The 53,323-nt window shown below is 72.0% G+C and carries 63 protein-coding genes, 1 tRNA gene and 1 pseudogene (2 of these 65 cut by a window edge); 25 read left to right on the top strand and 40 right to left on the bottom strand.

Features of this window, described 5'->3' with window-relative positions:
- The 4 genes in view from ACIA79_RS17020 to ACIA79_RS17005 are tightly spaced (at most 13 nt apart) and all read right to left on the bottom strand, a layout consistent with a single transcriptional unit that may run on beyond the window.
- Positions 1 to 111: the start of a hypothetical protein gene (locus ACIA79_RS17020; protein WP_399429062.1), read on the bottom strand. 831 nt of this gene lie to the left of the window's left edge; 111 of the gene's 942 nt are visible here — the first part of the coding sequence; the start codon lies at positions 109 to 111; its stop codon lies beyond the left edge, outside the window.
- The gene (locus ACIA79_RS17015) at positions 108 to 1,568 is read right to left on the bottom strand and encodes a phage portal protein (protein WP_399429061.1); all 1,461 of its coding nucleotides are present in this window, start codon (positions 1,566 to 1,568) and stop codon (positions 108 to 110) included. Before ACIA79_RS17015 ends, ACIA79_RS17020 begins: the two co-directional genes overlap by 4 nt.
- Positions 1,569 to 1,581: 13 nt before the next feature.
- Positions 1,582 to 3,207, bottom strand: a complete 1,626-nt coding sequence (locus tag ACIA79_RS17010) for a hypothetical protein (RefSeq protein WP_399429060.1) — start codon at positions 3,205 to 3,207, stop codon at positions 1,582 to 1,584.
- The gene (locus tag ACIA79_RS17005; protein ID WP_399429059.1) at positions 3,191 to 3,658 is read right to left on the bottom strand and encodes a hypothetical protein; all 468 of its coding nucleotides are present in this window, start codon (positions 3,656 to 3,658) and stop codon (positions 3,191 to 3,193) included. Before ACIA79_RS17005 ends, ACIA79_RS17010 begins: the two co-directional genes overlap by 17 nt.
- Positions 3,659 to 3,935: 277 nt before the next feature.
- Between ACIA79_RS17005 and ACIA79_RS17000 the strand changes: the two genes are divergently transcribed.
- Complete coding sequence (locus ACIA79_RS17000; RefSeq protein ID WP_399429177.1) at positions 3,936 to 4,331, top strand: DUF6907 domain-containing protein; 396 nt, start codon at positions 3,936 to 3,938, stop codon at positions 4,329 to 4,331.
- Here the strand turns inward: ACIA79_RS17000 and ACIA79_RS16995 are convergent.
- From ACIA79_RS16995 to ACIA79_RS16865, 27 genes are all read right to left on the bottom strand, one after another.
- Positions 4,328 to 4,699 carry an HNH endonuclease gene (locus tag ACIA79_RS16995; protein WP_399429058.1) on the bottom strand — a complete coding sequence of 124 codons (372 nt, stop codon included), beginning with the start codon at positions 4,697 to 4,699 and terminating at the stop codon, positions 4,328 to 4,330. The genes ACIA79_RS17000 and ACIA79_RS16995 overlap by 4 nt on opposite strands.
- 65 nt (positions 4,700 to 4,764) lie before the next feature.
- Positions 4,765 to 5,061, bottom strand: a complete 297-nt coding sequence (locus ACIA79_RS16990; protein ID WP_399429057.1) for a hypothetical protein — start codon at positions 5,059 to 5,061, stop codon at positions 4,765 to 4,767.
- Between the two features lie 243 nt (positions 5,062 to 5,304).
- Entirely contained in the window at positions 5,305 to 5,484 is a 180-nt protein-coding gene (locus ACIA79_RS16985) for a hypothetical protein (protein WP_399429056.1), read from the bottom strand.
- A 20-nt stretch (positions 5,485 to 5,504) separates the two neighbouring features.
- Positions 5,505 to 5,729, bottom strand: a complete 225-nt coding sequence (locus tag ACIA79_RS16980; RefSeq protein ID WP_399429055.1) for a hypothetical protein — start codon at positions 5,727 to 5,729, stop codon at positions 5,505 to 5,507.
- Between the two features lie 6 nt (positions 5,730 to 5,735).
- Entirely contained in the window at positions 5,736 to 6,026 is a 291-nt protein-coding gene (locus ACIA79_RS16975; RefSeq protein WP_399429054.1) for a hypothetical protein, read from the bottom strand.
- Positions 6,027 to 6,226: 200 nt separating this feature from the next.
- Complete coding sequence (locus ACIA79_RS16970) at positions 6,227 to 6,847, bottom strand: hypothetical protein (protein ID WP_399429053.1); 621 nt, start codon at positions 6,845 to 6,847, stop codon at positions 6,227 to 6,229.
- An 8-nt stretch (positions 6,848 to 6,855) separates the two neighbouring features.
- Positions 6,856 to 7,155: a hypothetical protein gene (locus ACIA79_RS16965; RefSeq protein ID WP_399429052.1), complete on the bottom strand. Its 300-nt coding sequence runs from the start codon at positions 7,153 to 7,155 to the stop codon at positions 6,856 to 6,858.
- 11 nt (positions 7,156 to 7,166) lie between these two features.
- On the bottom strand, positions 7,167 to 7,331 hold the full coding sequence (locus tag ACIA79_RS16960) for a hypothetical protein (RefSeq protein WP_399429051.1): 165 nt from the start codon (positions 7,329 to 7,331) through the stop codon (positions 7,167 to 7,169).
- A complete protein-coding gene (locus ACIA79_RS16955) occupies positions 7,328 to 8,674 on the bottom strand; it encodes a hypothetical protein (protein WP_399429050.1) in 1,347 nt (448 codons plus the stop codon). Before ACIA79_RS16955 ends, ACIA79_RS16960 begins: the two co-directional genes overlap by 4 nt.
- Positions 8,671 to 9,051: a DUF6907 domain-containing protein gene (locus ACIA79_RS16950; protein ID WP_399429049.1), complete on the bottom strand. Its 381-nt coding sequence runs from the start codon at positions 9,049 to 9,051 to the stop codon at positions 8,671 to 8,673. The genes ACIA79_RS16955 and ACIA79_RS16950 overlap by 4 nt, the downstream gene beginning before the upstream one ends.
- Positions 9,048 to 9,476, bottom strand: coding sequence for a hypothetical protein (locus ACIA79_RS16945; protein ID WP_399429047.1), 429 nt, complete (start codon positions 9,474 to 9,476; stop codon positions 9,048 to 9,050). Before ACIA79_RS16945 ends, ACIA79_RS16950 begins: the two co-directional genes overlap by 4 nt.
- Complete coding sequence (locus ACIA79_RS16940) at positions 9,473 to 9,754, bottom strand: hypothetical protein (RefSeq protein ID WP_399429046.1); 282 nt, start codon at positions 9,752 to 9,754, stop codon at positions 9,473 to 9,475. The genes ACIA79_RS16945 and ACIA79_RS16940 overlap by 4 nt, the downstream gene beginning before the upstream one ends.
- The gene (locus ACIA79_RS16935; protein ID WP_399429045.1) at positions 9,751 to 10,263 is read right to left on the bottom strand and encodes a hypothetical protein; all 513 of its coding nucleotides are present in this window, start codon (positions 10,261 to 10,263) and stop codon (positions 9,751 to 9,753) included. Before ACIA79_RS16935 ends, ACIA79_RS16940 begins: the two co-directional genes overlap by 4 nt.
- Before the next feature lie 111 nt (positions 10,264 to 10,374).
- Positions 10,375 to 10,626 carry a hypothetical protein gene (locus ACIA79_RS16930; RefSeq protein WP_399429044.1) on the bottom strand — a complete coding sequence of 84 codons (252 nt, stop codon included), beginning with the start codon at positions 10,624 to 10,626 and terminating at the stop codon, positions 10,375 to 10,377.
- Between the two features lie 208 nt (positions 10,627 to 10,834).
- Positions 10,835 to 11,524, bottom strand: a complete 690-nt coding sequence (locus ACIA79_RS16925) for a hypothetical protein (RefSeq protein ID WP_399429043.1) — start codon at positions 11,522 to 11,524, stop codon at positions 10,835 to 10,837.
- Positions 11,521 to 11,718, bottom strand: coding sequence for a hypothetical protein (locus ACIA79_RS16920; RefSeq protein WP_399429042.1), 198 nt, complete (start codon positions 11,716 to 11,718; stop codon positions 11,521 to 11,523). Before ACIA79_RS16920 ends, ACIA79_RS16925 begins: the two co-directional genes overlap by 4 nt.
- Positions 11,719 to 11,765: 47 nt before the next feature.
- Entirely contained in the window at positions 11,766 to 12,287 is a 522-nt protein-coding gene (locus tag ACIA79_RS16915) for a single-stranded DNA-binding protein (protein ID WP_399429041.1), read from the bottom strand.
- A gap of 92 nt (positions 12,288 to 12,379) precedes the next feature.
- A complete protein-coding gene (locus tag ACIA79_RS16910) occupies positions 12,380 to 12,538 on the bottom strand; it encodes a hypothetical protein (protein ID WP_399429040.1) in 159 nt (52 codons plus the stop codon).
- Positions 12,535 to 12,786 (bottom strand): hypothetical protein, encoded by a 252-nt coding sequence (locus ACIA79_RS16905; RefSeq protein ID WP_399429039.1) that lies wholly within the window; start codon positions 12,784 to 12,786, stop codon positions 12,535 to 12,537. The genes ACIA79_RS16910 and ACIA79_RS16905 overlap by 4 nt, the downstream gene beginning before the upstream one ends.
- A 157-nt stretch (positions 12,787 to 12,943) precedes the next feature.
- Complete coding sequence (locus ACIA79_RS16900) at positions 12,944 to 14,113, bottom strand: AAA family ATPase (RefSeq protein ID WP_399429038.1); 1,170 nt, start codon at positions 14,111 to 14,113, stop codon at positions 12,944 to 12,946.
- Positions 14,110 to 15,048, bottom strand: a complete 939-nt coding sequence (locus tag ACIA79_RS16895) for a bifunctional DNA primase/polymerase (protein ID WP_399429037.1) — start codon at positions 15,046 to 15,048, stop codon at positions 14,110 to 14,112. The genes ACIA79_RS16900 and ACIA79_RS16895 overlap by 4 nt, the downstream gene beginning before the upstream one ends.
- Positions 15,049 to 15,126: 78 nt before the next feature.
- Entirely contained in the window at positions 15,127 to 15,375 is a 249-nt protein-coding gene (locus ACIA79_RS16890; protein WP_399429036.1) for a hypothetical protein, read from the bottom strand.
- Positions 15,372 to 15,695, bottom strand: coding sequence for a hypothetical protein (locus tag ACIA79_RS16885; protein ID WP_399429035.1), 324 nt, complete (start codon positions 15,693 to 15,695; stop codon positions 15,372 to 15,374). Before ACIA79_RS16885 ends, ACIA79_RS16890 begins: the two co-directional genes overlap by 4 nt.
- Positions 15,692 to 15,871 carry a hypothetical protein gene (locus ACIA79_RS16880; protein WP_399429034.1) on the bottom strand — a complete coding sequence of 60 codons (180 nt, stop codon included), beginning with the start codon at positions 15,869 to 15,871 and terminating at the stop codon, positions 15,692 to 15,694. Before ACIA79_RS16880 ends, ACIA79_RS16885 begins: the two co-directional genes overlap by 4 nt.
- On the bottom strand, positions 15,868 to 16,425 hold the full coding sequence (locus tag ACIA79_RS16875) for a hypothetical protein (protein WP_399429033.1): 558 nt from the start codon (positions 16,423 to 16,425) through the stop codon (positions 15,868 to 15,870). Before ACIA79_RS16875 ends, ACIA79_RS16880 begins: the two co-directional genes overlap by 4 nt.
- Positions 16,422 to 16,763, bottom strand: coding sequence for a hypothetical protein (locus tag ACIA79_RS16870; protein ID WP_399429032.1), 342 nt, complete (start codon positions 16,761 to 16,763; stop codon positions 16,422 to 16,424). The genes ACIA79_RS16875 and ACIA79_RS16870 overlap by 4 nt, the downstream gene beginning before the upstream one ends.
- 23 nt (positions 16,764 to 16,786) lie before the next feature.
- Positions 16,787 to 17,068: a DNA-binding protein gene (locus ACIA79_RS16865; protein WP_399429031.1), complete on the bottom strand. Its 282-nt coding sequence runs from the start codon at positions 17,066 to 17,068 to the stop codon at positions 16,787 to 16,789.
- Between the two features lie 197 nt (positions 17,069 to 17,265).
- On the opposite strand from ACIA79_RS16865, the gene ACIA79_RS16860 reads away from it, so the two are divergent.
- Positions 17,266 to 18,345, top strand: a complete 1,080-nt coding sequence (locus ACIA79_RS16860; RefSeq protein WP_399429030.1) for a helix-turn-helix domain-containing protein — start codon at positions 17,266 to 17,268, stop codon at positions 18,343 to 18,345.
- A gap of 21 nt (positions 18,346 to 18,366) precedes the next feature.
- Here the strand turns inward: ACIA79_RS16860 and ACIA79_RS16855 are convergent, their stop codons facing one another.
- The gene (locus ACIA79_RS16855) at positions 18,367 to 19,890 is read right to left on the bottom strand and encodes a recombinase family protein (RefSeq protein ID WP_399429029.1); all 1,524 of its coding nucleotides are present in this window, start codon (positions 19,888 to 19,890) and stop codon (positions 18,367 to 18,369) included.
- Between the two features lie 36 nt (positions 19,891 to 19,926).
- Between ACIA79_RS16855 and ACIA79_RS16850 the strand changes: the two are divergent.
- The 6 genes and pseudogenes from ACIA79_RS16850 to ACIA79_RS16825 form a co-directional block, all read left to right on the top strand.
- Positions 19,927 to 20,505: pseudogene (locus ACIA79_RS16850) on the top strand (ATPase, T2SS/T4P/T4SS family); the annotation flags it as partial.
- 50 nt (positions 20,506 to 20,555) lie between these two features.
- Positions 20,556 to 21,398 carry a type II secretion system F family protein gene (locus ACIA79_RS16845; protein ID WP_399429176.1) on the top strand — a complete coding sequence of 281 codons (843 nt, stop codon included), beginning with the start codon at positions 20,556 to 20,558 and terminating at the stop codon, positions 21,396 to 21,398.
- Positions 21,395 to 22,192 carry a type II secretion system F family protein gene (locus tag ACIA79_RS16840; RefSeq protein WP_399429028.1) on the top strand — a complete coding sequence of 266 codons (798 nt, stop codon included), beginning with the start codon at positions 21,395 to 21,397 and terminating at the stop codon, positions 22,190 to 22,192. Before ACIA79_RS16845 ends, ACIA79_RS16840 begins: the two co-directional genes overlap by 4 nt.
- A 186-nt stretch (positions 22,193 to 22,378) precedes the next feature.
- Positions 22,379 to 22,567: a DUF4244 domain-containing protein gene (locus tag ACIA79_RS16835; protein WP_399429027.1), complete on the top strand. Its 189-nt coding sequence runs from the start codon at positions 22,379 to 22,381 to the stop codon at positions 22,565 to 22,567.
- Positions 22,554 to 22,979, top strand: coding sequence for a TadE family type IV pilus minor pilin (locus ACIA79_RS16830; protein WP_399429026.1), 426 nt, complete (start codon positions 22,554 to 22,556; stop codon positions 22,977 to 22,979). Before ACIA79_RS16835 ends, ACIA79_RS16830 begins: the two co-directional genes overlap by 14 nt.
- Positions 22,976 to 23,350, top strand: coding sequence for an Rv3654c family TadE-like protein (locus ACIA79_RS16825; protein ID WP_399429025.1), 375 nt, complete (start codon positions 22,976 to 22,978; stop codon positions 23,348 to 23,350). Before ACIA79_RS16830 ends, ACIA79_RS16825 begins: the two co-directional genes overlap by 4 nt.
- Here the strand turns inward: ACIA79_RS16825 and ACIA79_RS16820 are convergent.
- Complete coding sequence (locus tag ACIA79_RS16820) at positions 23,292 to 25,769, bottom strand: DEAD/DEAH box helicase (RefSeq protein ID WP_399429024.1); 2,478 nt, start codon at positions 25,767 to 25,769, stop codon at positions 23,292 to 23,294. The two genes, ACIA79_RS16825 and ACIA79_RS16820, sit on opposite strands and share 59 nt — an antisense overlap.
- Positions 25,770 to 25,849: 80 nt before the next feature.
- Here ACIA79_RS16820 and ACIA79_RS16815 point away from each other — a divergent pair, with 80 nt between their 5' ends.
- From ACIA79_RS16815 to ACIA79_RS16765, 11 genes are all read left to right on the top strand, one after another.
- Entirely contained in the window at positions 25,850 to 26,203 is a 354-nt protein-coding gene (locus ACIA79_RS16815; protein ID WP_031077556.1) for an STAS domain-containing protein, read from the top strand.
- A 152-nt stretch (positions 26,204 to 26,355) separates the two neighbouring features.
- Positions 26,356 to 26,817 (top strand): ATP-binding protein, encoded by a 462-nt coding sequence (locus tag ACIA79_RS16810; RefSeq protein WP_399429023.1) that lies wholly within the window; start codon positions 26,356 to 26,358, stop codon positions 26,815 to 26,817.
- Between the two features lie 282 nt (positions 26,818 to 27,099).
- On the top strand, positions 27,100 to 29,487 hold the full coding sequence (locus ACIA79_RS16805; protein ID WP_399429022.1) for a sodium-translocating pyrophosphatase: 2,388 nt from the start codon (positions 27,100 to 27,102) through the stop codon (positions 29,485 to 29,487).
- A gap of 188 nt (positions 29,488 to 29,675) precedes the next feature.
- The gene (locus ACIA79_RS16800; protein ID WP_399429021.1) at positions 29,676 to 30,344 is read left to right on the top strand and encodes a small secreted protein; all 669 of its coding nucleotides are present in this window, start codon (positions 29,676 to 29,678) and stop codon (positions 30,342 to 30,344) included.
- 102 nt (positions 30,345 to 30,446) lie between these two features.
- Positions 30,447 to 31,967, top strand: coding sequence for a methyltransferase (locus tag ACIA79_RS16795; protein ID WP_399429020.1), 1,521 nt, complete (start codon positions 30,447 to 30,449; stop codon positions 31,965 to 31,967).
- Between the two features lie 372 nt (positions 31,968 to 32,339).
- The gene (locus ACIA79_RS16790) at positions 32,340 to 32,537 is read left to right on the top strand and encodes a hypothetical protein (RefSeq protein WP_399429019.1); all 198 of its coding nucleotides are present in this window, start codon (positions 32,340 to 32,342) and stop codon (positions 32,535 to 32,537) included.
- 346 nt (positions 32,538 to 32,883) lie between these two features.
- A complete protein-coding gene (topA, locus tag ACIA79_RS16785) occupies positions 32,884 to 35,751 on the top strand; it encodes a type I DNA topoisomerase (RefSeq protein ID WP_399429018.1) in 2,868 nt (955 codons plus the stop codon).
- Between the two features lie 233 nt (positions 35,752 to 35,984).
- Positions 35,985 to 39,251 (top strand): dTMP kinase, encoded by a 3,267-nt coding sequence (gene tmk / locus ACIA79_RS16780; protein ID WP_399429017.1) that lies wholly within the window; start codon positions 35,985 to 35,987, stop codon positions 39,249 to 39,251.
- A gap of 125 nt (positions 39,252 to 39,376) precedes the next feature.
- The gene (locus tag ACIA79_RS16775) at positions 39,377 to 40,582 is read left to right on the top strand and encodes a DNA polymerase III subunit delta' (RefSeq protein ID WP_399429016.1); all 1,206 of its coding nucleotides are present in this window, start codon (positions 39,377 to 39,379) and stop codon (positions 40,580 to 40,582) included.
- A 76-nt stretch (positions 40,583 to 40,658) separates the two neighbouring features.
- Positions 40,659 to 42,197: an alpha/beta hydrolase gene (locus ACIA79_RS16770; protein WP_399429015.1), complete on the top strand. Its 1,539-nt coding sequence runs from the start codon at positions 40,659 to 40,661 to the stop codon at positions 42,195 to 42,197.
- 131 nt (positions 42,198 to 42,328) lie between these two features.
- A tRNA-Thr gene (locus ACIA79_RS16765) sits at positions 42,329 to 42,402 on the top strand.
- 77 nt (positions 42,403 to 42,479) lie between these two features.
- Here ACIA79_RS16765 and ACIA79_RS16760 read toward each other — a convergent pair.
- Both ACIA79_RS16760 and ACIA79_RS16755 read right to left on the bottom strand, forming a co-directional pair.
- A complete protein-coding gene (locus ACIA79_RS16760) occupies positions 42,480 to 43,148 on the bottom strand; it encodes a vitamin K epoxide reductase family protein (RefSeq protein WP_399429014.1) in 669 nt (222 codons plus the stop codon).
- A 14-nt stretch (positions 43,149 to 43,162) separates the two neighbouring features.
- Complete coding sequence (locus tag ACIA79_RS16755; protein WP_399429013.1) at positions 43,163 to 43,669, bottom strand: DUF5949 family protein; 507 nt, start codon at positions 43,667 to 43,669, stop codon at positions 43,163 to 43,165.
- 149 nt (positions 43,670 to 43,818) lie between these two features.
- Here ACIA79_RS16755 and ACIA79_RS16750 point away from each other — a divergent pair, with 149 nt between their 5' ends.
- On the top strand, positions 43,819 to 44,211 hold the full coding sequence (locus tag ACIA79_RS16750) for a tyrosinase family oxidase copper chaperone (RefSeq protein ID WP_399429012.1): 393 nt from the start codon (positions 43,819 to 43,821) through the stop codon (positions 44,209 to 44,211).
- Positions 44,195 to 45,061, top strand: a complete 867-nt coding sequence (locus ACIA79_RS16745; RefSeq protein WP_399429011.1) for a tyrosinase family protein — start codon at positions 44,195 to 44,197, stop codon at positions 45,059 to 45,061. The genes ACIA79_RS16750 and ACIA79_RS16745 overlap by 17 nt, the downstream gene beginning before the upstream one ends.
- 104 nt (positions 45,062 to 45,165) lie before the next feature.
- Here ACIA79_RS16745 and ACIA79_RS16740 read toward each other — a convergent pair whose 3' ends face one another.
- The 5 genes from ACIA79_RS16740 to ACIA79_RS16720 form a co-directional block, all read right to left on the bottom strand.
- Entirely contained in the window at positions 45,166 to 45,540 is a 375-nt protein-coding gene (locus ACIA79_RS16740; protein WP_399429010.1) for a chaplin, read from the bottom strand.
- 155 nt (positions 45,541 to 45,695) lie between these two features.
- Positions 45,696 to 46,229, bottom strand: coding sequence for a hypothetical protein (locus tag ACIA79_RS16735; protein ID WP_399429009.1), 534 nt, complete (start codon positions 46,227 to 46,229; stop codon positions 45,696 to 45,698).
- A gap of 186 nt (positions 46,230 to 46,415) precedes the next feature.
- Positions 46,416 to 46,688 carry a hypothetical protein gene (locus tag ACIA79_RS16730; RefSeq protein ID WP_399429008.1) on the bottom strand — a complete coding sequence of 91 codons (273 nt, stop codon included), beginning with the start codon at positions 46,686 to 46,688 and terminating at the stop codon, positions 46,416 to 46,418.
- A gap of 299 nt (positions 46,689 to 46,987) precedes the next feature.
- Positions 46,988 to 47,587: a hypothetical protein gene (locus tag ACIA79_RS16725; RefSeq protein ID WP_399429007.1), complete on the bottom strand. Its 600-nt coding sequence runs from the start codon at positions 47,585 to 47,587 to the stop codon at positions 46,988 to 46,990.
- Between the two features lie 323 nt (positions 47,588 to 47,910).
- Positions 47,911 to 48,150: a chaplin gene (locus ACIA79_RS16720; RefSeq protein WP_399429006.1), complete on the bottom strand. Its 240-nt coding sequence runs from the start codon at positions 48,148 to 48,150 to the stop codon at positions 47,911 to 47,913.
- Positions 48,151 to 48,570: 420 nt separating this feature from the next.
- Here ACIA79_RS16720 and ACIA79_RS16715 point away from each other — a divergent pair, with 420 nt between their 5' ends.
- The 4 genes in view from ACIA79_RS16715 to murJ are tightly spaced (each overlapping or abutting the next) and all read left to right on the top strand, a layout consistent with a single transcriptional unit that may run on beyond the window.
- On the top strand, positions 48,571 to 49,731 hold the full coding sequence (locus ACIA79_RS16715) for a glycosyltransferase (RefSeq protein ID WP_399429005.1): 1,161 nt from the start codon (positions 48,571 to 48,573) through the stop codon (positions 49,729 to 49,731).
- Positions 49,728 to 51,470, top strand: a complete 1,743-nt coding sequence (locus tag ACIA79_RS16710; RefSeq protein ID WP_399429004.1) for an exopolysaccharide biosynthesis polyprenyl glycosylphosphotransferase — start codon at positions 49,728 to 49,730, stop codon at positions 51,468 to 51,470. Before ACIA79_RS16715 ends, ACIA79_RS16710 begins: the two co-directional genes overlap by 4 nt.
- Positions 51,470 to 52,888 carry an O-antigen ligase family protein gene (locus tag ACIA79_RS16705; RefSeq protein WP_399429003.1) on the top strand — a complete coding sequence of 473 codons (1,419 nt, stop codon included), beginning with the start codon at positions 51,470 to 51,472 and terminating at the stop codon, positions 52,886 to 52,888. Before ACIA79_RS16710 ends, ACIA79_RS16705 begins: the two co-directional genes overlap by 1 nt.
- Positions 52,881 to 53,323 carry the 5' end (the start) of a murein biosynthesis integral membrane protein MurJ gene (murJ, locus tag ACIA79_RS16700; protein ID WP_399429002.1) on the top strand. Its footprint extends 1,228 nt past the window's final position, so only the first 443 of its 1,671 coding nucleotides appear in the window; the start codon lies at positions 52,881 to 52,883; its stop codon lies beyond the right edge, outside the window. Before ACIA79_RS16705 ends, murJ begins: the two co-directional genes overlap by 8 nt.

Genomic DNA, 53,323 nt, shown 5'->3' with positions numbered 1-53,323 from the left:
CAGGTCCTCCGGATCAACGCCGGACCACACCGTGCGCACCGCCCGCGCGGTGGCCGCACCGAGCTCGGCCCGCTCCTGCTGATGCTGGCGGGCCTGCTCCGGCGGGCTCACGCCACCGCCCCCTCCGGCTCGGCCGGCGGCGCGTCCTCGGGCTGCTGGGCGAGCATCCGCCCCGCGGCCGCCAGCGGGTCCAGTTCGTGCTCCCGCTCGATCATCGCCAGCAGGTCGACCACCTCGGCCGGGGTCAGCCCGTAGCGCAGGGCGAGGAACTCGAAGGGGAACCCGATCTGCTTCAGCTTCAGCAGCGCGTCCGCCAACTGCGCCTGCGAGCGCGACTCGGCGTCCGCCCACAGCATGTGCCCCGACCGCAGCGCACGGGCCTTGTCCTCGTTGTCCTGGACCAGGGCGATCAGCGCGAACACCTCACGCAGCGCCTGGCCGTACCACAGCTGTTTCTCCTCCACCCGCTTCACCAGGCCGGTCTCCGCCGCCAGCAGCGCGTCCGCGGACAGGTTGGCCATCTTGCCGACCAGGTAGTGCTGGGGTGTGCGGGTCTGGGCGGCGATGTGCCCGACCGCCACTTCGATCACGTCGGTGTACGCGGCCAGGTTGGCGGCCGTCCACTCGGCGATCGACACGTTCTCGCCGGTGAAGAACGCGATCCGGTCGGCGGCCAGCTTCTCCAGGTCCAGCGGCTTCTCGCCGACGACCTCGCCCGCCGCGTTGAGGATCGGCAGCATCGGCCGCTCCGCGCCGAGGACGACCCGCTGCGGGAAGCTGGCGTAGTCGGAGGCGGTGAACAGCTGGGCCCACAGCAGATTCACCGCGTCCTGCATCGGCACCACACCGCGGACGTCGGAGATCGGGTCGTCCACCAGCAGCGGCCGGTTGACCAGCTCGACGACCGGCACCACGCCCATGGGGTTGGGCTGCGGATTCGGTTCGCTCGTCATCTCCCTCGGCGTCCAGCCGTCGTCCAGCAGCTCGTCGACCTTGGCCATGTCCTCGTTCTTCGTGCGCCGCTCCACCGGCCGCTCGAACTTCCACACCTCGTCCGGCAGGTAGAGCACGGCCATGAACTTCTCGCCGTCCTGCCAGCGGCGCAGCGCGGCCCGGCGCCGGCGGCGGGACCCGGGCTCGTAGGCGACGATGCAGCTGGTGGCGTCCTCGAACGTCACCAGCGGTGTCTCCTCGTCGTCCGGGTCGTCCCACACCAGGGCGAAGGACCGGGCGGCGGTCACCGAACCGAGGAACCCCAGCTGGGAGTCGGCGTCCAGGCCGTTGGCCTGCCACACCCGCATCGACTCCGCGTCCGCCTTGTCCTCGCCGTAAGGCTTGATGCCGGTGACCGTCAGCCGCTCCACGGGGGAGTCGGCGACCACCTGCACCCAGTTGTCGGAGAAGTCCTTGTAGCGGTGGCCGTGGAACTTGCTCCACTCGTCCGAGGCGAACTTCAGCTTCTGCTCGCCCCGGTAGTACGCCTGGAACGTGGAGATCTTCTCGTAGCGGTTCGTCAGCTCCTTCTCCAGCGCCTCCACAAGGGCCTTCGCCTGCTTCTCGTCGGCCATGCCGGGCCCCCTCTCACGCGCCGTAGTAGTAGGTCTTCTTCGGTGCTGCCAGGCCCGCGGCGATGACGTCGCCGGCCGCCTCATGCGCGAGGACCGACGTGACACAGGCGTCGATCTTCTGAGCCTCGGATGCCTTGGTCAGCACGTACCGTCCGCCCGGGCGGGCGGCCGCGCGGGTGTTGGCCACGTGCTCGGCGGTGTGCGGGCACCCGTCGTGGGTGAAGCGGGTGTCCTTCTTCGTGACGTCGGTCTTCAGCCGCTCGCACGCCGCGTGCATCTGCACCACGCGCCGCGTGTACCAGCGGATGACCCGCTTCGGCCCGTACTGCTCGGCCCAGTCGTCGACCTCGGTCTCCCAGTACGGCGGATCCGCGTACAGCCGCACCACGTCGAAGTAGCGCATCACCTCGTCCATGGCGGCCTGTACCTCCAGGCGGGGGACCTGGCCGCCGTAGTCCGCCGGGTTCCAGATCGTCGGCAGCTTGTCCGGCCCGTAGGTGGGCGTGAACTGGTAGCCGTCCAGGGTCTCGGCACGGATGGCGGTGTGGTCGTCGAGGTCGGAGCCGTCGAACCCGAGCACGATCCGGGTACGCGGCTTGACCGTCCTCGGCGCCTTTGCTGCCCGGGCCTCCCACGCGGAGGCGTCGAGCCATGCCGTCGTGCCCGAGACGACCCGGTTGCCGTAGAACCGCTCGGCCTGCGCCGGGTCGTGCTCCATCAGCTCGGCGGCCTCGGCTTCGATGGCGTCGAGGTCGACGTGAGCGGACCCGGCGTAGACGATGGTGTGGATCTTCCGACGCTGCCGCTTGTCCTTGTACGACAGGGACGCCGGCGCCTGCGGGTGATAGCGGAAGATGTCCCGGCGCTTAGACGCCGCGGTCGTCTGCGCCACCGAGTTCTCCGACGGATCCCAGGTGTTCGTCGTCTCCATCGACCGGCCGCCCATACCGGCCAGACCGCGGCGCTGCGTCTCAGCGACCCGGCGGAGTTTGTTCTCCTTGGTCCACGTTCCGGTCTCGTCCTGCAGCGCGAAGTTGATCGGGTTACCCAGCCGGGACAGCGCGCTCGAGGTGACGACGTCGATACGGCCAGCGTCGCCGACCCGGACGAACTCCTCACCGACGCGCAGCTGCTCGGCCAGCGGGCCCAGCCTCACCATCGACCTCAGCGGCCGGTACACGTTTGCGACCTGGTCCTCGCTGGACGCGGTCAACTGGATCAGCGGGGTGGGCCACGGTGTGCCCATGGGGTCGCCGGGCTCGTACTCGTACCACCAGCCGCACGGGCAGCCGTGGTCCGCGCACCGGTACCGCTCGCCGCCGCGGGCCCAGCCGGCGAAAACGACCGGGCCGACCGCCTCGGCCAGCACGATCGTCGCCGACCACGGCCCCTTGCCCGTCTTCTGCGGCGCGACCACCTGGGAACGGCGGTAGTGGAACGCCGGCGCCAGCTGGCCCACCGCCGCCTCGGGGCGCACACGGTAGTGGTTGGCCGTGCACCACAGCTGCCACGGGTACAGCTCCATGCGCTCGCCCGCGCGGAAGCCATCCGGTATCGGGCAGTGCTCCTCGATCCAGTCCGGCACGACCCACAGGGTCGGGAAGTCGACCAGGAACCCGGTGTCAGGTGCCTTCGCCACTGGGCACGACCCTCAGCCGGTCGCGCGCACTCGCGCGCCGCACGGGCGCGGCCGCGGCCTGCTCCACCACCTCGGCGGCCGGGGCGACCTTCCACCGGTTGCGCAGCATGCCCGCCACGCTCAGCCCGAGACTGTCGAGGTAGCCGCGGATCATCTTCTTCACGTCGACCCGGCAGTCGGGCCGCTCAGCCTCCGCCAGGGTCCGGCAGAACAGGGCCACTTCAAGCACCTGCTCCAGCGCCTCCCAGGCGACCGCCTGCGGCTTGGCCCACAAGTCCTCCCACAGGTCCGCCTCGCGGTCGGTCTGCTCGGTCAGCGGCCACTGCGGCGCCGGCCCGGTGCGGCCCTCGGCCGGCAGCGTCGTCCACCCGCCCGCCTGAACCGCCTTCGCGGACTTCAGCGAGTTCGGGTCCGGCGGCGGACCGGACGCGGCGTGTCCCCCACGGGGCATAGTGATCACTCCTTCGCGCGCTGCGTTGCGCAGCACCGACGGCCGTCACCTTGCGTCACGGCCGGTTGTCGATCATGGACCTTCTGACCCGGCGGACCTCGCAGAGCCCTCCCCGGCGTTCGGCCACCCCACCTGGCCGGGGGTCACCCCCCACACCCCATCCGTTGGTTAGTCACATGAGGTGACGAGGGGCCAGTGCAGCCACCTGCGTGAAACCCGAGTGCTCTGGCAGGTGCTGTTGAGCGCGCTGGCCCATGGCGGCCTTACGGTCTGGACGATGCGAGGAGAAGCGATGACGCAAACCGAAGTCCGGCAGCCCGTGCGGGTCGTCTGTCCGGAGTGGTGCTCGAGCGGGCCTTGCTCGACAGGCGGGCCGGCGCACAGGCCTGACGAGGTCATGCATACGTCTGGCTCCGTGTATCACGCCGTGCCAGATGGGTCGGGCCTCCCGGGACGCTATCCCGTGGCCTTCTACTTCGAGCTGGCCTGCTTCTCTGAAACGGCAGCGAAACCGGGTGCTCCCTACATCATCTTCGATGAGGACTGCAACACCGAGCTCCGTGACGTGGCGGAGCTTGACGACCTGATTGATGAGCTGGAGAGCGCCGTCGTGCAGCTACGGGGTTGGCGAAAGATCATGGCGAGCCATTACGGCGAGCCTTACGTGAGCTAGCCTCGGTCGTTCCAGCCTCCGGGCTGGTGCCTCGCCGTCTCACGCGAGTGGTGAGCCTTGGTCATGGACTGCAGGTTGGCCCAGTCGTGGCCGCGTGGTCCGAGGGGGCCGAGGCCGTCGCGGTGGTTGACCTCGCTGGCTCGTGGCCGCAGCAGCTCGGGCAGGGCCATGCACTCGTCGCACTCGCAGTAGGGGTGCGCACGCAGGTACGCGGCGGCGGTGCGGCGCCATCGAGTGTCGTAGCCCTTGGCGGTGGGGGAGAGGCGGACTCGGCGTGCGTTCTGCTCGCAGGCGTCACAGCGGCCGGATGGAGTGAGGTTCGGGCACCCAGGCGTGGGGCAGACCTGCAGCGCCTTACGAGGCGGCATGGTCACCTCCGGACGCGCATCGGCCCGGCCGCGGTGATCGGGGCCGGGCCGGTAGTCGAGGGGGGTCAGCCTCGGCGACGGAAGAGGCAGACGAGCGCCGTGCGTTCACCGCCCAGGGCCTTGCCCTCGGCGGCCGCCATGTTGGACAGCATCCAGCCTTGCGCTTCGATCGCTTCGATCTGCTCGCCGACGCCGGACATGACGCCGGTGGACCGGTGGCTGACGTTCGCCTCAATAATCTTGAAGGTGAGGACCTGGCGGCCGGCGGCGTATGCCTCGGCGGCCGTCTTGGTGGCAACCTCGGCCTTGGCGTTGTTGATGAACCCCATGCGTACCCCCTGGGCGTAGGTGACGAGGGTCACATCATGAGCCGACCGGGAGGGGCGGCGTGGGCGGTGTAGCCGTTCCGTGACACGACGAAGCCCCGACCGGGGGGGAGTGGTCGGGGCTTCGTCGTGCGTCTTGAGGGGCCTCTCACCCGCGCGGCGTGGTCCCACTGGTTTGGGTGCCGCTTGCGGGAGGGTCCAGTCGCCTGGTCCCGACCTCCTGCTGGTGTCCGGGCATGCCGGACGTGCCTTGAGTGTTACACCGCGTGATCTGTGAGGTCAAGCTGCCGTGGGAGCCTGGCGTGCTTGGAGCTCGTTGAGGTCGACGAGGTCTCGTCCGGCGTGGTCGCGGCCGTGGTGGGTGAGGTGACCGCGGTGGAGCCAGACGCGGATGGTGCCGGGCTTGACGCCGGTGGCGGCCTGGGCGGCGTACAGGTCGATGAGGAGTGGCTCGCGCATGCGTCCAGTGTGGCTCAGCGCTACGGGCTGGGTGTCGTGGTCCAGTGGTCGAGGTAGCCGTGTTCCGGACCGCAGAGGTTCCACGGAGGCTCGAGGACCGTGCCGTCCTTGCAGACAGCCGTGAAGCCATGGTCCGGCTGGTCGTAACCTGGCGAGCCGTTGAGCAGGGCCCAAAACAGGAGTACCGCAGCCATGGTGATCAAACCGAGCACCATGATGGCCGCACGCCCCAGACGCTCCCGCATGCGCGGCTAATCCTCGTGCCAGGTGCCGGAGAACGAGCCGTCCTTGAGGCCGTAGGCGCGGCAGTGCGCGTCGATTCGCTGCTGCACCTCGTCGAGCATCTCGCGCCCGTTCTCCTCAATCCGCCGGCTCATCTCCTCGGCATACTCGTCGGAGTAGCGGCGTTCTCGGACCGCTTCCTCGAGCAGCTCCCGCTCTGCGTCGAGAGCCTTGTTCTTACGCCTGTATTCGTCCTTGAGTCGTTCCAGCTCGGCCTTACCGGGCTTGTCCTCTTCCACGATGGGCAGTTCGTCGGTCATCGCACCCCCTCTGTGTGCTGTGGTGATCCATTCTGCGCGGCGGGTGCGTGGCTGCGGTAGAGCGCGGTCAGTGGCCGTGAGGCGGGTACCACCAGCCGCAGATGGCGCAGTAGGTGAGGTCAGTGGCGAGGGCCATGAGGGCATGGAAGCGTCGTCGCACGGTGTCTCCTGGGTGGTCTACGGGCCGGTCTACGGCCGGTTCAGGTGGGGTCTACGGCCCCTTCTTCGGCGTCCTGAGCTGCGTCTACAGCCCCGGAAGGGGTGTCCACGGGCTTGGGGGAGAGGAGGGCTTGGATGTCGGCGGCGCGGATGCCCTTGCGGCCGGTGACCGAGCCGACGCGGATCTTGTCGACCGGCACGCGGCAGTGGTCGAGGAGCGCGCGGAGGCGGACGTCGTCGAGGTGTGCGGATGCAGGCCGGGCTTGGAAGGCGTCGTAGAGCTCGCGCAGGTGGATGCCGGGGCGGTCGCCGATGAGGTGCTGTATGCCGAGGAGAAAGTGCTGGCGGAGCTCCTCCTCTGTGGGCGGGATGGGGCGGCCGGCGCGCCAAGCGGCAACGGTGTAGGCGCCGACGGCGATGGCGAGGAGCCGGGGCTCCTGGTTGGCGGCGCGGGCGGTCATGAGCGCGCCGAGGCCGAGAGCTGCTGCGCGGCCGGCGCGGTTCTCGGCGAGGGCCCAGCCGCGGAGCTGGCCGAAGAGCTTGAGGTGGCCGACGGCGATGCGGCGGGGGTGGATGCGCTGGGCGGCCCACCGGGGCCTCCCGTGCCCGAAGCGGGGCACGGGAGGCAGTTCGAGGGTGTCGGCCTCGGGGTCGGTGGCCATGGGCGTGGTCAGGCGTTGCCGATGAAGCTGGCGAGCATCTGGCCGACGCTGCCGAAGAGCATGCCGAGCATGGTGCCGACCTGGGTGCCGGAGAGGGACAGGCCGAGGCCGAGGCAGACGAAACCGGGGAGCAGGTGCAGCTTCTTGGTGTCCTTGCCGTGCTTGTGCATCTGCCAGGCCCAGATGCCGAGCACGATGATCAGCAGGACGGAGATCGGTACGGATCCGCCGCTGGTCGGTGCGGCGGGCGGGGCGGCCATGGCGTGCGCGGTCGCGGTGTCGATGGCGGCGAGCAGGCTGGTCTTCATGGTCGTGTCCTTCAGTACGAGAGCGCGGTGATCGCGGCGATGAGCAGGAGGGCGCCGAGTGCGGCGCGGGTGAGGAGGCGGCGCGCCGTGGAGCCGGCGGGCAGCAGCCGGGTGGCGAGGAGCGCGCTGGGGATGGCGATCAGGCCGTAGTAGCCGAGTGCGTGGTACGTGATCACGGCTGCACCTCCTCGTCGAGGAGTGCGCGCACCCGCTGGGCTCGCTTCTGGCCGATGCGCATCCCGTTCTGGAGTGCACGCAGGGATGCGGGTCGGCCGCGCTGCGCCTGGTGGGCCGCGTCGATACGGCGGGCCTGCGGCAGCAGCGCGCGGTCCGCGGCTTCATCCGCACCGGGTGCATCCGCATCCATCTCGGCTGCATCCGGACCGCCGGTGGGGACGTCTACGGCCTCGTCGCCGTCCCACCGGGCGTGTACGGCGAAGAGGGTCTGATCTGCGGCGGATGCACCGGCGAGTGCGCGCGGGTGCGCGGTTGCGTCGAGTCGCAGCGCCATCCGGACCTGGGTGTCGGAGACGATCACGCCGTGGTCGCCGAGCACCTGCCGGACGCCGTCCGGGTCGAGGTCGGGATGCGCACTCGCCACGGCGAGTACGGCGTCGAGCGGCTGCATCTCGCGTAGCTCCCGGTACGCGACGACCGGCGCTGGCTGCGGCGGCCGGGCAGGCTCCCTGGTCTGCCAGGGGGACGGCAGGTCGAGGGTGGCGAGTGCGCCGGAGTGCAGCCGGGCCGCGAGGAGTTGCAGGAGTGCGCGGCGCTGCTGGGTGTCGGCGCCGACCTGCGCACGGCCGACGGCCCGGGACAGCTTGCGCTGCAGTCGTGCGCGGCGTCGGGTGCTGATGCTGTCGCTCTGCGCCAGGCGGGCGGCGAGGTCGACGGCCTGGGCGGTCCAGCGGTCGCGGGTGATCTGCTCTGCGGTGCGGTCCCGGGCGGCCAGGCCGAGGCGGGACAGGAGCCGCTCGCGGACCTCCCGGGTCAGGAGCGCGGCCAGGGACTGTGACCCGGCACCGGGCTTGGCGTGCCGGAGTTCGATGCCCATGGCGAGGTGCCACAGGACGGCGGCGAGGAACGGCCCGACGAACGCCCGGACGGTCCCGCCGATCAAACCCGACTCGGCGTAGGCCGGGATGACCTGGACGCCGGTGATGAGCCACACGAGCATGCCCGGGGTGCCGGGCGCGCCGGTGGTTTTCAGGTTCTGCCGGGCCATGAGGGCGGTGGAGAACAGGGCCATCTCGCCGGCGGCGAACATGGCGGCCCGTTCGGCGGTGGAGTTCATGTCGAGGTGGTCGGCGGCAAACCGCCAGGAAGTGTCGGCGCTGTATGCGGTGCATCCGGCGGCGGCCACGGCAGCGGCGATGACCGCGACCGGGGGCCGGTCTGCGGCGCGCAGGGCGCGGACCGTGGTCCACGCCGCTGCGCTGACTGCCGCCAGTGCCGCGCCGACGGCCGCGGCGGTGGGCCACGGGTTCGCCGTCGCCCACTCGTAGGCGGGGTGGATCAACGGTGCTCCTTGGCGAGCAGGGTGAGGAGCTGGCGAGCCGCGACTCGGACCTCGGCAGCCCGATCGACGAGCGCCTGGGCGAGCGCGTCGAGCGCGTGAGGACCCATCGGGTACCAGTCGCCGTCGATCTCGACGCTGACGAACGGGCGGGTGCCGAGCGGCTTGTCGGTGAAGGGCCGCTGCTCGAAGACGAACCGGAGGACGACCGCCGGCCCGCTGCTGGTGGGGACCTTCAGCTCCTGCTCGGCGCTGGTGTGCGTGATGTCGACACGCCACCCGTTGACCTGGTGGTAGTCGCCCGTGCACCACGTCGGGCACAGCGTGTCGACGTCACCGTGATCGCGGGTGGGCACGGTGACGACGCGGAACGAGGTCACTGGTGCTCACCGCCTTCGGGCTCGGCGAGCCGCTGGAGGGCGGCGGTGAAGCTGCCGAGCCGGCGCAGGCTGGCCGTGAGGGCGCCGAGCTCGTTGGAGGCGGCATTGGCCAGCCGCAGGAACTCGGCATCCTGCCGGACGGCACGGAGCGCGTCGCGGTCGGCCGGGCGCTCGTGCAGCGGTTCGTCAAGGTCCTCGACCTCGACGGCGACCCGCACGGCGTACCTGCTGGAGCGCAGGGCGCCCGATGTGCGCAAGGGGATGCCGTCTGCGGTGATCAGCCCGCGTTCGGCGCGGGCGGCCAGGTGGTAGGCCAGAACGAGGACCGTTCCGGCGACGTCGTCGTCGTGGATGCCGAGTGCCCGCCGCAGAACGGAGGGATGCTGCGCCATGAACTCAGGCATGCGGAGCTTGCGGCTGTTCATGCGCTCGTCACCCCCCGAGCGATGAGGCGCAGGAGGGCGGCGTACTCGCCGCGGGTCTGCTCGTCGCGGACGGACGGGGCGACAGCGAGGAAGTCCTGCTCGGCAGCGAACGCGGCCTCGGTGGGGCCGTGCAGCTGTTCGGCGAGGACGAGCGCCTGGGCAAGCCGGGTGGCCTCGCTCATGACGGCCTCGGGCCGGTAGCTGTCGAGCTTGCTGGCGAGCCGGTCGAGCATGGTGCGCGTGTCGTCGCTGAGGACAGCGGGGGCGGTGTCGTTCATCGCGCACCGCCGGCGCGGACACGGCGCAGGGCCTCGTCCATGTCGGGGTCGGAGTCGCCGGTCGCCTCGTCGAGTCGAGCGTCGATCAGTCGCATGACGAACTGGCTGACGCTGACGCGCTCGGCCTTTGCCAGGGCCGCCAGAACCTCAGCGCGCGAGCCCTTCAGGACGAGATGCACGTCGCGGCGACCGGCGCGGGGGTTGCCGCTGACGTTGTGCGCCGGCTCTTCGGCCAGGATGGCGGCGCGCTCGGCGGCGAGCGCGGCCTGCCGGTTGGGCAGGGAAGTCAGCTCCTTGCGCACGACCAGCGGCCACCACGCGCTCTTATCGCGGTGCTGCTCCCAACGTTGCGACTGGTTGCAGGTGATGCCGATGTACAGCAGACGATCGGCCGCGTCGTACATCCGGTACAGAGTGGTCGGCCCTTCGAACCGCTCGGTGGCGTGGCTCGGGCGGCGAGGGGTGCGTGTGGCCGCGCTTGACGCGCGGGTAGGCTCCTGCTGGTCCATGACGAGGTCCTGTCTCGTTCGTGGGCAAGTGACCGGATGGCGTTAGCGCGCCTTCCGGATGCCGGGTAGTCGCCCTCTGGCTTGGCGGTGGAGTCGCCTTCGCCAGGGGGCCTACTTGTTACTTTGTTCGGTTGTGGAGGTGGCTGGCGGTGGAGTCGCCGGCCCGTACTCGTTGATCGCTCTTCGTACTGCGCGGACGTCGATCCCGATCTCCCGGGCGACAGCCGACTTGCTGCCGAGTTCCAAGACACCTTCCGCGAACGCTTCGGCTCGTCGTCGGGCGCTTGCTGCGATCTCTGCTTGCAACTCGCGCTGCCGCCGATTCTCGGCTTCAACGCGCTCGCGCCAATCGGTGGTTGGCACATCACCAACGGTACTAGGACGCAGTGTCCTAGGCAAGGAGTTAGCGTCACTCAACTGGGTGACTTCGCGCCGGAATCGGCCTGGCGCGCCCTGCCCTCCCGCGCTGAGTGCACGGTGCGCATCACCTCTGCGGCGTGCCGGGCGCAGATCACGGCCTCGCCGTTCGGGTCGATCGCTTCGCCGGTACACCGATTGCCGTACCGGTTGGTCATGCGGCAGGTGACGATTCGCTCAGGCATGTCTCCTCCTCGGGGTCACGCGTCTCGATTCGCTCGTCGTGGTCGATGAGCTGCTTCAGGGCGGGCCAGGTGGCCGGCGGGAAGGAGCAGCCGCACCAGCGGCAGGCGACTGCCTTCTCGCCGGGGTAGCGGCGCAGGACTGCGCCGCAGATGTTGCCGCTCTCATCGACAGCCGGGCAGGCACCCAGGCGTACCCCGCGCTCGCCCGGGTCGCGGGGGTCGATGATCGACAGGATGTCCTTGACGAGGTTCCGGATTTCCCTGGCGAACGTGCCGGCCTCGGGCCAGGACATGGCGATCCAGGGCATGCCGGCGGTCAGCGCGTCGACGGCTGTACGCAGCCGCTGCTCGGCCGACCCCGCCCGCTTCGGCTCGGTCATGGAGCGGTCGGCGTGCACGGCGGCGTGCCAGTCCTCCACGACGCCGACGATGCCGCCCGGGCCGCGGAGGTTGAGCACGGGCTCGGAGACGGGCAGCGGGGCGTCCACAGCCTGTGAACGGCCGTACTGGGCGCTGGCCCGCCCTCCCGGGTGCAGGAAGGCGGCCAGCGCGACGTAGAGGCCTGGGAGTGAGTCGAGGCGGGTCAGGGTGGCCGTGGTGCAGCCGCGGCACAGCTGGCCGTCCTCGGCGTCGCCCTCACACAGTCCGCAGATGCTCACGCCTGCTCCTGCCGAGCCAGGATGTCGCGCCAGCCGGCTGCCTCGAGGTGCTTCTCGGCGCGGGCGAGCTGACGATCGGCGTTGTGCGTGATTCGTCGGGCGTCCGCGTACTGATCGATGAGCATTACTGCACCCATGGTCAGCACGCCGAGGTCGAAGCCAAGGAACAAAGCGGTGAGTTCGGAGGGGGTCACGAGGTCTCCCTTGCTCGAAAGGCTGGAGGGGCAGGGCGGGGCGCGGGCTAGAAGGGCGGCTCGTCGGACCCACCGGCTGAGGCCGGGGTGCGCCCCGGTGCGGGAGCGGGCGGGGTGCCCAACCCGCCGCCGGTGGGCTGCTGCTGTGCCGGGCGGGCACCGCCCCAGCCGTCATCCGTGGGCGTGCCGCCACGGTTGCCACCGCCGGTCTTCTTGGTGACGACGGCCGATGCATAGCTGAGGGACGGACCGACCTCGTCTGCGTCGATCTCGTACACGGTCCGCTTGACGCCCTCGCGGTCCTCGTAAGACCGCTGCTTGAGGCGGCCCTGGACGATGACGCGCATACCGCGGCCGAGGGTCTCGGCTACGTTCTCGGCGGCCTGGCGCCATACGGAGCAGGTGAGGAACAGGGCCTCGCCGTCCTCCCACTGGTTGGTGGTCTTGTTGAACGTCCTCGGGGTGGAGGCGACGCGGAACTTGCAGACCGCGGCGCCGGCCGGGGTGAAGCGGAGCTCGGGGTCATCGACCAGGTTGCCGACGATCGTGATGGTGGTCTCTCCAGCCATGGGACTGTCTCCTCGGAGGTTGATCGTTTTCGGGGTGCCGCGAAAGTGACAAGGGTTTTCACTAGACGGGCGTCCGCAAAGTGATCAAGGCCCTAGGTTCGGCGGTAGTTGAGTTCGCGGAGCTTGGCGGCGTGCCTGATGGCGACGCCGCGGCGGCGGGCGGCGGCGAGGGCTGCGCGGCGGCGCTTCTCCCGCTCGATACGGGCACGGGCAGCGGCCACACGTTCGGCGACGATGTCGGCGACGTTCATGAGAGCGGCGGCTGGATGGCGGGGGCGGGGCCCTTGGGGTACTCGGGGCTGGTCCAGAGGGCGCCGTGGGCAAGGAAGACGGGGTGGATCTCCGTCTCGGGGTTCGCAGCCTCGTCGAATCCGGTGACGACGGAGGCCCAGGCGACGATCGGGCAGACGATGCGGTCCCCGTCATTGAGGTCGGTGACGGTGACGCTCCAACCCGGCTCGGCTGGGGCGAGGGCGATGGTGGCGTGCATGGCGTACATCAGGCTCCTTATGTGGTTGGTGAGCTCGTCCTCGTCCCGTTCCGCTGGGACTGGTGTTGCTGTGTGACCTCGTCCTCGTCCCACCTAAAGGAGTGGGACGAGGGACGAGGTCTCACTCACCTCGTCCGGACGAGGTGGGGACGAGGTGGGGACGAGGTCATGCGGCGTGTTCGTCGGACTTGGTCTTGGTCGTTACGGCGAGCGAGTGGAGGGTGGCGTTCCGGGGGCCGGGAGCTACCGCGATCTGCCCGCTGTCCACCAGCTCGGCGACGGCCCGGCGAACGTCCGCGGCCTTGCCGGTGACGCGGTCCTCGATGCCCTTGCCGGTGAGCGGGGCACGCGCCTTGCCGAGCGCCTCGAGGACCTTGTGCTTGATGGCGTTCATGCGCTTCTGGTCCTCGCCCTCCTGTCGCTCCTGCTCGTCGCGCTGGACGGGCGCGTACAGGTGCGCTTCGGCGAACTCGGCCGACTCGGATTTGATGACCAAGTCGGCGTACCAGTGCAGGCCGCTGGCGTGAGGCAGGCCGTTCTTGCGTAGCTGTGCTGGTCGGTCCTTCGCGATCCGGATGCGGGACTTGCCCGTGACGCCGACGCCGAACGGCCGGATGTTCTCCAGGGTGTACATCGCGCCGTTGAGGCCGTTGAGCTTGTGGACGCCACCGATGCTGTACCGGCCCCGGTTCTCGCTGGACTTGACGACGTGGTCGAGGGTGACTACTGCGGCGCCAGCTGCCGCGATGGGGCGCAGCAGCTGGCGGCCGAAGGCGGCGATGTCGGTGTTGTCCTTGAGCTCGAGCCCGAAGAGGGACATGCCTTCGGTGACGCCGTCGACGATGGCGAGGGTGGGGCTGAGGTGGAGCAGCTGGGCCAGGTCGAGCAGGTCGATGTTGCTCGGGCTGTTCTCCGGGCGGACGTAGTGGAACCGGTCCAGGACGTCGGCCGGTACGGCGCCGAGGGCGAGGAGGCGACCGACGACGCCGCCTGCGTCGTCCTCGAAGTCGATGTAGAGGACGTGGTTGCCGTCGTTGATCTCCTGGAGGCAGGCGATCAGGGCGAACCAGGTCTTCCCGGCTTCTGACTCGCTGGCGATGCTGTTCATGCGCCCCGGGTAGAACAGCCCGGCTCCGTCGTCCCGCCGTCCGACGGACGGCTGCGGCGGCTGGTATGAGCCGTCGAGCACGCTCCGCAAGTCCTGGGCTCCCCAGGTGCGAGGCGCTGGCTCTCGTTCCGTCCGCTCCGGCGCGGCGTCTCCCCAGTCGTAGGGATCCGGCTCCTCGCCGTCCGGGCCGAAGTACGCGTCCATGGCCGCGTCGATGTCGGTGGTCATGCGACCCGCCTGCGGTCGCTCGGGCGGGTGGCGGCGCTGTCGAAGGAGTTCCGGGCTTCCGACTCGGTCAGTCCGACGGCGGCCGCGGCGTGCATCAAGGCGGTGTGCGCCTGGCCGAGGTCGATGAGGCCTTGCTCAGCCAGCTCATGAGCGCGGCATGCGGCGAAGTACAGGCTGTTGTTCCGGCCACGCTGCTTGTCGCCGGCCACTGAGTCCATGACGTGCTGGACCAGGTCCTCGACGCTCCACAGCTTCCCACCGCCTTCCCGCCTGCTGGCCTGCGTGGGCCGCGGGAACGGGTGGCGGGGTGCCTGGCTGGGAGCGGGCAACGGCTGCTTCTCCTTACGGGGCAGCAGCGCGCTCGGCCAGGGGGTGGCGGGCAGGCGGAACAGGCCGTCGCCTGCCCAGCGGTACCTGGCGCCTGAGGCATGGACGGAGGGATCGAGGAGGATGTAGCCGTTGTGCTTGAAGTCGATGCCGGGGAACGGCTCGCCGGGCAGGTCGAAGCCGGGGGAGAGGTACAGCAGGTGCAGCCCGTCCCCGCCGGTGATCTGCATGGTGGTGCCGGGCAGGACGCCGACGCGCCCTTCGAGGGCAGCCAGGGACCGGCTCCCGCCGTTGCGGGGGTCGATGTCGAGGACGGCCCATCCGTTGAGCTTGCAGGGGGCGCCGATGTTGGCGTCGGGTTCCTCGGTCCACCAGTGGCGGATCAGGTCCGTGTCGGTGGTGGCGGCCCAGAAGCCGTGGCAGGTGGGGACGCCGCAGCGGCATTCCTCGGGGCGGTGCTTGATGTAGAGGCTGCTTTGCTTGTCGCAGCGCGTGCAGTTGGCGTAGGGGGCCTTGCTGCGGCGGACGCGGAAGACCTTGATGCCGAGTGCGGCGTATGCCAGCGCGGCGTCCAGGGGCCGCGCGGGGATCTTGGTGCCGACTTTCACGAACGGGCTCTCTTCTTCGAGCAGGGTCTGGTTGTCCGTGAGGGGCGGGCGCTGCCGCCAGCAGCGCCCGCCTGGCCGCTATGCGGTGTCTCGCATGCCGCGGGCGACGTCCTCGGCCATGGCCGTGATGGCCTCGCACCAGCGGCGGGCGGCGGCGCGGACGCACATCGGGCTGGGCTGCTCCTCGAGGTCGGCGCGTACCGAGCCGAGGGTGACGTGGAACCGGGCCTGCTCGGCGACGAGCGCGAGGTGCGCGGCGCCCTGGTCCTCGTCCTCGGGGAGGCTGACGGGCTCGGTGATGGGCCACTGGCCTGCGGTGCGCTTCACTTGGCACCGTCCACGTGGGTTTCGATCCAGCGGGCGAGGTCCTCGAACGATTCCGCGAACTTGCCGGTGGCGATCGCGTAGATGGCGCGGAGGTTCACTTCGAACTCGGCGGCGTTCTGTGCGGCCGCCGTGGGGGTGGCGCCTCGCGCAGCGAGGTACCGCTCTGCGGCGAGCGGGTCAGGCTCAGCCCATGGGGCGGGCGTCTCAGCCGCCACCTCTGCGACGAGGCGGAGTGCCGCGTCCTGGATCTCCGACCCCTCGCCCAACCCGTTGACGGCGGCGAGGAACTGGGCACGTTCGGTGTACGTCAGCGGGTTCACGCCGCCTCCTTGTTGACGTTGGCCTGGTGGAAGATCGTGCGGAGCTTGGCGCGCTGGTCGTCGGTGAGTGGCGGCGCCTGGCTGACGAGGCGGTCGATGCGCTCCCAGTAGCCCGCGGGCCGCGCCGGCCGCCCGGGGGCGCCCCCGACCGTCGGGGTCTCCTGCTCGGCGGTCACCGGTGCGCCTGGGGGGCGGCGCGGTGTTTGCGGAGGGCCCTTAGGCGCGGGATGAAGCGCTCCAGGTCAGCGATGAGCTGGGCGGCTCCGGTCACGTCCAGTTCGGCGTTGGAGTTCGACTCGGCCCAGATGGCGATCGTGCTGTGAGGGTTGTCGGGCTCGTCCGACTCGTAGATCTCGGCGTTGATCAAGCGTCCGAAGGCGCCGGGTGCGGTGATGCTGTACGTCTCGGCGGCCGGGTCGCCAGGCGCGATGCCGTCGAGCTGGTCAGCCAGGGCCTCAACCTGATCCAGGTGCGCGCGCAGCTCGGCGCACCGGGCACGGGTCTGCTCCGGGGTGAGGTCCAGGTCGAGGAACCCGATGAAGGGCGCGCCCTGCTCGTCGGCGATGATGCTGGCGGGAAGGACGCGGTCACCGAGACCGTCCGCGTTGGGCGCCTCCACGTATACGGACGCGTGGGTGGAGTGAGCTCCAGCCTCGACGCACCAGTCATGAGCGGGGCAGATACTCGTCGCGTGTGCGACGGCTGATCGGGCCGCGATCGAGTCGGTCACAGGACCTCCCTCCCGTTCTTGACGACAGTCGTGGCGGTCATGGAGGCGGGGAAGGCGTCCTCAGCCAGGCCGTGGAAGTGGGCGATGAGCAGCCGCGCGACGGCGTCGCGCTCGACGGGGTCCTGGCCGGCGGGCATGGCGAGGATCAGAGCGCCGGACCGCTTCTCGATGAGCTGGCCGTAGAACCACGACTGGGTGACGCTGGTGATGTCGACCAGGGTGGCGTTCTGCTCGACGAGCAGCTGCGGCAACGGGGCCGCGATGACGTGCTCGACGGTGGGAACGGGCTGGCCGACGTTCGACTCCACGCCGGGGGGTGTTGTCGGTAGAGTGTTCATTTGAACGCGTCCTCTCTCTGCTGTCAGGCGGGCTGGGTGAGGCGTTCGCTCGACGGCGCTGAGGGGGCAACCTCGGCGTCGTCGCTGTCTTCCCGGGCGATCTGCAGGACCCGGAGCATGTCGGCGGTGATGACGCGGTAGCTCTTGCCGGCGCGGATGACCGCGCATGGGAATGCTTCTGTCTTGGCCAGCACATATGCGGTGGTGCGGCCCAGTCCGAACGCCTTCGCTGCTGTCTCTACGTCGACGACGGCCGGGAGGTCGAGGAGCTCGCGGCGTGTCAAGCCAGTTCGAGTCGCTGTCATCTTTCGTGACACTCCTTGCGGAAGTTGCTTCCTGGGGAAGTAACAGGAGTGTGTTCCGGACATCCGGTCGATGTCAAGCGCTGTTGTCTTGTGCAGACACAGAACCTGTGTCACCTTCTCCGCTGTGACACAACGTCCGCCGTAGGCCGTCCCCTGCCGGTTGGTGCGGACACAACCTCCGTGGGAGCCTCGCTGTCATGGCACAAGAAGACGTAGCTGACCTGGACTGGGGCAGTCGCCTGACGCAGAACATCGCTCGGGAAGTGCGGCGGTACCGCCAGAAGAAGGGGCTCAGCGCTCAGCAGCTCTCCGACCGAACGGTCGAGCTAGGGATGCCAATCCAGCGCTCGGTGCTGGCCAACCTGGAGAGCGGACGCCGAACGACGGTGACCGTGGCAGAGGTCTTGGTGCTGGCGGCAGCGCTAGGCGTGCCTCCGGGAGTCTTGATCTTTCCCGTTGGATTTGCGCAACACTGCGAGAACTTGCCTGGAAGCTTTCCCGAGCCTATTTGGGCGATCGAATGGCTGTCCGGCAGAGCGATCCTTGGGGAAGAAGAGGTGGAAGAGTATGCCGAGTCGCCTCTGGGGCTAATCCGCACGCATGAGGAGCGCATGGAGTATCTGATGCGCGCTATCCGTCGTAGGGATCAAGCGCGAGAGGAGTTCTCGCAGCAATCGGAAGAGGATGGTGATGCGCTCCGGCGATATGACCTTGCGATGGCAGAGTTGAAGGAAATCGGTGAACAGATGCGGCGACTGAATGAGTCCATCAAGGCTGGCGGTCATGTGGATTACGATTACTTCAGGGATCTTAAAGATGAACATGACCGCATTTATTCGACCGTGCAGATGTATCAATCCCGAGCTGCGCAGTATCGGTATGCAAGGGACCGTGTCGAAAGGCTTGAGGAGCAGGTAGTGAAGGCTCAGGGGCGCCTGCTGGAGTCGCGTAAGGAGATCAAGGCGAGGGGACTTGTGCCGCCGCTCCTTTTCAAGAAGCTCATGTACCTGGACCCGGATGCTCCTGTCGCTCTTGATGACATGGACAAGCGGCGGGAGATGCTCCCTGAGGCGCTGGAGGTTATTCCGACCGCGAGCGATGTTGATGAGGTTGACATTGAAGCACCGGAAAATTCAACCGAACTTTCTGGCGCCCCTGGTCGACTTTCCGAGTCTGATGCCATTGAGATCATGAATGAGTTGCGGCCGCACCTCAAAAGAGAAATTGCAGCGGCTTTTTCTGAAGTGCTGCGTGAATACGGCGCTGGGGAGTCGTAGAGGTTCGCCACGCCATTTTGGTCATGCTCCTGGTTGGCGCTTCCACAGCACGTCGATCGTCTCGTAGTCGAAGTAGCCGCCGTCGGGCATCCGCCCGCGGCGGGCGGGTCGTACCGTGACGGTTGCCAGTGACCGCAGGACCGCGCGCCGCTGGTCCAGTGGCATGTCGTTCCATGCCTTGCGCACGTCTGGCGCGCCCACCAGGGGCACCAGCGGGTCCGTCACCGCGGCCCGCGCCAGCTGCTTGTTGACGCCCTCCAGCTGAGCCCGCGCCGTGTCTGATCCTTCGGCGAACTGGGCCATCGTGATCTGACCGGCGCCGAACAGGCCGGCAAGGTCCGTGAGCCGACGCCGGATCTGCTCGCTCTCGACCTGCAGGGCGGCCACGTCCACGTCGCCGGGACCGGGCAGTAGCAGGTCCGCAGCGTCCGGCCGGGACAGGCGCTCGATGATGAGGTCCTCGATGTACTCGTCGAGCTTGTCGGCCCGTCGACCTCCGCCGTGCTTGGACTTGCAGCGGTAGCTCGGGTGCCCTGCTCCGCCGGCCTGGCCGGACGTCATGGTTTCGGTGCAGCCGGGCAGCCCGCAGCGGTAGATGAGCGAGCCGAACCATCTTGGCTGGGCGCCGGGCGAGGTGCGTCGGGACGGGTCCTTCAGGATCGCTACGACGGCCCTGTGCTTCGCTTCGGAGACGATGGCGTCCCAAGCCCCTGTGCCGATCTCCTCGCCCCTGTAGACGGCGATGCCGGCGTTCCTGGGGCGGAGCAGCATGTCCCGGGCTTCCGTGTCCCCGATCGGGTTGCCGCGGGTGGTGGTGAACCCCTTGTCGGCCAGCCAGCGGACCCAGCCCTTGACCGAGCCGCCGGACAGGAGCATGTCGTGTCCGGTGTCGATCGCTGCTGCCTCCTCGGGGACGGCCTTGTTCATGTCGAGGACGGGCACCTGGATCTCATTGCCGGTCTCCTTGTCGACCTTCGTGCGCATCTCGCCGGTCGGCACGCCCCACCCGAACGGGCGAATCCCGCCGCCCCATTCGCCGGCCTTGGCCTTCTGTAGCCGGGCCCGGGCGACGCGGGCGCCCTTGTGCTCCGACTCCTGGCGCGCGACGGCCCCCAGGATGCGGGCGGTCATCCGGCCCGACGGCGTCGACAGGTCGATGTGTCCGGCCTGGACGGTGTGGGTCGTGACGCCGCGCCGTTCGGACAGGTCGATGAAGTCGTCCAGTTCGCGGGTCGACCTGTGGAGACGGTCGGTGTGCCAGGCGAGGACGACGGTGGCGTCGCCGTCGTCGAGGCCGCTGAGCATCTCGCGGTAGTCCTTGCGGGGCTTGCCGGAGTACGCGGAGATGTCGTTGTCCACGAAGATGCGCACGACGCGGTACTCGACTTCGGGTGTTGAGAGCCGTTCGGCGAGGCCGTGGCAGTCGTCGATCTGGCGCTGCGTGCCGAGGCCGGCGCCCTCTCGGTCCTGCGAGATGCGGGCGTAGATGTAGCAGCGGATGACGCGGCGAGTGGCTGCGATGGCGGCCTCGAGATTCAGCGGCATGGCCTAAGTGTGGCCTGTTAGCGGTGTCTTGTCGTGGGTTTCGGCAAGACGACGCTGCTCTCCACGCTGCTGGGCCTGGTGGGCGAGCGGGAGCGGATCGTGCTGGCGGAGGACTCCGCCGAGCTGCGGCCCGACCACCCCCATGTGGTGCGGCTGGAGGCCCGGCCTCCCAACCAGGAGGGAGCCGGCCGGGTGACGCTGCGCGACCTCGTGCGGCAGGCGCTGCGGATGCGGCCCGACCGGCTGGTGGTGGGAGAGGTGCGCGGTGCCGAGGTGACCGAGCTGCTGGCCGCCCTGAACACCGGCCACGAAGGCGGCTGCGGCACGGTGCACGCCAACACCGCCTCCGATGTGCCGGCCCGTCTGGAGGCGCTCGGCACGGCCGCCGGGCTCGACCGGGCGGCCCTGCACAGCCAGCTGGCGGCGGGACTGTCGGTGGTCGTGCACCTGGCCCGTGACCGGGGCGGGCGGCGCCGGATCGCCGAGGTGCACGTGCTGGAGCGGGACCCGCAGGGGCTGGTGGTGACCGCGCCCGCCCTGCGGTGGGGCGCGGACGGATTCCTGTACGAGCGGGGCTGGGAGCGGCTGCGGTCGCTGATCGGGGGTGCGCGATGATGACGCAACAGCCGGCGTACGCGTCGGTGTACACGCCGGAGGCGGCGGGGATGTACGCGGCCTGGGCGGCGGCGCTCTGCGCGGGTGCGGCCGCCCGGCTGCTGGCGGGCGGCGACCGGGGCTCGCGGCGGGCGCGGCTGATGTTCGCGGGCGGGAGCGCGGTGGGCCCGCCGGTGCCGTGGCTCCGGCGGCGCCCCTGGCCGGGGATACGGCTCCGCCGGGAGTGGCTGTGCCTCGCGCTGGGGGCAGCCGTTGCGGTGCTGGGCCAGTCCGTCCTGCCGTTGCTCGCGGGCGGTGCGGCGGTGCCGCTGGTGAGGCGGCAGCTGCTCGCGAGGGAACGGGGACGGGCCGGCGACCGGCGGGCGGAGGCGGTGATCGCGCTGTGCTCGACGGTGGCGGGCGAACTGCGCGCCGGAAGCCAGCCAGGACAGGCATTGCGGTGCGCGGCCGGGCCCACGGGCGCGCTGGGCGGCGAGGAGGCCGCCGTACTGGCTGCCGCACGCTTCGGCGGTGACGTGCCGGAGGCACTGCGGCGCGCGGCGCGCCAGGAGGGTGCGGACGGGCTGGCCGGCGTGGCGGCCTGCTGGCAGGTGGCGGCCGACGGCGGGGCGGGACTCGCGGCGGGGCTCGACCGGCTGGAGGCGGCCCTGAGGGAGCGGCGGGACCAGCGCGAGCGGTTGCGGGCCCAGCTGACCGGCGCCTGGGCGACGGTGGGGCTGCTGGCACTGCTGCCGGTGGTGGCCCTGGCGATGGGCTGGGCGCTGGGCGCCGATCCACTGCGGGTCCTGCTGCACACCCCGGTGGGAATGGCGTGCCTCGTCGTGGGCGGGCTGCTGGAGGCGGCGGGTCTGTGGTGGGCCGGCCGGATCGTGCGCGCCGGGGAGGAGCCGTGAACGCCGGCGCCGCGCACCGGCTGGCGATGGCCGCCTTCCTGCTCACCTGCGTGGCGTGGGCCGTCTGGTCGGCTGCGGCACTGCGCCGTGAGCACCGCGTCCGGGGACGGCTTGCGGCGCTGTCGGCGGCGCCCCGCATCCCGTCCCGCCGGCACCACGCCCGGTCGCGGGCCGGCTCGCGCGACCGGCCGGTGCGGCTGATCAGCGTGGCGGGCCTGAAGGGGTGGTCGGCCCCGTGCGCCGCGGCGGTCATGGCCTTCGTCCTGGTCGGTGGACTCGCGGGCGCCGCGACCGCGGTGGCCTGCGCCTATGGCGTACGGCTGTGGCAGCGGCGCCCGCGGCCGCCCGGCCGCGACGAGGAGGTGGCGCGAGGGCTGCCGCTCGCCGCTGACCTGCTGGCGGCCTGCCTGTCGGCGGGCGCGGGGCCGCGCGAGGCGGCGGAGGCGGTCGGGGAGTGCCTGGGTGGCCCGGTCGGCGAGCGGCTGGCCCGCGCGGGTGCCGAACTGCGGCTGGGCGGTGAACCGGCCGCCGCGTGGGGCGCCTTCGGCGCGATACCGGGCGCCCAGGGGCTGGCGCGCTGCCTGGAGCGGGCGGCCGCTTCGGGAGCCCCGGCCGCGGACGCGGTGTCCCGTCAGGCCGCCGCGCTGCGGGCGGAACAGGTGCGGTCGGCGGCGGCCCGGGCGCAGCGGGCACAGGTGCTGATCACCGCTCCGGTGGGTCTCTGCTTCCTGCCCGCGTTCCTCGCGGTCGGCGTGGCACCGGTGGTCGTGGGCCTGGCGAGCGAACTGCTGTGACCCGGGTGCCTGCACGGGGGCGGCGGTGACCGTCGGCTGCCGGAATGGCGCGGCTGGAGCAGGCCGCGAGCGAGCCGCTCCGACCCGAACCGCTGTGACTCGGGCTTCTGCGACCCGGGCCGCTGTGACCCGGGCTTCTGGGACCTGTCATCAGGAAGAACCGACGAATTTCGAAGGGGGACCGTCATGTGGAACCGGTTGAGGGCAGCGTGCGCGCGACTGCGGGGCGACGGGGGAATGACCACGTCCGAGTACGCGATGGGCACGCTCGCCGCCTGCGCCTTCGCGGCGGTGCTGTACAAGATCGTGACGAGCGGCGCCGTGTCGGCCCGGCTGGAGTCGGTGATCGGGAGGGCGCTCGATGCGGGGTTCTGAGACGCGTGCCCGGAGCGGTGCCGACCGCGGCTCGGTGACCGCGGAGGCCGCGGTGGCGCTGCCCGCGCTGGTGGTCTTCACCATGGCGCTGGTCTGGGGCCTGGTGGCGGCCGCCGCGCAGATCCAGTGCGTGGACGCGGCGCGCGCCGGGGCGCGGGCGGCGGCCCGTTCGGAGCCGCGGGAGGCGGCCGTCGCGGCGGCTCGCGCGGCCGCCCCGGCCGGGTCGCGGGTGTCGGTGGCACGGGTCGGGGAGTTGTGGCGCGTCGAGGTGGAGGCGCCGGCGCCGGGCCCGGGTGCGCTCGCCGTGACCCTCAGGGCCCAGGCGGCGGCACTCGCCGAGGACACGGTGGGCGTACCGCCCGGGACCGGCGCGTCCGCCGGGTGGCCGTCGGCGGCGGGGGCGGGGACGTGAGGCCGCCGGCGCGCACCGCGGACCGGGGCTCGGCGACCGTGTGGGTGGCCGTGGCCGCGAGCGTGCTGTGCGCGGTCTTCGCGGCGGTGCTCGCCCTGGGTCAGGCCGTCGCCGCCCGGCACCGGGCCGGCGGTGCGGCGGACCTGGCCGCCCTCGCGGCGGCCGACCGGGCCTTGTGGGGCCCGGCCGCCGCCTGCGAGGCGGCGGGGGCGGTCGCGGCGGCGCAGCGGGCCGAACTGGTGCGGTGCAGGGTGCGGGGGGAGATCGCGGACGTGACCGCGCGGGCGCGGTTCGGGCCCTACGCGCCGCGGGTCAGGGCGCGGGCGGGTCCTCCGGGGGCGTTTCCGGGGCTCCCCGCAGCAGTTCCGTGAGGAGGCGGACGGCGCCCCGCTTGTGCAGCGGGTCGTTGCCGTTGCCGCACTTGGGCGACTGGATGCAGGACGGGCAGCCCGCCTCGCACTCGCACGACGCGATCGCCTCGCGGGTCGCGGTGAGCCACTCGCGGGCGGTGTGGAAGGCCCGTTCGGCGAAGCCCGCGCCACCCGGATGGCCGTCGTAGACGAAGACCGTCGGGAGCAGCGTGTCGGGGTGGAGCGGTACGGACACGCCACCGATGTCCCAGCGGTCGCAGGTGGCGAAGAGCGGGAGCAGGCCGATGGACGCGTGCTCCGCGGCGTGCAGGGCGCCGCCCAGCTGCTCCGGGTTCACCCGTGCGGCGTCCAGCTGGTCCTCGGTGACCGTCCACCACACGGCGCGGGTGCGCAGGGTGCGCGGCGGCAGGTCCAGCTTCGTCTCGCCGAGCACCTCGCCGGTGATCATGCGGCGGCGCAGGAAGGAGACGACCTGGTTGGTGACCTCGACGGAGCCGTAGCACAGGCGGCCGTCGCCCCACGGGACCTCGGTGTCGGTGTCCAGGACGGAGATGGAGGTGGTGTCGCGGGCGGTGGTGGAGTACGGCGGGCTCGCCTCCTCTACGAGGGCGACCGAGTCCGCCAGGTCCAGGCTCCGGACGAGGTAGGTACGGCCCATGTGGAGGTGGACGGCGCCCTCGTGGACGGCCGTGTGCGCGGCGGACTCGTCGACCGTGCCGAGCAGCCGGCCCGTCCCCGCCTCGACGATCCGGACCGGGCTGCCGCCCTCCCCCCGGATGTCGGTGAGGTCGGCGGCACGCTCACGGCGGGTCCAGTACCACCCGGACGCGCGCCGCCGCAGCAGGCCGGCCGACTCCAGCTGCGGCAGCAGGTCGGGGACGGCCGGGCCGAACAGCACCATGTCGGACTCGGTGAGCGGCAGCTCCGCCGCCGCAGCGCACAGATGGGGGGCGAGGACGTAGGGGTTGTCCGGGTCGAGGACGGTCGATTCCACCGGCTGGCGGAAGAGGGCCTCCGGATGGTGGACGAGGTACGTGTCCAGGGGGTCGTCGCGGGCGACGAGGACGGCCAGCGCCCCCTGCCCGGACCGTCCGGCGCGGCCCGCCTGCTGCCACAGCGACGCCCGGGTGCCGGGATAGCCGGCGATCACGACGGCGTCCAGGCCCGAGACGTCGATGCCCAGCTCCAGGGCGGTGGTCGCGGCGAGGCCCAGCAGCTCTCCGGAGTGCAGGGCGCGTTCCAGGGCCCGGCGCTCCTCGGGCAGGTAGCCGCCCCGGTAGGCGGCGACCCGCTGGGGCAGCGAGCGGTCGACCTCGGCGAGGCGCTCCTTTGCGATGACCGAGATCAGCTCGGCGCCGCGCCGGGAGCGGACGAAGGCGACCGACCGGATGCCCTGGACGGTCAGGTCGGTCAGGAGGTCGGCGGCCTCGGCGGTGGCGGTCCGCCGTACCGGGGCGCCCTGTTCGCCCTGCAGTTCGGTCAGCGGCGGCTCCCACAGGGCGAAGACCAGCTCGCCGCGCGGGGAGGCGTCGTCGGCGACCTCGGAGACGGGCAGACCGGTGAGGCGGCCGGCAGCCACGGCCGGGCGGGCCGCGGTGGCGGAGGCGAGGAGGAAGACGGGGGAGGAGCCGTAGCGGGCGCACAGCCGGCGCAGCCGGCGCAGCACCTGGGCGACGTGGGAGCCGAAGACACCCCGGTAGGTGTGGCACTCGTCGATGACGACGTAGCGCAGGGCGCGCAGGAAAGAGGCCCAGCGGGGGTGGGAGGGGAGTATGCCCCGGTGGAGCATGTCGGGGTTGGTCAGCACGTAGTTGGCGTACTGGCGGACCCATTCGCGCTCCTCGACCGGCGTGTCACCGTCGTACACGGCGGGCCGGATCCGGTTGCCCAGCGGAGCGGCCAGCTCCCGCACCGAGCGGCGCTGATCGGCGGCGAGGGCCTTCGTGGGGGCCAGGTACAGGGCCGTGGCCCCCCGGCCGTTGGGGGCCTCGGATCCGTCCAGCAGGGTGGACAGGACGGGCGCCAGGTACGCCAGGGACTTGCCCGACGCGGTTCCGGTGGCGATCACGACCGACTCGCCGTCCAGGGCGCGCTCGGCGGCGGCCGCCTGGTGGGCCCACGGATGGTCGATACCGACCGCCTGAATGGCCTTGATCACTTCGGGCCGGATGCGATCGGGCCAGAGGGCATGCCGACCCGCCCGAGGGGGCAGGTGCTCCGTATGAGTGATGCGCGCAGCCCGGTTCGCCCCCGTGGTGAGCCGGTCGAGGACCGTACCGGGGGAGGGGCGGGAGCCCCCGTTCTCGGGAGGGCGACTGGGACGGTGATTCGTGGCCATCGGCACCGAGTCTGTCACCGGCGTGACCGACAATGCTCCCAAGGCGTCGTGCATGGCTGCTGGTAAGTGATTGAATGCCATCGCGGCTGGCGATACGTCCCCCGGCTCCGCTGGGGAGACCCGAGGGGGCGACCGCTCGATAGCAAGGTGCTGGAGGATCCGTGGACCTGTCCCTGTCGACTCGCAATGTGTCCGGCCCTGGTGGCGACCGTACGGTCGTCGAGGTCGGTGGCGAGATTGATGTGTATACCGCGCCCAAGCTGCGCGAGCAGTTGGTCGAGTTGGTGAATGACGGCAGCTACCACCTGGTTGTCGACATGGAGGGTGTGGACTTCCTCGACTCGACCGGCCTCGGCGTGCTCGTGGGCGGCCTGAAGCGCGTGCGCGCGCACGAAGGCTCGCTGCGCCTGGTCTGCAACCAGGAGCGCATTCTCAAGATCTTCCGGATCACCGGTCTGACCAAGGTGTTCCCGATCCACACCACGGTCGAGGAAGCGGTCAACGCGACCGACTGAGGTCGCCGAGAGGCTTCCGGTCGGGCTTTGGGTGAGGCCTCCGCGGAGGCTTCCGCCGGGCCCTCCAGAGGCTTTCCGGAGGATAGGGCAGAGGTGCCGGGCGTCCAGCCCGGTCCTCTGGGACGCACGCTCTCATGTCCGAGGGGGATCGCATGGCCACCGTTGAACTCCGCTTCAGCGCCCAGCCCGAGCACGTCAGGACGGCCCGCCTGGTGGCGGCCGCCGTGGCGCGCAGGGCGGGAGTCGACGAAGCCGTGCTGGACGAGGTCAGGCTCGCCGTCGGCGAGGCGTGCTCCCGCGCGGTGGGGCTGCACCGCAGCAACGACGTGTCCTCCCCGATCCACGTCGTCCTGACCGAGGAGGACAAGTCCTTCTCCATCGAGGTCGGCGACGAGGTGCCGGGTGCCGTGGTGGCGGCGGCCGGTGCCGCCGGTGTCCCGGTGACCGGGGACCCCGCCCCGCCGGCCGAGGACTTCGACGACGTGGAGGGCGAGGACGAGATGGGCCTCGCCGTCATCAGCGGGCTCGTCGACGACGTCGAGGTGTCCGCCGGTGAGCACGGCGGCGTCATCCGAATGAGCTGGCCCACCACTCCGGCGACCGTCCTGCCCTGACGCCGGGAGCCGGCTCCCCGTACGGCGATTCCGAAAGGCCCTCTCAGCACCGCTGAGCAGGGTCTTTTTCCTTTTCCGTGATCGGTGGGCGGGCCCGGAAAAGATCGTCGATCACCGGTCAATGGATCAAAGGCATTACTGCTTTCGGGTGTATTGCTGAAACCGATCTATTGCCGACCGGCCAAGGAAGGTCAATTCTGTTCTTCGGCGCCCTGTTTTGATCGGGTTCCGCTCCCTACAATCCGTCCACATCTTGAGCTCTTCTGACGTCAAGGAGGACGAATGGCGGGGCTCTTCGAAACACAACTGTCCGGGCACTCCACTTCTCTCGCTGCCGCGGTGCTGACCGACGGCAACCGCGTGATCGTGATCGTCATCGCGGCCGTGGCCCTGGCGGCCCTGGTCGTGGCCCAGCTGCTGGTGCGCCAGGTCCTGGCCGCCGGTGAAGGCACGTCCGCCATGAAGCAGATCGCGGCCGCCGTGCAGGAAGGCGCGAATGCCTATTTGGCGCGGCAGTTGCGGACCCTCGCGGTCTTCGCCGTCGTCGTCTTCTTCCTGCTGATGCTGCTGCCGGCGGACAACTTCTCGCAGCGGGCGGGACGCTCCCTGTTCTTCCTGGTCGGCGCGCTTTTCTCGGCGGTGATCGGATACATCGGCATGCGGCTCGCCGTGCGCGCGAATGTGCGGGTGGCGGCGGCCGCGCGGGAGGCGACTCCCGAGGACGGCCAGCCGGAAAAGGACCTGAGGACCGTCTCGCACCGGAGCATGAAGATCGCTTTCCGTACGGGAGGCGTCGTCGGCATGTTCACGGTGGGCCTCGGCCTGCTCGGCGCCTCCTGCGTGGTCCTCGTCTACGCCGCCGACGCCCCCAAGGTGCTGGAGGGCTTCGGTCTCGGCGCCGCGCTCATCGCCATGTTCATGCGTGTCGGCGGTGGCATCTTCACCAAGGCGGCCGACGTCGGCGCCGACCTCGTGGGCAAGGTCGAGCAGGGCATCCCGGAGGACGACCCGCGCAACGCCGCCACGATCGCCGACAACGTCGGCGACAACGTCGGTGACTGCGCCGGCATGGCGGCCGACCTGTTCGAGTCGTACGCCGTGACGCTCGTCGCCGCGCTGATCCTCGGCAAGGCCGCCTTCGGCGACCTCGGACTGGCGTTCCCCCTGATCGTGCCGGCGATCGGCGTGGTCACCGCGATGATCGGCATCTTCGCGGTCGCCCCGCGGCGCGCCGACCGCAGCGGCATGACCGCCATCAACCGCGGCTTCTTCATCTCGGCCGTGACCTCCCTCGTGCTGGTCGCCGTGGCGGTCTTCGTCTACCTCCCGTCCTCCTTCGCCGCTCTGGAGGGCGTGACCGAGTCCGCCATCAGGACGCACAGCGGCGACCCGCGGGTGTTCGCGCTCGTGGCGGTCGCCATCGGCATCGTGCTCGCCGCGCTGATCCAGCAGCTGACCGGATACTTCACCGAGACCAGCCGGCGCCCGGTCCGGGACATCGGCAAGTCCTCGCTCACCGGACCCGCCACGGTCGTCCTCGCCGGCATCTCGGTCGGCCTGGAGTCCGCCGTCTACACCGCGCTGCTGATCGGCCTGTCGGTGTACGGGGCGTTCCTGCTCGGCGGCGCGTCGATCACCCTCGCGCTCTTCGCGGTGGCGCTGGCCGGCACCGGTCTGCTCACCACCGTCGGCGTGATCGTCGCCATGGACACCTTCGGCCCGGTTTCCGACAACGCGCAGGGCATCGCCGAGATGTCCGGCGACGTCCAGGGCGCCGGCGCCCAGGTCCTCACCGACCTCGACGCCGTCGGCAACACCACCAAGGCGATCACCAAGGGCATCGCGATCGCCACCGCCGTCCTGGCGGCGGCCGCGCTCTTCGGGGCGTACCGCGACGCCATCGCCACGGCCGTCGCCGACGTGGGCGCCCGGGCCACCGAGCGCAACCTGATCATGGACATCTCCCAGCCGAACAACCTGGTCGGGCTGATCCTCGGCGCCGCGGTCGTCTTCCTCTTCTCCGGACTGGCGATCAACGCGGTGTCGCGGTCGGCCGGATCGGTTGTCTACGAGGTGCGCCGGCAGTTCCGCGAGCACCCCGGGATCATGGACTACCGGGAGAAGCCCGAGTACGGACGCGTCGTCGACATCTGCACCAAGGACGCACTGCGCGAGCTGGCCACCCCGGGCCTGCTCGCGGTCATGGCCCCGATCGCCGTCGGCTTCACCCTCGGTGTCGGAGCCCTCGGCGCGTACCTCGCGGGTGCCATCGGCACCGGCACCCTGATGGCCGTCTTCCTCGCCAACTCCGGCGGCGCCTGGGACAACGCCAAGAAGCTCGTCGAGGACGGGCACCACGGCGGCAAGGGCAGCGAGGCGCACGCCGCGACCGTCATCGGCGACACCGTCGGCGACCCCTTCAAGGACACCGCCGGACCGGCGATCAACCCGCTGCTGAAGGTCATGAACCTGGTCGCCCTGCTCATCGCGCCCGCCGTCGTGCAGTTCAGTTACGGCGACGACGCCAGCGCAGGCGTACGGGCGGGGGCGGCGGCCCTCTCGATCGTCGTCATCGTCGTGGCGGTGTACGTCTCCAAGCGGCGCACCGTGTCCATGGGTGACGAAAACAACTCACCCGAACGAGTGACCAGTAAGGCGTCAGCGGTATAGCGCCTGATCAGGTGACGGGCGGATGGAACGAGTTGACGTTCTGTCCGCCCGTCCGCACGCCGTGGTGAGGTGTCTCTCCCTTGGTGCAATCGGCTACGAAAGCGGATGAAACAGTCACACGACACGCGAATGTCGCCCACTTGGCGTGTATGTTCCGGGGCCGAGAGCCTTGGAAAGGGACCAATCCGGTGAACAAGAAGCTTGCAGCCGCACTGTCCGGCGGTGCGGTACTGACGCTCGTACTGTCGGGCTGCGGTGACGACGAGGACGGCAAGGTCGACGCCTGGGCCAAGAAGGTCTGCGACCAGGCGCAGCCTCAGATCCAGAAGCGGGCCAACGCCCAGCAGGCCATCATCTCGACCGCGGCCGACGGCAAGCCCGCCGACATCCAGGCGGCGGACTCGAAGGCATTCCAGGACATCGCCGACGCCGACAAGGCGCTCGCCAAGGCGGTCCAGGACGCCGGCGTGCCGCCCGTCGAGAACGGCGACAAGCTGCAGCAGGACGCGGTCAAGGAGCTGAACGCCACCGCCGCGGCGTACGAGGGCCTGAAGAAGCAGGTCGACGCGCTCGACCCGAAGGACCAGCAGAAGTTCGCGGACGGTCTGTCGGGGGTCGCGAACGGCCTGAAGAAGATCGAGAAGATGGACCAGGACGCGCTCGCCAAGCTCCAGGAAGGCCAGTTGGGCCAGGCGATGGCCAGGCAGCCCGGCTGCCAGAAGGCCACGGCGAGCGTGGCGCCCAGCGCCCCGCCGGCCAAGCCCGGTTCTGCGGGCTCCCCTTCGGCCGCCGCTTCCGGTTCCGCCGGAGCCTCCGCCTCCGCTGCGGCCTCCGCCTCGCCGAGCAAGCGCGCTTAGCGAGCGCCCTGCGCGGCACGGCCCGACCGGCCCGGTTCCCCCGTCACCAGGAGGGCGCCGGGCCGATCGGCGGTTGTCAGCGGTGACGGTCACAATGAACAGGTGAGTACGACCAGCCTCCTCGCCAGCCTCCCGGTGCCCGACCGCGCCGCCCGCCTCCGCGCCGCCCTGCTCGCGGCCGACTTCACCGCCGACGGGCTGCTGGAGCGCCTCGGCGCGGCCGCCTACGCCGCGCTCGCCCGCAGCGAGACCGTGCCCGCCCTGCGCGCCACCGGCGGGGACGATCCGATCGACACCCTCGTACGGCTGTTCCTGCTCCAGCGCTCCGTGCCGTCCCAGCGCGCCCGCGCCGCACTGCCGCTGGACGAGGCACTCGCCGACGGCTGGGTGCGGGAGGAGGGCGGCGAGATCCGCGCGACCGTCGACGTCCGTCCGTACGGCGGCCCGGAGGGCCAGGACTGGTTCATCGTCTCCGACCTCGGCTGCGCGGTGGGCGGGGCCGGCGGGGCGAGCGGCCACGGCGAAGGCGTGGTCCTCGGGGTCGGCGGCGCCTCCACCACCCTCGCCGGGATCACCGTCCGCACGCCCGTCGCCTCCGCGCTCGACCTCGGCACCGGCTCCGGCATCCAGGCGCTGCACGCCACGCGGCACGCCACACGCGTGACCGCCACCGACCTGAACCCCCGGGCGCTGGGCTTCACCCGGCTCACGCTCGCCCTGTCCGGCGCGCCCGAGGCCGATCTGCGCACGGGCTCGCTCTTCGCGCCGGTGGAGTCTGAGACGTACGACCTGATCGTGTCGAACCCGCCGTTCGTGATCTCTCCCGGCGCGCGGCTGACCTACCGGGACGGCGGCATGGGCGGGGACGACCTGTGCCGCACGCTCGTCCAGCAGGCCGGGGACCGACTGAACCCCGGGGGGTACGCCCAGTTCCTCGCCAACTGGCAGCACGTCGACGGGGAGGAGTGGCAGGACCGGCTGCGCTCCTGGGTGCCGCGCGGCTGCGACGCGTGGATCGTGCAGCGCGAGGTGCAGGACATCACGCAGTACGCCGAGCTCTGGCTGCGGGACGCGGGCGATCACCGCGCCGGGAGACAGGCGTACGAGGAGCGGTACGCGGCATGGCTCGACGAGTTCGAGGCGCGCGGGACCAAGGCCGTCGGCTTCGGCTGGATCACGCTGCGCAAGTCCGGTGCCGAGGATCCGTCGATCGTGATCGAGGAGTGGCCGCACCCGGTCGAGCAACCCCTCGGCGAGACCGTACGGGCGCACTTCGCGCGCCAGGACTACCTGCGCTCGCGCGACGACGCGGCGCTGCTCGGCGACCACTTCGTCCTGGCGCCGGAGGTGACGCAGGAGCAGGTCGGCCTGCCGGGCGCCGAGGACCCGGAGCACGTGGTGCTCCGCCAGAACCGCGGTATGCGGCGCGCCACCAAGGTCGACGCGGTCGGCGCCGGTTTCGCCGGCGTGTGCGACGGCACACTCAGCGCGGGCCGGATCCTGGACGCCATCGCCCAGCTGATGGGCGAGGACCCCGTGCTGCTGAGGGACCGCACGCCGCAGGCGATCCGGCTGCTCGTGGAGGAGGGCTTCCTGGCACCGGCCGACCCGCTCACCCGGTGACGCGCCCCCGCCGGCCGACCCGCTCACCCGGTGGAGCGCCCCTCCCGGCCGGCGCGCTCACCCGGTGACGCGCCGGGCCGCGTGCGTGGCGTACGACACGTCGGGGCGCCCCGGTGGGCGGGTGCCACGCGGCCGGCAGCCGGGCCGGGCGGGCGACCGTCGGGGCGAGCGGACCGTAACGGTGGGAATCCGGCCAAGATCGCCCCGCCGCGCCCCCGCAGCGCTGCCACCGGGTCCCCGCCGCGGCGCCGCCCGGGTGAAGCCCGGCGTTCCGCAGCGTGCCGTTCACCCGTCATTCGCGCTCCCGACGTCCGGAGGTGTCAGCCTCGCCCTCGCGGGAAGCAGGCACCAGGGACGGAACGGGGTACGGGCATGGAGAGCGGACCGGCCATCTTCGCCGGCACGGCATTCGCGCTGTTCGGAGCGGCACTGCTCGTGTGGACCGGGGCACGCGCGCTGCACCGGGCTCCGGTCGCGTACGGCGTCAGCCCGGTGGCGGGGCTCACGTTCGCGGCCTCGCTCGGTGCGGCGTTCGTCATCCTCGGGGTGTGGTGCTTCGGCCGGATCTGATGCCCCGCGCGGGGCCTTCCGGCACCGGTCCCGAGGCTAAGGCCCCGGTCGGCACGGTGCCCGGAACGATCACCGGTCGATCATGGCGGGGCCCCGGACGGAATGGCAGGCTCCGCGAAGAGACGGGAGTCCGGGCGGCAGGAATGCCGTGACTCGGGTTACCGTTCGAGTGGCCGTTGCGGTCTTTTGCCGTTTGACACGGGGGCGGGTTGTACCGTCACACTCCGCAGCGACAGCAGCGTCACAGCTGTGAGCGAGCAGAGCGAGCAGTGCGTGAGCAGTGCACGCGGTGCGCCGCACCACGCCGCACATGCCACCGAGCGCCGACCGGAGAGAAGAGCGAAAGTTGTCCCCGACCAGCGAGACCGCACAGGGCGGCCGCCGACTCGTCATCGTCGAGTCGCCTGCCAAGGCGAAGACGATCAAGGGCTACCTCGGCCCCGGCTACGTCGTCGAAGCGAGCGTCGGGCACATCCGCGACCTCCCCAACGGCGCCGCCGAGGTGCCCGAGAAGTACACCGGCGAGGTGCGCCGCCTCGGCGTGGACGTCGAGCACGACTTCCAGCCCATCTACGTCGTCAACGCCGACAAGAAGGCGCAGGTCAGGAAGCTCAAGGAGCAGCTGGCCGAGTCGGACGAGCTCTTCCTCGCCACCGATGAGGACCGCGAGGGCGAGGCCATCGCCTGGCACCTGCTGGAGGTCCTCAAGCCCAAGGTCCCGGTCCACCGGATGGTCTTCCACGAGATCACCAAGGACGCGATCCAGGCCGCCGTCGCCAACCCGCGCGAGCTGAACAAGCGCATGGTCGACGCCCAGGAGACCCGCCGCATCCTCGACCGCCTCTACGGCTACGAGGTCTCGCCGGTCCTGTGGAAGAAGGTCATGCCCCGGCTGTCGGCCGGCCGCGTGCAGTCCGTCGCCACCCGCCTCGTCGTCGAGCGGGAGCGCGAGCGCATCGCGTTCCGCTCCGCCGAGTACTGGGACCTGACCGGCACCTTCGCCACCGGCCGTACCGGCGACGCCTCCGACCCGTCGACCCTGATCGCCCGCCTCGCCACGGTCGACGGCCGGCGCGTCGCGCAGGGCCGCGACTTCGGTCCTGACGGGCAGCTGAAGTCCGCCTCCGGCCAGGTGCTGCACCTGGACGAGGCGAACGCCCGCGCCCTGGCCGCCGCGCTCTCCGAGACGTCGTTCGCCGTCCGGTCGGTCGAGTCCAAGCCGTACCGCCGCTCCCCGTATGCGCCCTTCCGCACCACCACCCTCCAGCAGGAGGCCAGCCGCAAGCTCGGCTTCGGTGCGAAGGCCACGATGCAGATCGCGCAGAAGCTGTACGAGAACGGCTTCATCACCTACATGCGTACGGACTCGACGATCCTGTCCGACACCGCCGTCGCGGCGGCCCGGGCCCAGGTCACCCAGCTGTACGGCGCCGGCTACCTGCCCGACGCGCCGCGCGTGTACGCCGGAAAGGTCAAGAACGCGCAGGAGGCGCACGAGGCGATCCGCCCCTCGGGAGATCGTTTCCGCACGCCCGCCGAGACCGGACTGACCGGCGACCAGTTCAAGCTGTACGAGCTGATCTGGAAGCGGACCGTCGCCTCCCAGATGAAGGACGCCGTCGGGAACTCCGTCACCGTCAAGATCGCCGGCCGGTCGGCCGACGGCCGGGACGTCGAGTTCTCCGCGTCCGGCAAGACGATCACCTTCCACGGCTTCATGAAGGCGTACGTGGAAGGCGCCGACGACCCGAACGCGGAGCTCGACGACCGCGAGCGCCGGCTGCCACAGGTCGCCGAGGGCGACGCGCTGACCGCCGAGGAGATCACCGCGGACGGCCACGCCACCAAGCCGCCGGCCCGCTACACCGAGGCGTCGCTGGTCAAGGAGCTGGAGGAGCGCGAGATCGGCCGCCCGTCGACGTACGCGTCCATCCTCGGGACCATCCTCGACCGCGGGTACGTCTTCAAGAAGGGCACGGCCCTCGTGCCGTCCTTCCTCTCCTTCGCCGTCGTCAACCTGCTGGAGAAGCACTTCGGCCGGCTCGTCGACTACGACTTCACCGCGAAGATGGAGGACGACCTCGACCGCATCGCGCGCGGTGAGGCGCAGGCGGTGCCGTGGCTGAAGCGTTTCTACTTCGGCACGGGCACGGGCACGGGCACGGGCGCCGGCGGCGCCGCCGACGCGGGCAACGGCGACGGCGACCACCTCGGCGGCCTCAAGGAGCTCGTGACGGACCTGGGCGCCATCGACGCCCGCGAGATCTCCTCCTTCCCGGTCGGCAGCGGCATCGTGCTCCGCGTCGGCCGCTACGGGCCGTACGTCGAGCGCGGCGAGAAGGACCAGGAGGGCCACCAGCGGGCGGACGTCCCGGACGACCTGGCTCCCGACGAGCTGACCGTCGAGCTGGCGGAGGAGCTGCTGGCCAAGCCCAGCGGCGACTTCGAGCTGGGCACCGACCCGGCGACCGGCCACCAGATCGTCGCCAAGGACGGCCGCTACGGCCCGTACGTCACCGAGATCCTCCCCGAGGGCACCCCGAAGACCGGCAAGAACGCGGTCAAGCCGCGTACCGCCTCCCTCTTCAAGTCCATGTCCCTGGACACGGTCACCCTGGAGGACGCCCTCCGCCTGATGTCGCTGCCGCGCGTGGTCGGCACCGACCCCGAGGGCGTCGAGATCACCGCGCAGAACGGCCGCTACGGCCCGTACCTGAAGAAGGGCACGGACTCGCGCTCCCTGGAGAACGAGGAGCAGCTCTTCACCATCACGCTGGACGAGGCCCTCGCGATCTACGCCCAGCCCAAGCAGCGCGGCCGCGCCGCCGCCAAGCCGCCGCTCAAGGAGCTGGGCACCGACCCGGTCAGCGAGCGCCCGGTGGTCGTGAAGGACGGCCGCTTCGGCCCGTACGTCACGGACGGCGAGACGAACGCCACCCTGCGGACCGGCGACAGCGTGGAGACGATCACGCCGGAGCGCGGTTACGAGCTGCTGGCGGAGAAGCGCGCCAAGGGACCGGCGAAGAAGACCGCCAAGAAGGCCCCGGCCAAGAAGACCGCCGCGAAGAAGACCACCGCGACGGCGAAGAAGACGGCGGCCAAGAAGACGGCCGCCAAGAAGACGACCGCGAAGACCGCGGCGAAGAAGACGACGACGGCGAAGAAGGCCACGGCCTCCAAGGCCACCGCCACCCGGACCGCGTCGGACGACTGACCCCGTCGCCCCGGCCGCCGTCGCCCGTCCCTCTCGTCGCCCCGTCCCTCCCGTCCCGTCGATCCGCCCGGAGAAGCCGCCGGGAGTCACGGAGCGCGGTGGCCGGCGCGGTGACACGTCGCACGCCCCCGTTCGCCCGGTCCGTCGAGGACCGGGCGTCCGGCTTTCCCGGGTCGCGCTCGTTTGTTCGGGTGGGAGGACTGCATGTCAGCCCGTCCGGATAGGCTGAGGGGATGACGCGAGCCGAGCAGCCAACGGTCTTGAGCCCCACCTCAGACTCCGACGCCGCACTTGCCGCGGACTCCCGCGAGCGCGCCGTGCGGGCCCTGCTGCGCAGCCAGCCGCTGAAGCGGTTGTGGAGCGCGCAGCTCGTCGGCGGGGTCGGTGACGCCCTCGCCCTGCTGGTCCTGGTGCTGCTGGCCCTCCAGGCCGCGGTCACCGAAGGCGCGTTCGGCGGCGGGTACCGGGGTGCGGCGTTCGCGGTCGCCGCCGTGTTCGGGGCGCGGATCCTCGCCACACTCCTCTTCGGCGCCGTGCTGCTCGGGCCGATGACCACCCTCACCGCCCCCGGCGGGCCGCTCGACCGGCGCTGGACGATGGTCGGCGCGGACGGCGTGCGCGTCGCGTTGCTGGTCGTCGCACCGCTGTGGATCGGCTGGACGCCCGACAAGGCACTCGCCTTCCTGCTGGGCACCGCCTTCCTGGCCGGTGTGGCCGAGCGGTTCTGGACCGTCGCCAAGGAGAGCGCCGCCCCCGCGCTGCTGCCCGCGCCGCCGCCGGAGGGCGCGACCGTCCGTCCGCTCCCGGACCACCTGGACGCGCTGCGCCGCCTGTCGCTGCGCACGAACTTCCTCGCCGTCCCGGCCGCGGCCGCCGTGCTCCTCGTCGCCACGCTCGTCGGCAACCTGCTGGGGACGGGCATCGACTGGTTCACCACCCACCAGGCGGCCCTCGGCTCGTACGTCGCGGCCGGACTGTTCGCCGCGTCCGTGTCCGTCCTGTACTTCCTGGAGCTGCCCGACGGGCAGACCCCCCGCCCGCGCTCCCCGCTGGAGGGCCTGCGCCGCCCGTCCACCGGCAGCGGCCCCGACAAGGGCCGTACGGCGGCCATCCCGCTGCTCGTGATCGCCTGCGCCGCCGTCGCCGCGGCCATCGCGGCCGCCGCCTCCGTCGCGGTGCTGCACACCAGGGACCTCGGGGGCGGGCCCGTCGCGTTCGCCCTGCTCGTCCTCGCCCTGACGGGCGGCACGGGCCTGGGGATCCGGTCCGCCGAGGCCGTCCTGCCCGCACTCTCCCGCCGCCGGCTGCTCGCGCTGACGCTCGCCGTGACCGGAGTCGCGCTGCTGGCGATCGGGCTCGTGCCCGACATGGCGACCATGCTGTTCCTCGGGCTCGGCGCCGGTTTCTCGGCCGGCGTCGCCGCCCACACGGGCCACGCTCTGATCGACCAGGAGACGGAGGAGTTCCGGCGGCCGCGCGTCACCGAGCACCTCCAGGCGGTCGTACGCGTCGCCATCGCACTCGGCGCGCTCGTCGCCCCGCTGCTGGCCGCCGCCATCGGACCCCACCGGCTCGCGGGCGGGGACTTCGTCTTCGCGCACGGCGGCGCCGCCTTCACGCTCATGCTGGCCGGCGCGCTGCTGCTGCCGGTCGCGGCGCTCGTCCTCGCCAAGACCGACGACCGCTCCGGCGTCCCGCTGCGCCGCGACCTGCGGGACGCGCTGCGCGGGGCCGACCCGGCCCAGGCGCCGTCGACCACCGGGTTCTTCATCGCCCTGGAGGGCGGCGACGGGGCCGGCAAGTCCACGCAGGTGGAGGCGCTCGCCGCATGGATCCGCGCCAAGGGCCACGAGGTCGTGGTCACGCGCGAGCCCGGCGCCACGCCCATCGGCAAGCGGCTCCGCTCGATCCTGCTCGACGTGTCGAGCGCCGGACTGTCCAACCGCGCGGAGGCACTGCTGTACGCCGCCGACCGCGCCGAGCACGTCGACTCGCTGGTCCGCCCCGCCCTGGAGCGCGGCGCGATCGTCATCTCCGACCGGTACATCGACTCCTCCGTGGCCTACCAGGGCGCCGGCCGGGACCTGTCCCCGACCGAGATCGCCCGGATCAACCGCTGGGCGACCGGTGGGCTCGTACCGCATCTGACCGTCCTGCTGGACGTCCCGCCGGAGACCGCGCGGGAGCGGTTCACGGAGGCGCCGGACCGGCTGGAGTCGGAGCCCGCGGAGTTCCACCGGCGCGTACGGGCCGGGTTCCTCGCCCTCGCGGCGGCGGACCCCGGGCGCTACCTGGTGGTGGACGCCGGCCAGGAACCGGAGGCCGTCACCACCGTCGTACGCCACCGGCTCGATCAGATGCTGCCGCTCTCCGAGGCCGAGATCCGGGCCATGGAGGCGGCGCGGAAGGCGGCCGAGGAGGAGGCCCGGCGCAAGGCCGAGGAAGAGGCGGCGCGCAAGGCCGAGGAAGAGCGCCTGGAGCGGGAGCGCCAGGAGCAGCTCGCCAAGCTGCGCGCCGAGGAGGAGGAGCGCAAGCGCCGAGAGGAGGAGGAAGCGCGGCAGCGCGAGGCCGAGCGGCAGGCCGAGGAGGCCAGGCGGCGTGCCGAGGAGGCGCGCCGGCTGGCCGAGGAGGAGCGGCGGCGCCGCGAGGCCGAGGAGAAGGCCCGCAGGGAGGAGCAGGAGCGGCTGCGCAAGCTCAAGGAGGAGCAGGAGCGGCTGCGCGCCGAGGCCGAGGCGCGGCGCCTGGAGAAGCAGCGCAAGGCCGAGGAGGCCCTGCTGCGCGCCGAGGAGGCCCGCCGCCTCGCGGAGGCCGCCGCCGCCGCGTCCGCCTCCGTCTCCGCCACCGAGGTCACGGTGCCGACCCCGGTGGTGAACCCGGTGGTGAACCCCGACCAGGACACCCAGGAAGTCCCGGCGCCGCGCGTCAACATGCGCAAGGACGACGAAACCGCGGTACTGCCCCGGATCCAGGACGGCACGGACCGGGACCGTGCGGCCACCGATGCCCCCGGTGCCGCCGGGCCCGCCGACGAGACGGCGGTCCTGCCGCCGGTACGCGGCGGCACGGCCCCGGCCGGCCGCTCGGCGGGCGTCCCGCGCGGCGGTGGCGCCGAGCCGCCCGCCCCGGCCCCCGGTGCGGACGACGAGACGGCCCTGCTGCGCCCCGTACGGGACGGGCACGCCGGGCCCGCCGACGAGACGGCCGTCCTGCCGCCGGTACGCGGCGGCAGCCCGGCGGACCGCGTGCCGCCCGGCTACTTCCGGGACGAGGAGCCCCGCCGGAGCGACCGGAACGACCGGGGAGACCGGAACGACCGGCCCGAGGGGGTTGCGGGAGCCGAGCGGACGCGTGAGCTGCCGCAGGTCGACGAGCAGGGCCGCCCGCGGCGCCGTTCCGACTGGGCCGAGGAGACCCCGCTGGACGATCTGCCGTCGCTCGCGGACGAGCTGCTCGGCCCGCGCGAGGACGACGACGACCCGCGCGGCGGCGGCCACCGCTGACGGTGGCGTACGACCGGCCGCCGGCGTACCACCGCCCTGGCGCCGGGGGCCGGCGTTGTCGTACCCGTCCCCCACAATGGAATCCGCACCAGCAGCACGACGCGTCCGCAGAAAGGCGGTGACCCGTGCCCGTATGGGACGACCTGGTCGGTCAGGACCGAATCCAGGCACAGCTCGGCGGGGCCGCCCGCGACGCCGACGCGCTCGTCACCGCCGAGGCGAACGGCGCCGCCCCGCCGGACGCCTCGAGGATGACGCACGCCTGGCTGTTCACGGGCCCGCCGGGCGCCGGACGGGAGACCGCGGCCCGCGCCTTCGCCGCCGCCCTGCAGTGCGTCAGTCCCGACCGGGCCCTCGGCGCCGAACCCGGCTGCGGGTTCTGCGACGGATGCCACACCACCCTCGTCGGTACGCACGCGGACGTGGAGATCGTCCGCACCGACCTGCTGTCCATCGGCGTCAAGGAGACCCGCGAGCTCGTCCGGCGCGCCCAGCTCTCACCCGCCGGCGGCCGCTGGCAGGTCATCGTCCTGGAGGACGCCGACCGCCTCACCGAGGGCGCGGGGAACGTCCTGCTGAAGGCCGTCGAGGAGCCCGCGCCCCGCACGGTCTGGCTGCTGTGCGCCCCGTCCATCGAGGACGTCCTGCCCACCATCCGCTCCCGCTGCCGTCACCTCACCCTGCGCACGCCCCCCGTGGAGGCCGTGGCCGACGTCCTGGTCCGGCGCGACGGCATCGCACCGGAAGCCGCGGCGATGGCCGCCCGCGCCACCCAGGGGCACATCGACCGCGCCCGGCGCCTCGCCACCGACGAGCGGGCCCGCGCGCGGCGGGCCACCGTGCTCAAGCTGCCGCTGCGCGTGGCGGACATCGGCGGCTGCCTGAAGGCGGCCCAGGAGCTGATCGACGCCGCCGCCGAGGACGCCAAGCAGGCGTCGGAGGAGCTCGACGTCAAGGAGACCGAGGACATGAAGGCCGCGCTGGGCGCTTCCCAGGGCGGCCGGATGCCCCGCGGCACCGCGGGTGTCATGAAGGAGCTGGAGGACAAGCAGAAGCGCCGCAAGACGCGTACCCAGCGCGACAGCCTGGACCTGGCCCTCAGCGACCTCACCGGCTTCTACCGCGATGTGCTGGCGCTCCAGCTCGGCTCCCGCACCGCCATCGCCAACGAGGACGTACGGGACACGATCGAGCGGACGGCCCGCGACTCCGCCCCCGAGGCGACCCTGCGCCGGATCGAGGCGATCCTCGCCTGCCGGGAGGCCCTGGAGACCAACGTGGCACCGCTGCTCGCGGTCGAGGCCATGACCATGGCGCTGCGCGCGGGCTGAGCACCGCGTCCGGATGGCGCTCACCCATACGGGTACGAAGAGGAACAATCCGTCACCATCCGGATACCCTCCGGGGATGGACTCCGTTCGCCTGTTCCGTGCCACCGCCGTCACCCTCTCGGCCTTCGGCCTGCTCGTCGCAGGCTGCACCGACGGCGGTACGACCCTGTCCGCATCAGCCTCCGCGTCCCGAGCCGTCGCCTCGGCGGAGGAGCTCAAGTCCTTCTACGGCCAGCGGCTGCGCTGGCGCGAGTGCGGCGTCCCCGGCTTCGATTGCGCCACGCTCCGGGCCCCGCTCGACTACGCGAAGCCCGACGGGGAGCAGGTGAAGCTGGCCGTCTCCCGCGTCAGGGCCACCGGCCCCGGCAAGCGCATCGGCTCGCTGCTGGTCAACCCCGGCGGCCCCGGCGGCTCGGCGGTCGGCTTCCTCCAGGGGTACGCCGGGCTCGGCTACCCCGCCCCGGTGCGCGCCCGCTACGACATGGTGGCCATCGACCCGCGCGGCGTGGCCCGCAGCGAACCGGTCGAGTGCCTCGACGGACCGGCGATGGACGCGTACACCCAGGTCGACCAGACACCGGACGGGCCGGGCGAGACGGATCTGCTGACCGCGTCGTACCAGCGCTTCGCGCGGGGCTGCGCCAAGCGCTCCGGCCGGATCCTGCCCCATGTCTCCACCGTCGAGTCCGCCCGCGACATGGACATCCTGCGCGCCGCGCTGGGCGACAGGAAGCTGCACTACGTCGGCGCCTCGTACGGCACGTTCCTCGGCGCGACGTACGCCGAGCTCTTTCCGTCCCGCACGGGCCGCCTCGTCCTGGACGGCGCGATGGACCCCTCCCTGCCGACCTCCGAGCTCAACCGGGACCAGACGGCGGGCTTCCAGCGCGCCTTCGAGTCCTTCGCCGCCGACTGCGTCGAGCAGTCCGACTGCCCCCTCGGCACCCGGTCGCCCGGCGACGCGGCCACCCGCCTCAAGGCGTTCTTCCAGCGGCTCGACGCCCACCCCGTCCCCACCGGCGAGCGCCGCCCCCTCGGCGAGGCCCTGGCCACCACGGGGGTGATCGCCGCGATGTACGACGAGAGCGCCTGGCCCCAACTGCGCGAGGCCCTCACCCGTGCGATGAAGGGCGAGGGCGCGGCGCTCCTCGCGCTCGCCGACAGCTACTACGAGCGTGAGAGCGACGGCACCTACTCGAACCTGATGTTCGCCAACGCCGCGGTGAACTGCCTGGACCAGGCTCCCGCCTTCACCGGGCCCGACGAGGTGACCGACGCCCTGCCCTCCTTCGAGAAGGCGTCACCGGTGTTCGGCAGGGGCCTGGCGTGGGCCTCCCTGAGCTGCGCGGGCTGGCCCGCGGAGCCCACCGGCGCCCCGCACCGCATCGAGGCGAAGGGCGCCGCCCCGATCCTCGTGGTCGGCACCACCCGCGACCCGGCCACCCCCTACAAGTGGGCCCAGGCCCTCGCCGGCCAGCTCGCCACCGGAACCCTGCTCACCTACGAGGGCGACGGTCACACCGCGTACGGCCGCGGCAGCGACTGCGTCGACACCGCGATCAACGCCTACCTCCTCCAGGGCACGGTCCCCCCGGACGGCAAGCGCTGCCGCTGACGCCCGGTCCGGCCGGCCCTCCGCCCCGGCGGCCGCACCGCGCGGCCGCCGGTAAGGGATGTGCGAGGCACCCCTCGGACCTGTGTAGACTTGGGCTCGCTGATGCACCCCCCGCGGGGTTCGCACAGCATGCCGCCTTAGCTCAGTTGGCCAGAGCAACGCACTCGTAATGCGTAGGTCTCGGGTTCGAATCCCGAAGGCGGCTTTCATGAGGAAGCCCAGGTCGGTACCCCTGACCTGGGCTTTTCTCATGTCCGGCGCCGGGTGGCGATCCGGTGGGTGTCAGCTGGTCCAGAAGTCCCACCAGCGGGTCAGGATCAGCACCGCGATGATGCCGATGTGCAGGACGGGCACGACCCAGGTGAACTCGTCGAAGAAGCCCCGGACCGCCCGCGGCGCCGGCAGCAGGCCGTTGCGCACGGTGTGCGAGGTGACGTACCAGAACATCACGATGGTGGCGGTCCAGGCCAGACAGCACCACAGGCACAGCGAGTTGATCTCGTACAGCGACTGGTACTGCAGCCAGGTGCAGAAGGCGACGCCGAGCAGGGTGCCCGCGTTGAGGCCGAGCCAGTACCAGCGGCGGAAGCGGGCGCCGGACAGCAGGGCCATGCCGATGGCGACGACCATGCCGTACGCGACCAGGCCCAGCATCGGGTTCGGGAAGCCGAAGACCGAAGCCTGGGCGCTCGTCATGATGTTGCCGCAGGAGACGACGGGGTTCAGGCTGCAGCCCGGCGTGAAGCCCGGGTCCTCCAGCAGCTTGAACTTGTCGAGGGTGATCACCCAGGCCGCGAGCAGCCCCGCCGCTCCGGTCACCACCAGCATCCACGCGAACGCCCGGCCCGCCCCCGTGATGACGGTGGGGGCGGACCGGGCGCCGGACGCCGCGGCGTCCGGTGTCGTCTTCGTGGTCGTCGTCGAGGAGGTCGATGTCGTCGATGTCGTCATGTCCGTGGCGCCGATCAGCTGCGGACCCTGCGGACCGGCAGCAGGCAGTGCGCGCTGGACTGCAGCAGCTCGTCGGAGACGAAGGCGCGCAGCCGGTCGGGGCCGACCTCCTTGCCCGCCACCGCTTCCGGCCACGGACGGGTGGCGATGATCAGGTAGGCGGTGCCGCTCTCGTGCGCGTCCTTCTCCCACTCCGGCGGGACCGGGCACTGCGCCTTCATGAACGGCAACTGCAGGACCGCCCGCTGAGCCTCCACCAGCAGACTGACCGGGATCTGCGGCTCCCGGCCCAGGTCGGTCAGTCGTTCACCGATCGACAGGCCGAGCCGCTCCAGCTCGGACCGCATCGCCTCCTCACCGGCCTCCGGCCCTTCGGTGCCGTCGCCGAGCGAGTACACCATGAGGAACGGCGTCGCCGGCTTCTCGGATTCGTCGGAGGGCTCGCTCGTCCAGGGGATGACCGCGAGCGTCCCCAGGAGGGAACGCTGCTGTCCGGGCGAGTCGACGGTGGATGAAGTCATGCCGCCGGATATTAGTGGTGTTGTCATGACTGCCCGGGCGCGTTTACACCCGTTCGGCCGATCCTCCGGGGCTCCGTTTCACCCTCCGGAACGGTTTTCGTGCGATCTCGTTGTGCCCGGCGGGAGTCCGTCCGTAGAGGGGATCACCGATGGTCGTCAGGGGACGGCGCGCCGCGCTGCGCGCGCTCTTCACCTTCTCCGTGGTGGCGTTCACCGGCGGCGCGCTCGCCCGCATCGCCGCCACCACGCCCGCCCGCCGCACCCACGCGCCCGGCGGTACGGGAGACGCGTTCGCCGAGATGTACCGGGGGCGGCGCATCGAGGTCCGAGGGGCGGACGGCGCGTACGGGGGCGGCCCGGAGGCCCGCGTGGACGGGCGGCGACTGCCGGTGATGCGGTGCGCGGACGGGGGATACCTCACCCCGGTCGATCACTACGCCTCCTACCCGACGCCGCTCGAGGCGGTCCGCGCCGCGGTGGACGAACTGGGCGACGCCCGGCTGGCCGACACCCTTGGAGGGGCTCATGGCGTACACGCGTAAGAACCAGCGGGACCTCTCCGGTGCCGAGCGCAAGCGGTTCGTCGCGGCCGTGCTCGAACTCAAGCGCGCCGGCCGGTACGACGACTTCGTCCGTACGCACGTCCGGTACTACCGCTCGGACGGCGACAAGGGGCTGCGGGTCGCGCACATGGCACCGTCCTTCCTGCCCTGGCACCGCCAGTACCTGCTGGAGTTCGAGCGGGCCCTGCAGGAGGTCGACCCCGGGGTGACGGTCCCGTACTGGGACTGGACCCAGGACAACACCCCCGCCGCGTCCCTGTGGAGCGAGGACTTCATGGGCGGCAACGGACGCCGCCGCGACCAGCAGGTGATGACGGGCCCGTTCGCGTACGCCAAGGGCCACTGGGCCATCGAGGTCGGCGTCACCGAGAACCGCTTCCTGACACGGAACTTCGGCAACCCCTCCCGCCCCATCGGGCTGCCCACGCGCCAGGAGCTGGCCGCCGCCACCAGCGAGACCGTGTACGACGCGTACCCATGGAACTCCACGAGCCGCATGGGCTTCCGCAACAAGCTGGAGGGCTGGTCGCAGGAGCGCGGCACGGGCCGGTGGCGCAACCACAACCGGGTCCACCGGTGGGTGGGCGGGCTGATGCTGGGCGGCGCCTCCGTCAACGACCCGGTCTTCTGGCTGCACCACGCCTTCGTCGACCTCGTCTGGTCGCGCTGGCAGAGCCGGAACCCCCGGGCCGGTTACCTGCCCGACGTTCCGCCGCCGCCCGGCTCCCCCGAGCGCGGGCGGGTCGTCGCCCGTGACCAACCGATGCCCCCGTGGGACGTCACGCCCGCCGACGTCGCCGCCCACGACCACGTGTACCGGTACGCCTGACCGGGCGCGGGTGCGGTCACGTACGCGGGCGGCCGGGCATACGGACGGTCCCCCGGCCGGTGAGGAGCCGGGGGACCGTGGTCCGCGTGACGGGAGAGGTCGGGTCAGCCGCCGTAGCCGTTGTCGACGTGGCCGTTGCCCTGGCCGTTGTGGCCCTTGCCGTCGTCGTAGCCGCCCTTGTCGTCCTGCTTCCCGCCCTTGCCGTCCTGCTTGCTGCCCTTGCCGTCGTCCTTGCCGTGCTGGATGTTCGCGCACTTGTTGCCGAAGGCCGGGTTCAGGGCACCGACGAGGTTGATGGTGTTGCCGCAGAAGTTGATCGGAATGTCGATCGGCACCTGGACGATGTTGCCGGAGAGGACCCCGGGGCTGTTGACGGCGGCCGCCTCGGCCTCCGCGCCGGCGACGGCCACGCCGGCTCCACTCAGGGCCATGGCGCCCGTGCCGGCGATGATGACGGCGGCCTTCGCGATGCGAGACATCAAAATCTCCTTGTACAGGGGAAATCCGACCGCGGGCCTGCGGTCGTCACGCTTCGTACAACGTGGTGACGCAGAGCCAGTAACGGGTAGACTGCGCAAAAGGGGCGCGACGCGCTCGAAATAGCCCATTCGGACGCGTGTGAGCCCGGCGCGCGTCAGTTCGTGGCGCCGCCGTCCATGCCGAGGTGGGACCCAAGACTCCCGGAGAGGGCCGGCGGCAGGAGGCCGGCCTCGGGCAGCTGGGCGGCAGGCAGGCCGAGCGCGGCCGGTTGCGGCAGAGTGAGGGGGGGCGCGACGTTCGCGCCGGGCGTCTTGGCGTTCAGAGCGGACTCGGGCGTGGAGAGCAGTGCCCTCGTCACCGGCTGGTCCTCGATGACCTCGGGCAGCGCGGCGGTGATCAGCGTCTCCGGCATGGTGCTCGCGATCGGCACCTGCGGCACGAGGAGCGGCTGCACCCGGCCGTCGGTGCGCGCGGTCAGCCCCATCGGCGTCCCGGGCACGGGGATCGGCACGCCGGTGCTCACGGTCGGCGGCGCCATGGGGAGCACCATGCCGAGTGTCTGCAGCGGGACGTCCACCGGAGCCGTCGGCGCGGCGGCCGCGGCCGCGGGCGTGGCCAGGGCCGCCGAGGCGGCGGAGGCCAGAGCCGTGACGACCATGCCCATGCCGATCTGGGTTTTGGGGTTCATGTGCTGCGTACGCCTTCCCGGGCTTTGTGAGTACGTTGCTGATGGAATGAACGAGCACGCGCCGACGAACGCGTCAGAATTCGCCTGGTTGCAGCAATGCGGCATCCGTCGGTCCGACAGCGGGAAGGGGCCGGGGCGGGGACGACGTCGTCCCCGCCCCGGCCCCGTACGGCGCGCGCGTGGCGCTTACTTGCCGCCCAGCGGCAACCCGCCGAGCAGCCCCTGCTCCTGCGGCTTGAGGTCGCGCGCGGTGTCGGTCACCTTGCCGACGAGCTTGTTGCCGGCGGCCTTGCCCACGGCGTCGGTCGGGACGGACTCGGTCAGACCGCGCTTGCCCAGCGTGTCGACCGCACCGTTCAGGCTGGAGGGGGTGAGGCTGTCGGCGGCAAAGGCCGGGGCGGCGACGCCCAGAGCCATCACGGAACCGGCGACGACGGCGGCAACCTTCGTGGGCTTCATGGGTGGTGAGTCCTTCCTGGATGGACGACTGTTCGCGACAACTCGCGCCTCCGGCAGGTGACTTGGAAGGTCACACTGTGTGGCGCCCTGTCATCTGTAACGAGCCCTCCGCGCGGCGGAAACTCCGGAACCGTGGAATTCTCGACACAGCACCCGAATGATGTGGACCGGTCCTCATATCGTATGAACGGGCAAGAGGAGAACCCTGTTGGCTCAGTGCCCCTGAGCCGACAGGGTTCTCCGGTGCTCCGGACGGGGCCGGGGGCGGCTCCGGTACCGGTGGCGTGCGGGCGCGTGCGTCAGAGCGCGGGCGTCTGCGTCATGTCGTTGGGCGCCGGCAGGTTCATCGCGGGCTGGCCCTGCATGTTCTTGGCCGTCATCATGAGGAAGTCGGCCATGGACTTCAGGGTCGTCTGGACCTGCGGCGCGACCGTGGCCGTCTGGCCCGCGGTCGAAGCGGCGACCAGCTCGTCGACCGCCTTGTCGATGGCGGCGAGCGCGTCGTCCATCGCGTCCATGCTCGTGTCGCGCTGCGAGTCGTCGGCGGTCGTCTCGTCCGCCGGCTGCTTCGGCGTGGTCGGGGCGGCCGGCGTGTCCGTCGCGTTCGCCTTCTTGACGGCCTCCATCGCGGCGTCGATGTCCGCGCTGTACTTGGCGGCGTCGGTGGTGCTGAGCTTGCCGTTGTCGGCCTTCAGCACGGCGTTGAGCAGCGCGCTGATCGGGTCGACCAGCGTCCCGGTGTTGTCCAGGGGCTGCACCTGCTTGAGCAGGGTGGGCGCCTGCGGCAGCGGGGCGCGCGAGGCGGAGTCGGAGTGGGCGACGGAGGGTCCTGCCGCACCGAGGGTGAGGGCGGCGCAGAGGGCAGTGGCCGCCATGCGGCGGGGAGTCACGAGACGCATGTGGAGTCCTTCCAGTGAGGATGCGTCGGAACGAACGTGACATCACCGTCGGACGGCCGAACGCGGCTCGCAATTGGATCAGTTACGGATCGTGACTGGGCCCGCCGGGTGAATCAATGCGGCTGACCTGCTGGAAACCTCCGCGGGAGAGGGTTGATCGGACCGGGTGCGGGGCCGCCGATAGGGGGACGGGCCGTGGTGGGCCGGGTCCGGTGAGGGAATTCCCGAGGCGGGGGAGGAGGGGGAGGCGGAGGCAGCGGGGGAGCAAAAGAACGGTGCGCCACGTGGAGGGGTGGCGCACCAAAACCGCGGATGGGGACGCGTCAGTCGTTGATGCAGACGTTGCCGAACGCCGGGTTCAGCACGCCGACGAGGTCGATGGTGTTGCCGCACAGGTTGATCGGGATGTGGATCGGCACCTGCACCAGGTTGCCGGAGATGACACCGGGGGACCCCACGGCCGCACCCTCCGAGACGGCGTCGGCGGCCGCGACCCCCGAGGTGCCGGCGACGGACGCGGCGATGGCGGAGGTCAGGATGGCAGCCTTCGCGATACGGGACATGGTGAAGAGCTCCTAGTTCGATGATGCTGCGGGCCGACGTGCCCGGCTACATCAACAACGCGCCAGCATTTCCACGGTTGCGCTACCGAATGGGTGAACCGTCGGATGAGCGCCGGACGGACACGAGCCGCCACGAAGAGCACGTTGAAATAAGGAAGTTGCTGTGACCGTGTTTCAAATGCTTCATGATTGTGCTTGTTGAGTTATAACGTTCATGCTCGTTCCTCACCGGTCCCTTCCATATTCGCCGCTATTACGTGGTGCAGCGGGAGAGTTCGCCCATTCCGCGGATTCTGCGGACGACGTGACGATTCCGGAAACCCCGGCGTGCCCGGCGGAAGTCCGCCGCGCGCCCTTCCGGAGCGCCGCCCCCTCAATGCCACCCGTTTTCGCAAAAAGGCTTCGCAGAAAGGGTCACGCGTGCGCCTCCCCTTCACCGCACTGCATGTTGTCCAGCCCGGCGACGGCGGCGTGGCCCGGGTGGTCACCGACGTGGTCGGCGCACAAGTGGCGCAGGGAATGCGGGTGGTGGTCGCCTGTCCGCCCGGGGTGCCGCTCGCCTCGGCGGTACGGGCCGCGGGCGCCGAGGTGCACCCGTGGCCGGCGGGACGTGATCCGGGGTGGCGGCTGCCCGCCGAGTGCCGCCGGGTCGCGCGGATCGTCGCACGCGTGCGCCCGGACCTGGTGCACGCGCACAGCGCCAAGGCCGGGATGGCCGCCCGTCTCGCCGTACGCGGCCGCGTCCCCACCGTTCACCAGCCGCACGCCTGGTCCTTCGAGGCGGTCGGCGGGCCGGCCGGGGTGGTCGCCCGGTACTGGGAGCGGTGGGCGGCGGCCCTCTGGACCGACCGGATCGTGTGCGTGAGCGAGGCCGAGCGGGAGCGGGGCGTCCGTGCCGGGGTCCGGGCACCGTGGTCGGTGGTCCACAACGGCGTCGACACCGGGCGGTTCGCCGACGGACCCGACCGGGCCGCCGCCCGCGCCGCCCTCGCGCACCGGTTCGCCGCGCTGGCGCCGGCGTCGCCGCTCGTGGTGTGTGTGGGACGGCTGTGCCGGCAGAAGGGCCAGGACGCGCTGCTCCAGGCCTGGCGGACGGTCGTCGAACACGTCCCCAGGGCTCGTCTCGCGCTCGTCGGTGAAGGCCCCGCCGGTGCCGCTCTGCGTGCCGCCGCGCCGGCCTCCGTCGTCTTCGCGGGGGCCGTCGAGGACCCCGCGCCCTGGTACCGGGCAGCCGACCTGGTCGTCCTGCCGTCCCGCTGGGAAGGGATGGCGCTCGCGCCGCTGGAGGCCATGGCGAGCGGCCGCGCGGTCGTCGTCACCGACGTCGACGGGGCCCGCGAGAGCCTGGCGCCCGGGCACGACGTGCACTGCCTCGTCCCGCCGGACGACCCCGACGCGCTCGCCGCCGCGCTGACCCGGCTGCTCCAGCGGCCGCTCCTGCGGCAGACCCTCGGCCGCGAGGCGCGCTCGCACGCCTGTGCGGCGTACGACGTGCGCCGCGTCGGTGCGGCCCTGACGGAGGTGTACCGCGAGGTGGCCGGCCCGCGCCGGTCCGCGCTGCGAGAGCCGGTCGCCCGGTGACCCCGGAGAGCATCCGCTGCACGCAGCCCGGCGAGGCCGCGCCTGCCGCCGACGCCCGGCAGCCGCGGGACACCGCGCCGCACCCGGGCGCGGCGCAGCCCGCCGGAGTGGCGCCGCCGGCGGTGGCCGCCCAGCCCGCGGGTCCTGGGCAGCCCTCGGGTGCCGCGCCGCCGGCCCATACGGTTCCGCCGTCGTCCGGAGCCGTCGCGCAGCCCGCCGCCGGGGAGGCGGCCACCGCCGTCGTGCCGGGCCCCGGGAGCCCCGGCGGCCCGGGGCCCGGCCAGGCCGCCGGGCCCCTCGCCGGCGCCCGCGTCACCGTCGGGCCGCCGCGGAACCCGGTCGCGGCCGATCCGGTCCCACCGCCGCGGCGGCGGCGCCCCGCGGCGGCCCCGTTCGGCTCGGCGCTCGTCGCCGCGGATTGCGTCGCCGTCCTGGTGGGCGCCCTGCTCCTGACCCCCGAGCAGCGCGACGCGGCCCTGTTGATGCAGCTCACCCTCTGCGTCGCGGTGCTCAACGCGCAGGCGGGGCTCTACGGCACACCGAGCCGTCCGGGCGCCCTGCCCCGCGTGCTGGACGAACTGCCCGCCCTCGCCACCCGCGCCGCCGCCGCCTGGTGCACGGCCGCCGCGCTGCTGGCCGCGTGCGCACCGGGGCGGGCCCTCGGGCTGGCGGCGCTGGCGTCCGCGTACGCCGCGCACCTGGCGTTCGTCACCTGTTGCCGCGCCGTCGCCCACCACCGGCGGCGCCGGGCCGTGCGCGCCCGTCCGCGCCCCGTCCTCGTCGCCGGGGCCGTTCCGGCCGCGCAGCGGCTCGCGGCCACGCTCGCCGAGCACCCGGAGTACGGGCTCCGGCCGGTCGGCATCGTCAGCGGCCCCCGGGGGAACGGCGGTCCGGCGCCGCTGCCGGTGCTGACCACCGCGGAGGAGATCCACCGGGCGGTCGTCCGGAACGGTGTCGCCGACGCCCTGTTCGCCGCCGGTACGGGGGGTGCGGACGGTGCCGGGCCGGACAGGCCCGACCTCGTCGGGCTGCTGCGCCGCCACGGCTGCGCCAGCTGGCTGGCCGGTGCAGCGGACGGCCCCGGCGGCGGCACCGCCATGAACCTGCACCTGTGGGGTTTCGTCTGCCGCCGCCTCGACACGCCGCCCGGCCAGGGGCTCGGGAGCCGTCTGCCGAAGCGGATCCTCGATCTCGTCCTCGCCGTCCCCCTGCTGCTGGCGCTCACCCCGCTGATGCTGCTGTGCGCCGCCGCTATCCGCCTCTCCGACGGTCCCGGTGTCCTTTTCCGCCAGGAGCGCGTCGGCCAGCACGGCCGGCCGTTCACCCTGCTGAAGTTCCGTACCCTGCGTCCGAGCGACGAGCAGGAGGCGGCCACCCGGTGGAGCGTCGCCCACGACGAGCGGCTCAGCGGTGTCGGCGCCCTCCTGCGCCGCACCTCGCTCGACGAACTGCCGCAGCTGTGGAACGTGCTGCGCGGTGACATGAGCCTGGTCGGCCCCCGTCCCGAACGGCCCTACTTCGTCGACCGGTTCAGCCACCTGCACCCCGGGTACGCGGCGCGGCACCGGATGCCCGTCGGACTGACCGGGCTCGCGCAGGTGCACGGGCTGCGCGGCGACACCTCGATCGAGGACCGGTGCCGCTTCGACAACCACTACATCGACCACTGGTCGCTCTGGCAGGACGTGTGCATCCTGCTGCGCACGGCCGCCTCCCTGTTCCGTCCGGCGGGCAGCTGATGCGGGCACCCGCCTGGGCGCCGCTGGTGCCGCTGCTCGCGGTCGTCGCGCTCCTCGCCGTCCCGGTCACCGGGGGGGAGGGGAGGGCCACCCTCGCCGACCTCGCCTCCGCCGTGCTCGTCGCCTTCTGCCTGGTGCGGCTCGTCCGCGCCCGGGCCCGGCCGCTGGACCGGGTCGCGGCGCTCGTGCTGGGCCTGCCCGTGCCGGCCGTCTGCGTGGCGGCGGTGACGGCCCACGACATGGCGGGCGCACTCCCGGGCGTCGTGCGCTACCTCCAGGTCTTCGTCCTCGTGCCGGCGGCCGTGGTGCTGCTCGTACGGGACCGGAAGGACTTCACGCTGGTCGCGTGGGCGCTGGTCGGACTGGCCCTGGTGGAGGGGGCCGTGGGCGCCGTCCAGTACCTGACCGGCACCGGCGCCTCGTACATGGGCGAGGACATCCGGGCGGTGGGGACCTTCTCGCCCGCCGACGTGATGGGCATGGCGACGGTCGTCTCGTACGGGCTGCTGTCCGCCCTCGGGATCGCGCTCGCCACGGCGGCACGGCGGGTGCGCGTCACGGCGCTCGTCTGCGCCGGTCTGCTGGTCATGCCGCTGGTGGTGTCGTTCAGCCGCGGCGCCTGGATCGCGACGCTGGCGGGGTGTGCGGCGCAGCTCGTCCTGTCCGGTCCGCGCAGGGCGGCGCGGGTCGGCCTGGCCGCCGGGGCGCTGGGCGTGGTGCTGGTGGCCGGGTTCGGGGTCGGATCGCAGCTGCTCCAGGAGCGGGTGGCGAGCATCTCGCGGGTCACGGCCGCACCGGACCGGTCGGTGACCGACCGGTACACCATGTGGGCGGCGGCGGGCGCGATGTGGCGCACCGAGCCCGTCACGGGCGTGGGACTCAAGGCGTTCCCGCACTACCGGGACAGCCACGCGTCGCTGGCGCTCTCCTCCGGCAGTGACACGGCGGGGGCGGGCTACGGCTTCCGGCGGCAACCGCTGCTGTCGCCGCACAACATGTACCTCCTGGTCCTCGGTGAGCAGGGGCTGCTCGGCCTGCTCGCTTTCGCCGGCGGCTGGCTGGCCCTGCTGGTGCGCGCCCTGGTGCGGCTGCGGTCCGCCCAGCGGAAGGTCCCGGAGCGGGGGCGCGGGGTGGGCGCGGCGGCCGGGTGCGGGCTGGTCGCGACCGGACTGCTGGTGCGGCAGCTCGTCGACTTCACGTACGCGGACATCGGCGGCCCGCCGACGGTCCTGACGGCGGTGGTGCTGGGCCTGGCGGCCTGGTGGGCCCTGGCTCCGGCGCACGCCGCTCCCCGGACGAGGGGCGCGGTGGAGGGTCCGGCGGGCGCTGCCCGGCCGGTGGAGCGGGCCGGCGTCGCGGCTGTTCCGCAGCTCGCCGGGGTGGCCGCGGGAACCGGCCGGGTGGTGGCGCGTGACTGACGGCTCTCCGGGCACGGTGACGCTCCCCGCCCGCGGCGGCCCCGCGGTGTGGCGGCCGTCCGACCGGTTCCTGGCCCGCGCGGCGGTCCTGACGGCCGCGCTGACCGCCGCGGGGGCGCTGCTCGGCCTGGTACGCGACCAGCTCCTCGCGGTCACCTTCGGCGCGGGTGACAGCACGGACGCCTTCCTCGTCGCCTGGACCGTTCCCGAGTTCGCGGCGACGCTCCTCGTCGAGGACGCGATGGCACTGCTGCTGGTACCCGCCTTCAGCGCCGCGCTCGCCCGGCGGGCCGAGGGCGTTCGGCCCGACCCGGTCCGGGCGCTGGTGCGGGCCACGCTGCCGGGGGCGGTGCTCGCGGCCGCCGCGGGCGCCGGTCTCCTGGCGCTGGCCGCGCCCCGGCTCGTACCGCTGCTGGCGCCCGGGCTGCCGCGGCA

Source organism: Streptomyces sp. NPDC051310 (assembly GCF_044455245.1).
Lineage (GTDB): Bacteria > Actinomycetota > Actinomycetes > Streptomycetales > Streptomycetaceae > Streptomyces.
This window is presented reverse-complemented; position numbering and strand designations above follow the sequence as displayed.

What these genes read in the sequence shown, in the direction of transcription:
- ACIA79_RS17015 (WP_399429061.1), bottom strand. Translation starts at nt 1,568, where the DNA reads ATGGCCGACGAGAAGCAGGCGAAGGCCCTTGTGGAGGCGCTGGAGAAG.
- ACIA79_RS17005 (WP_399429059.1), bottom strand. Translation starts at nt 3,658, where the DNA reads ATGCCCCGTGGGGGACACGCCGCGTCCGGTCCGCCGCCGGACCCGAAC.
- ACIA79_RS17000 (WP_399429177.1), top strand. Translation starts at nt 3,936, where the DNA reads ATGCGAGGAGAAGCGATGACGCAAACCGAAGTCCGGCAGCCCGTGCGG.
- ACIA79_RS16995 (WP_399429058.1), bottom strand. Translation starts at nt 4,699, where the DNA reads ATGCCGCCTCGTAAGGCGCTGCAGGTCTGCCCCACGCCTGGGTGCCCG.
- ACIA79_RS16985 (WP_399429056.1), bottom strand. Translation starts at nt 5,484, where the DNA reads ATGCGCGAGCCACTCCTCATCGACCTGTACGCCGCCCAGGCCGCCACC.
- ACIA79_RS16980 (WP_399429055.1), bottom strand. Translation starts at nt 5,729, where the DNA reads ATGCGGGAGCGTCTGGGGCGTGCGGCCATCATGGTGCTCGGTTTGATC.
- ACIA79_RS16975 (WP_399429054.1), bottom strand. Translation starts at nt 6,026, where the DNA reads ATGACCGACGAACTGCCCATCGTGGAAGAGGACAAGCCCGGTAAGGCC.
- ACIA79_RS16970 (WP_399429053.1), bottom strand. Translation starts at nt 6,847, where the DNA reads ATGGCCACCGACCCCGAGGCCGACACCCTCGAACTGCCTCCCGTGCCC.
- ACIA79_RS16965 (WP_399429052.1), bottom strand. Translation starts at nt 7,155, where the DNA reads ATGAAGACCAGCCTGCTCGCCGCCATCGACACCGCGACCGCGCACGCC.
- ACIA79_RS16945 (WP_399429047.1), bottom strand. Translation starts at nt 9,476, where the DNA reads ATGAACAGCCGCAAGCTCCGCATGCCTGAGTTCATGGCGCAGCATCCC.
- ACIA79_RS16940 (WP_399429046.1), bottom strand. Translation starts at nt 9,754, where the DNA reads ATGAACGACACCGCCCCCGCTGTCCTCAGCGACGACACGCGCACCATG.
- ACIA79_RS16935 (WP_399429045.1), bottom strand. Translation starts at nt 10,263, where the DNA reads ATGGACCAGCAGGAGCCTACCCGCGCGTCAAGCGCGGCCACACGCACC.
- ACIA79_RS16915 (WP_399429041.1), bottom strand. Translation starts at nt 12,287, where the DNA reads ATGGCTGGAGAGACCACCATCACGATCGTCGGCAACCTGGTCGATGAC.
- ACIA79_RS16910 (WP_399429040.1), bottom strand. Translation starts at nt 12,538, where the DNA reads ATGAACGTCGCCGACATCGTCGCCGAACGTGTGGCCGCTGCCCGTGCC.
- ACIA79_RS16905 (WP_399429039.1), bottom strand. Translation starts at nt 12,786, where the DNA reads ATGTACGCCATGCACGCCACCATCGCCCTCGCCCCAGCCGAGCCGGGT.
- ACIA79_RS16900 (WP_399429038.1), bottom strand. Translation starts at nt 14,113, where the DNA reads ATGACCACCGACATCGACGCGGCCATGGACGCGTACTTCGGCCCGGAC.
- ACIA79_RS16870 (WP_399429032.1), bottom strand. Translation starts at nt 16,763, where the DNA reads ATGAACACTCTACCGACAACACCCCCCGGCGTGGAGTCGAACGTCGGC.
- ACIA79_RS16865 (WP_399429031.1), bottom strand. Translation starts at nt 17,068, where the DNA reads ATGACAGCGACTCGAACTGGCTTGACACGCCGCGAGCTCCTCGACCTC.
- ACIA79_RS16860 (WP_399429030.1), top strand. Translation starts at nt 17,266, where the DNA reads ATGGCACAAGAAGACGTAGCTGACCTGGACTGGGGCAGTCGCCTGACG.
- ACIA79_RS16855 (WP_399429029.1), bottom strand. Translation starts at nt 19,890, where the DNA reads ATGCCGCTGAATCTCGAGGCCGCCATCGCAGCCACTCGCCGCGTCATC.
- ACIA79_RS16845 (WP_399429176.1), top strand. Translation starts at nt 20,556, where the DNA reads ATGTACGCGGCCTGGGCGGCGGCGCTCTGCGCGGGTGCGGCCGCCCGG.
- ACIA79_RS16835 (WP_399429027.1), top strand. Translation starts at nt 22,379, where the DNA reads ATGTGGAACCGGTTGAGGGCAGCGTGCGCGCGACTGCGGGGCGACGGG.
- ACIA79_RS16830 (WP_399429026.1), top strand. Translation starts at nt 22,554, where the DNA reads ATGCGGGGTTCTGAGACGCGTGCCCGGAGCGGTGCCGACCGCGGCTCG.
- ACIA79_RS16820 (WP_399429024.1), bottom strand. Translation starts at nt 25,769, where the DNA reads ATGGCATTCAATCACTTACCAGCAGCCATGCACGACGCCTTGGGAGCA.
- ACIA79_RS16810 (WP_399429023.1), top strand. Translation starts at nt 26,356, where the DNA reads ATGGCCACCGTTGAACTCCGCTTCAGCGCCCAGCCCGAGCACGTCAGG.
- ACIA79_RS16805 (WP_399429022.1), top strand. Translation starts at nt 27,100, where the DNA reads ATGGCGGGGCTCTTCGAAACACAACTGTCCGGGCACTCCACTTCTCTC.
- ACIA79_RS16790 (WP_399429019.1), top strand. Translation starts at nt 32,340, where the DNA reads ATGGAGAGCGGACCGGCCATCTTCGCCGGCACGGCATTCGCGCTGTTC.
- tmk (WP_399429017.1), top strand. Translation starts at nt 35,985, where the DNA reads ATGACGCGAGCCGAGCAGCCAACGGTCTTGAGCCCCACCTCAGACTCC.
- ACIA79_RS16770 (WP_399429015.1), top strand. Translation starts at nt 40,659, where the DNA reads ATGGACTCCGTTCGCCTGTTCCGTGCCACCGCCGTCACCCTCTCGGCC.
- ACIA79_RS16760 (WP_399429014.1), bottom strand. Translation starts at nt 43,148, where the DNA reads ATGACGACATCGACGACATCGACCTCCTCGACGACGACCACGAAGACG.
- ACIA79_RS16755 (WP_399429013.1), bottom strand. Translation starts at nt 43,669, where the DNA reads ATGACTTCATCCACCGTCGACTCGCCCGGACAGCAGCGTTCCCTCCTG.
- ACIA79_RS16750 (WP_399429012.1), top strand. Translation starts at nt 43,819, where the DNA reads ATGGTCGTCAGGGGACGGCGCGCCGCGCTGCGCGCGCTCTTCACCTTC.
- ACIA79_RS16745 (WP_399429011.1), top strand. Translation starts at nt 44,195, where the DNA reads ATGGCGTACACGCGTAAGAACCAGCGGGACCTCTCCGGTGCCGAGCGC.
- ACIA79_RS16740 (WP_399429010.1), bottom strand. Translation starts at nt 45,540, where the DNA reads ATGTCTCGCATCGCGAAGGCCGCCGTCATCATCGCCGGCACGGGCGCC.
- ACIA79_RS16735 (WP_399429009.1), bottom strand. Translation starts at nt 46,229, where the DNA reads ATGAACCCCAAAACCCAGATCGGCATGGGCATGGTCGTCACGGCTCTG.
- ACIA79_RS16730 (WP_399429008.1), bottom strand. Translation starts at nt 46,688, where the DNA reads ATGAAGCCCACGAAGGTTGCCGCCGTCGTCGCCGGTTCCGTGATGGCT.
- ACIA79_RS16725 (WP_399429007.1), bottom strand. Translation starts at nt 47,587, where the DNA reads ATGCGTCTCGTGACTCCCCGCCGCATGGCGGCCACTGCCCTCTGCGCC.
- ACIA79_RS16720 (WP_399429006.1), bottom strand. Translation starts at nt 48,150, where the DNA reads ATGTCCCGTATCGCGAAGGCTGCCATCCTGACCTCCGCCATCGCCGCG.
- ACIA79_RS16705 (WP_399429003.1), top strand. Translation starts at nt 51,470, where the DNA reads ATGCGGGCACCCGCCTGGGCGCCGCTGGTGCCGCTGCTCGCGGTCGTC.